Raw genomic sequence first — 57,009 nt, 5'->3', positions numbered from 1 at the left:
TGCCCGCGCGATTTCAGGTCATCCGAATGCGACCACAGTGCGGACATGACGGAATGTGCAGCTTTCAGTGCATCCTTGCCCAGTTCCGGCACGCCGAAATAGGCCGATTTTCCGGTGATTTTGATATCGGCGATGTAAAAGCCGATCTGGGCCGGATAGACCGCAAGACGGGTTGGTTCGACATAGACTGTAAAGTCAGGCTTGGCGATCTCGCCCGCTTTGATGCGGTTGGTGTAATCCTTTACCCCGGCCGAGATGCCCGATCCGGGCTGACCGCTTTCTTCATCGCCGACATAGGCAAAGGCAAGATCGCCTTTAAGCCGGATACCCGCTGCATCCAGAAGGCTGAGTGCTGCAAGCGATGCGCAAATCCCGGCTTTGAGATCACCGGATCCCCGGCCCCAGACTTCACCGTCGATCAATGGCGCACCAAACGGATCTTCGCGTTCTGTGCCCTGCCAATGTTCGCGCCAGCCATCGACATGGACCGTATCGGTATGACCGATAAACAGAAGTCGTTTCGATGTGTTATCGGAATGACTGGTGGTCCCTTTGCGCTCTCCCCAGATATTGGGGCGACCGGGTTCAAATTCGGCGGTTGCGATGGCTTCAATACCGCGCTTTTCCATCTGGCTGGCAAGATAGGCGACGAAGTTGGCTTCGTTTCCTGTAATGCTTTCAGCCCCGATGGCCCCCCGGAACAGGTCAAGCGCATCATCGCGATCAAGCAATTTGGCCAGTTTGGTGTGCAGGTCGGATGTCTGGGTCATTTCCCGGCTCCTTGCAGCGATACCGAGCTGGCCGGGGGCAGGGAAATACGCCCGTCCGGGGCATCAGCCCCGAAAAAGGTATTATGAAGATGGCCAAGCCCGATGGCCGCAGCCCCGATGATGGCGGCGCGCTGATGCAGGTTGCTGGGCACGATTTCGACCGGTTGGGGCATGATCTGGATCAGGAATTTTTGGGTGCGCGCGATCAGTTCCGGACGATCACCGATGGAACCGCCAAGAATGATCTTTTCCGGATTGGCGATGGCGGCAATTGCACCCACCCCAAAGGCAAGATAGCGGGCCGTTTCATCAAGAACCTGACTGGCGGCTACTTCGCCGCCATTGGCGGCATCAAAGATTTCGGGCACTTTGACGTCACGTCCGGTCAATGCCTTGTAACGCTGGACCATTCCGACCGAGGCCACAACACGTTCATAAGCCCCGGCCCGAATGGACTCGCTATCAAACGGGTCTGCACCGAATGGCAGGAAACCAAGTTCGCCAGCCGCATTCCGGGCGCCCCGCACCAGTTCGCCATTCACCATCAGGCCGCTGCCGATCCCGGTGCCCAATGCAATAAAGGCCAGATTATCAATGCCCTGGCCTTCACCGAGCCAGTTTTCACCCAGAACAGCCAGATTGACGTCATTTTCAAGCATGACGTCAAAGCCGAACGCCTCCTCAAACGCGGCAAAGACATTCATGTCTTCAAAACCGGCAATATTTGGCGCCAGCAGAACCCGACCGGTTTTCGGGTCCGGGGCACCGGGCACGCCGATAACTGCAAGGCGGATGCGGTCGCGGTCGATCTTCTGGTTGCGGGCCGCTTGCCAGCACAGTTCGGCAATCTGGTTGACCAGATCCTGACCGCCACGGGGATCGGTGGGAGCGACTTCCTCGGCAAAGACCTGACAGGCCAGATCGGCAATGGCGACGCGAACCTTGGTGCCGCCAAGATCAACTGCGGCAATGAAGGCAGCGTCAGGGATCAGTTCATAGGTAACAGCAGTACGACCGATATGGCCGCCGGTGCGCCCGGTTTCCTGTACCCAGCCGGCTTCTTCAAGCTGACGGACAATTTCGGAAATCGTCTGTTTTGACAGACCGGTTTGTTTGGCAATGGATGCACGCGAAATCGGACCATTCTGGACGATGGTCTCCATTACTGCACGCTGGGAAAACTTCCGGGAAATGCGCAAAGTTTCGCTCACCGGCCTCTCCTGATGATCTGATTTTTATTTGGTTTATTTAATTCGTTCTGTTACCGAACTATCTATATCAGAAGAAGGGATGTCAAGCATGATATGCGCGGAAATCACATATTCATGATGTGCAGGTTGAATTTTATCCCTAGAAAGATTCTGTATAGTGTGTTGAAAAGTATGAAGATTAGTCGTCAGCCCGATCAGGCGGAGATGTGATTCTCCGCTTGAGACGGTCGGAGCCTATACCGACCAGCTGAATTTCAGTGTGCCGTTCAAATCAAGTGATAACACCCTGCTCTATTCCACCACGCCGGTTACAGACAATGTGACCCATGTCGTCCAGGCCGAGGCCGGCTATTCCGGAAATTATACGATGGATGGCACAACGTTCGGATTTGGCGGCACCATCGTTGCCAGCCCTGGTGGCCTGACATCGCGAAATGAGGATCAGTATTTCAATACCAGTCGTTCGGGGGCAAAGGCCAATTACCTTATCGGCCGGGGGGCCTTTTCCTTTGCCACGCCCTTGCCCAATGATTTCAGCCTGCATGGATCGGTCAATGCACAATTGGCATCCGGTAATCTTCTGGGAAGCGAACAGCTCATGATGACTGGTTCATCTGCGGTGCGCGGCTATCAGGATGGCAAAATTTATCGCGATGAGGCAATTGTTGGCCGGTTTGAGTTGCATGCTCCGTCCTTCGGGCTTGTCGATTTGCTGCCCGGACTGTCGCAAAATCTGGCCGATATTGATCTTCCGGCTCAGGACAGCCTGACATTTCTGACATTTGCTGATCTGGGGGCTGGCCGGAACAAGTTTCCGATTGCTGGCGAGGATTCCACCGTCACTGTTGCATCAGCCGGACTGGGCCTGCGTTATTTCCTCGGACCGTTAATCTCGGTCTCGGCGGATTATGGCTGGGAGCTTGCCGATAACGCAGACGTCATTACCGACCGTTCCAGCCGACTTCATTTGCAAGTGACAATTGGCTATTAGCCCTGTCTAGCTGTTCGCCCGGTTTCGGCGCAGCTGATCGATGATGCGGGCCTTGTGCGGGTCGGTATGGAATGAATCCGCGACGATCATGATCCCTTTGGTGCCGTCTTTGGCCTCGATCATGAAAAGTGTTGCATCATCGCCCGGATCGGTACCGTGATCGGTGCTGTTGGAATGGACAAGTCGCAGTTCGTCGGCGGCATAAAGATGACCGGTGCCGTCGCTGCGCACACCATCGCGTTCGCACATGAAATGATGGGTAAAGCCGTGTTCTTTGGCATTTGCCTGAAGATCGGCAAGGGTCATGGGAACCTCCGTGATCGAAATTTCCTGATACAGGTAAAACGTCACAGATGTCAGGAATGTTCCGACACATGACAGGTGCGCGACAGATCAGGACGGACGACGGCGCAAATGATCGACCAGATCGGCCTTGTCGGGATCGGTATGGAAACTGTCAGGGACAATCAGCATGCCGCGTGTGCCGTCGGCGGCCTCAATCATATAAAGGGTGGCGTCATCGCCGGGATCGGTGCCGTTATCGACCCCACGACTGTCAAGGATCGTCAGGTCATCGGCATGGTATTTTGCCTGTTTGCCATCACAGAACACATGATTGTTACGGGCACTGAACAGATGGATGAAACCGCGTTCACGGGCCATATCCTGCAATTCGATCAAATTCATGATGGTGCTCCGATCCGTGCTTGAAGGGACTGGTACAGTCTAGCAGAAATTGACCGCAATGTTATTGCGCAAGCGCAAAGCCACAGATTACGGCATCTGGCCAAGCGCCATTTTCATGCCTTCGTGGCTGGCGACAAAGCCAAGCCGTTCATAAAACCGGTGGGCATCCTTGCGGGTTTTATCGGTGGTAAACTGGATCAGCACCGCGCCAAGTGATTTCGAAATCGAAATGGATTCTGTTATCAGTTTTTCACCGATCTTCTGACCGCGCACCTTGCTTGAGACCCGAACCCCTTCGATCTGGGCGCGCAATTGTCCGCGCCGCGACAATCCGGCAATCAGGGTCAACTGCAGACAACCGACAATATCGTCGCCCAGAATGGCCAGAAGATATTTGTTGGGCAATGCGTCGGTCGATTGGGACTCCATCGCATCAAAGGCCTGATAATAGGCATCGGGCAATGGATCGGCTAATTCCTCGCGGGTTTTGCCTTTTTCATCATCGGCCAAAAGCGCAACGATGGCAGGCAAATCTTCGCGGGTGGCATAGCGAAACGTGAGGTTGGTGCTGTCTGACATGGGGTCCCTTTCATTGGTGGCCGGGCATCATGGCCGAAAGGAAGCTTTTGCGGCAAGGGTGATTGAACCGGCAAAAGTTATCACATCGCGTGGGGGGTCATCGCCAAACGGCAATGACGCCGCCCGATACAAAGGATCAGGCAACGTCATTTGCCAGTCTTTCAGGAATTTGGGCCAACGCAGATACGGGGTTGGGGGGCTATCTGCGCAGTTTATTGATCCCTGATTGCGGTATCTAGGTGAAAATCATGCCAGTCCGCCATTGGCACGGATGGTCTGACCATCAACCCAGCCGGAATCGTGCCCGGCCAGGAAGGAAACGACACCGGCGATGTCGTCCGGTTGCCCAAGCCGCTCAAGCGGCGGCATCTTGGCAAACTGGGCGATCTGTTCATCGCTTTTGCCATTGAGGAACAGCTCGGTCGCAACCGGACCCGGGGCAACGGCATTGACCGTGATATGGCGACCACGCAGTTCCTTGGCATAGACTGCGGTCATGGCTTCGACTGCGGCCTTGGTGGCGTTATAGACTGCATAGCCCGGTAATTTCAGATGCAGGGCGGTGGTCGAAAAATTGATCACCCGGCCATGATCGCGCAGATGTTTGGCCCCTTCGCGCAGCATATTGAAGGTGCCGCGCACATTGATATCCATCATCGCGTCATAGGTGGCGTCATCCATGTCGGCAATCGGCTGGGTGGTCATGACACCGGCATTATTGACGATGACATCCACCCCGCCAAATTCGGTGATGGTCTTGTCAAACAGGGCGGTGACCGCATCGGGGCGGGCAATATCGGCCCCGATTGCGATGGCCTTATACCCGTCGGCTTTCAGGCTTTGGGCCAGTTCCTCGGCCGGGGTGGCAGAGTTGGCATAATTGATAACCACGGCAAAACCATCAGCGGCAAGACGTTTGGCAAGGGCAACGCCGATCCCGCGCGCGGCTCCGGTGATGATGGCAGTTCTGTTTTGATTGGCAGACATGAAAAGTCTCCTTGGATGGGGTGACAACCTCAAATGTGATGAGCGCACTATGCCCCGGATGACTTTTCGGATAATTGCCCTATATTCGAATTGACTGTTCGAATTTTATCAACAATTGGAATCTGTGATGGACCGGTTCGAAGACATGCGCAATTTCGTCCGGGTGGTCGAGCGCCAAAGCTTTACCAAGGCCGCGGGCGATCTTTTGATCCCGCGCGCCACCATGACCAATTCGATCCAGCGCCTTGAAGACCGGCTGGGCACGCGGTTGCTTGAACGCACGACACGCACGGTAAAGCCCACCCATGATGGTGAGGCCTATTATCATCGCTGTGTGCGGATTCTGGCCGATCTTGAAGATGCCGATACCAGCTTTACTAATCCCGATCCGAGGGGATTGCTTCGGGTCAATCTTCAGGGGACCCTTGCCAGAACCTTTATCATTCCCGCCATTTCCGAATTCAAGGAGCGCTATCCGTGCATCAATCTTGTGATTGCTGATGGCGACCGGTTTGTCGATCTGGTCCATGAAGGATTTGATTGCGTGCTGCGCAGTGGCGATCTGGCCAGTTCATCAATGATCGGGCGGCGCCTGACCCTGTTGCGCGAAGTGACCATCGCAAGCCCCGATTATCTTGCCCGGGTTGGCATTCCCGAAACCCTTGATGATCTTGAGGCGCAAGGCCATCAGATGGTTTGCTTTCTTTCGGGGGCAGATGACAAGCCAATCCCGCTTGATTTTGTGGTTGCAGGCAAGGTGCGTGAAATCACCCTGCCGCCCAGCATTTCGGTCACCGGTGCCGATACCTATGCCGCCTGTGCGGCGGCCGGGCTTGGCCTTGTTCAGGTGCCGCGCTATCGCGTTGTCGATGATCTTCGATCCGGGCGGCTTGTTGAAGTTCTGCCTGAATATCCGCCCGAACCGATGCCGGTTTCCGTGCTATATCCGCAAAACCGGCAGCTTTCTGCGCGAGTGCGGGTTTTTGTCGACTGGATCTGCGATCTGTTTGCCAGAACCGAATTCTGACATTCAGGGTTAAGCTGTTTGGCCAGACGGGGTAGAAAGGGTTTTGATCCGGTTTCGTAATGAGACCAGATGAGCCTGCCAATACTGGGTCATCATCGGTTTGAAGCGGTTGTCGTTCAGACCGTTGCGCGCCGGATGGGCGGCAGACAGCTTTTCCAGACCCAGATGCTCAAGCGTGATGCGGGTTTGATCGCCTGCCGGGGCAAAGCGGATATCGACAATGGTGGCGGGTTCATCATCGGTGGCAGCTGGCCAGCGCCAGTCAAATATCAGCCGTTTGCCCGGTTCGAACCTGGTGACTTTCCCGGCCTCGATGACGAAATCCGGTCGGCGCTTGTCGGCTTCCTGAATGACATAGGTCCCGTCCCTTTGCGCAAACTGCATGATGCCCGGCCGGATACCGATCAAACGGTTGCGCGGGCCCTGCTTCCACCAGTGATCAATATCGGTGATGAAGGTCTCAAAGGCGGTCTCGGGATCGCATTCAACACGAAGGGCAACAAAGGTCTTGGCCGACATTTAAAATCCTGTCTGGACGGGGCTGGCAGGCAATGCCTGTTCTTTTCAGAAAAGACATCGCCCGACAAGTGAAACCGCGCAGGACGGGATATGGCCCGTCATTTCAGGGCGGGTAAAGCCGGTTTAATAACCGGTTTTGCGATTGACCAGCCCGCGCGGGGTTTCGCCGCGGTTGATGCGATCAATATTTTCGGCAATCTGATCAACTGCTTCCTCGATCCGGGTTTCGGCCGCGATATGGGGCGTGATGCGGATTTTCGGGTGATCCCAGAACGGATGGCTTTCCGGCAGCGGCTCGGTCACCGCAACATCAAGGAACGCGCCACGCAGATGCCCGGTATCAAGGGCGCGCAGCAGATCCGCCTCGTTGATCATGGCCCCGCGTGCGGCATTGATGATCGCCGCCCCCTTGGGCAGGAACGACAGGGTCGAACTTTCCAGCACATTTTCGGTTTCCGGCGTGCGGGGCAACAGACAAATCAGGATATCGGACTGGCCCAGAAATTCGGCCAGCGTTTCCTTGCCGGCAAAGGTGGTAATGCCCTCGATTGCCTTCATCGACCGGCTCCAGCCTGAAACGGTAAAGCCAAGATTTGAAAGCGCTGTGGCGACTGCCGCCCCCAGCGCCCCCAGCCCCATGACCCCGACCCGGCATTTGGAAATGCGTGCGACCGGATGTTGGGTCCAGTCTGCTTTGGCCTGCTGGGCGTCATAGACATCGAAATCGCGCATGAAATGCAGGGCGGCATAAAGATGATATTGCACCATCTGATCGGCCATTCCGGCATCTTCAAGCCGGATTACCGGCAGATCAACCGGCAAACTTGGCGAAGAAACAACATGATCCACCCCGGCCCCCAACGAGAAGATGGCCTTAAGACCCGTCAGGGTTTTGATCAATCCCTGTGGCTGTTTCCAGAACAGGGCATAGTCAATCGTTTTGGGGTCGTAATTATCATCGCCGGTGACAATTGCAGCACCCGGTAGCCGCGCCGTCATGGCCTTTTTCCACGCGGCATCTTCGCCGGCGGCAGAAATAAGGATATTGGGGGCGCTGTTGGCGGCTGACATGGGGGACTCCTGATATTCGGGTTGTCGGTTTTGTTACGGGTGGCGCATATGCTGCAGAACTTAGAACGCGCCAGACCGCAAAGCGTTCCCTTGCAAATTCTGGCGCGTCTATTGATGGCAGCTAATTGACTGTCTGGTCAATCACTTGGCTACCTGTTCTGACCAGCTCTCGGTCAGATAGCTCAAGAACACCTGGAAATCTTCTGAATAGGATTGCTGCAATCAGTGGCATCCAAAGCGTTAAACTTGGATGCATTTTCAACATAAAGTCAAAAATAGAGAATGTCGGAACCCTTCAACATGCGTTCTGCTTGGTGAGAAACCCTAAAGATTCTCGATATCAGTTTTCGATTTCACGGGCTTGAATAGGGCGAATCCTACCCATACCTAAGAATAGGTGGTTGTATTGGATGGTCTGCACTCGACCAAAGATCTCCTGTTTTGGTTGTCACTCATTGTTAAGGGGGAGGGAAATTCCTTGGCTTTCAACTTTTTTAAGAATGGCGTCAATGCGCTTCAAGGACAGCAGATATATGAAGCTCTGGGTCGGTCCATGGCTATTATCGAGTTCTCTCTTGATGGTACAATCCTAACAGCCAACCCCAATTTTCTGGCTACAATGGGGTACGAATTGAACGAGATTACCGGCAAGCACCATTCGATATTTGTCTCATCCGAATACGCCAAAAGTCCCGCCTACAAGGAATTTTGGAAAAAGCTTTCAAGCGGTGAATTTGAGCGTGATGTGTTTCAGCGTATTCGTAAAGACGGCGAAACAGTCTGGCTTGAAGCAACCTACAATCCGATCCTCAATGCGGCCGGCAAGCCGGTTAAAGTCGTCAAGTTTGCCACGGACATTACAGCTCGACGCAAAGAGCGCGCTGCATTGGAGGGTATGCTCAATGCAATTGATCGCTCCCAGGCAGCTATCGAATTTGATCTCAATGGCAAGATTCTCAAAGCCAATAAGAACTTTCTCAGCACCATGGGATATGAAGAGAAAGAAATAATCGGAAAACACCACAGCATGTTTGTTGAACCGGGATATGAGGGTTCATCCGAGTATAAAGATTTCTGGAACAAATTGAGAAAGGGCGAGGTTCAGGCAGCCCAGTTCAAACGTATTGGTAAGAATGGCAAGGAAGTCTGGTTGGAGGCCGCCTACAATCCGATTTTCGATCAAAATGGCGCTCCGGAAAGGGTTGTTAAACTTGCTACGGATATCACCGAACAGGTGCAGCTTCTGATCGATCTCAAAGCAATGATCGATACCAATTTTGGCGAGATTGACGAGAATATTATCAATCTCGACACGGCGGCAGCAAGCGGTGCATCGGTAGCAGCGCAAAGCTCCAATTCCGTGCAAACCGTTGCCGCCAGTGCAGAGGAACTGTCAGCCTCAATCGCCGAAATTTCTCGCAGCATGGCACAGAGCCGGGATGAGACTGAGCGCGCGTTTTCCCAAACCGTAAATGCTAACCAATCGACGCAAAAAATGGCGGATGTGGTCTCTGCAATGACCGGCATCGTTGAGGTCATTCAGGGCATTGCCGGACAGATCAATCTGCTTGCGCTCAACGCCACTATTGAATCCGCCCGGGCCGGCGAAGCCGGAAAGGGATTTGCAGTGGTCGCCAACGAGGTCAAGAACCTTGCCAATCAGGCGGCAAAAGCTACCGACCAGATATCGGCCGAAATCAACGGCGTACAGGAAATCTCGAACGAAGTTGTGCAGTCGCTTGAAACCATTCGCGGCTCAATTGAAACCGCACGCGACAGTGTGACAAGCATATCTGCATCGGTCGAAGAGCAGAGTGCCGTGACCGAAAGTGTGTCGGAAAACATGCAGACAATGGCCGTATCGGTTGAAGAACTTGCTCAAAGACTGTCCGAGATTCAGACGATTTCCGGCACGGTTGGAGGTTCTGTCACAAAAACCCGTGAAGCTGCTGAAGTTCTGGCGCGGTAAGTTTTGTTCAATCGAACCGATAAGCCTGATCTCTAAGGAATTCAACTTGCTTCGACAGGGTCGATACCCCGAACAGCTGGCGTTCGGGGTATCGACTGTCTTTCCCTGATGTCTGACAGGTATGTATGTTACCCGCGATTTGATCGGATTCTCTGGCCTAATGGGCGAAAATCATTGCCGGGTCGCGGAATGTCTTGAATTCAAGACCATTGCCCGCCGGGTCTTCGACAAAGAAGGTCCCCTGTTCACCGGGTTCGCCCTTAAAGCGGATTTTCGGTTCCAGAAGGAAAGGCACATTGGCCGATTTCAGGCGGTCGGCCAGATCGTGCCAGGTATCCCAGTCCAGAACCGCCCCGAAATGCGGGATCGGCACCGCATCACCATCGACGGTGCCTGCACCCTTGTTCTGACCGGCTTCCGGGCGGACATGGGCGGAGAGTTGATGACCAAAGAAATCAAAATCAATCCAGGCCTCGGTCGAGCGCCCTTCGGCACAGCCAAGGATATCGATGTAAAAGGCGCGGGTATCGACGATTGATTTGATCGGGAAGGCCAGATGGAACGGGGGCAGCGACATGGATATCTCCAGGGGTTAGGGCCTATATAATCTAATGCTTGGTTGTTAGAGTCATTTTAAATCAGCATAATACTGCGATCAAAATCAGAAGTTCTGCGTATATAATCAGGAAATCTATTGTTATGGCGCTGCGCCCGACCACCCCGCCGCTCAATGCATTGCGCGCCTTTGAGGCCGCTGCACGCTTGGGCAGCTTTGCCCGTGCCGCGGAGGAGCTTTCGGTGACCCCGGGCGCAATCAGCCAGCAGGTCGCCAATCTGGAAGCAAGCCTTGGCATGGTGCTGTTTGATCGCAATGGCCCGAAACTGAGCTTGCGCGAAGCCGGACGCGCCTATTTGCCCAGTCTGCGCCGCGCTTTGGACGAGATCGAGGCTGCCACCCTTGACCTTGTCACCCATGGGGCGGGCGAACGGCGGCTGGTGATCGGGGCATTGCATACGCTGGCCAGCAGCTGGTTGATCCCAAGATTGAACCGGTTTCAAAACGAACATCCTGATATCCGTCCGGTGATCGAAACCCTGGCGCTTAATTTCGCCACCCCGGAACGCAGTCCCGATCTTGCAACGCGCCAGATGGATGTCGGGCTTTATTTTGGTGATGGCATGTGGCCGGATGCTCGCGCCGACAGGCTTTTTGATGAAATTCAGGTGGTTGTCGCCAAACCGGGCACCGCCGCAGCCGGTGATCGAGCCGATCTGAATGCCCTGATCGCGGGACAAACCCGCCTGATCCACACCACCCGGCCCAAGGCCTGGCACGATTGGGGGCAAGCCAATAGCGTTGCCATATCCGGTGCGCCCGGACCGGGGTTCGAGCATTTCTTCATGCTGATCGAGGCCGCCAAGGCCGGTATGGGCATAGCCCTTTTGCCGCGTGTCCTGATCGAAGGGCCACTTGCCGATGGATTGCTTGAGGTGGTCTGTGAAGCCACCTTGCAAAATCCTGGTGCCTATTACCTGATTACCCCGCAAAACCGGGTGGATACGCCCGAAGTCAACGCGTTTCGCGACTGGTTATTGCGCGAAGTCGTGGATCATCGTCCGGCCTAAACTTGCCGAACTCATTGATTTATTGGGATTTTCTGGCGGTTCAATCGCCTTGTTTGCGGCGATAGATGCTATGAAGCAGATGGTCTTTCTTTGGGCCGGTGATTTTTATTTTTGTTTCGAAATGATCATCATCCTGCCAGATCATGCAGTGATGATAGAAATCCTCGCCACAGGGATGAATGTCACGTGCGCACAGGCCATCAGTCGCATCCTCGCCAAAGTGTAGCATCACGTAGCGATTGCCGAAACTGAGCGGATCGCGAAACAGAAGCTCAATCGCCGCCGGGTCCTCGTGCAGGACAAAATCATATTCCCGATAGCCATCAAAACGTTGGCCGTCCGGACGCGTCAGAAACCCTTCCTCGCGATAGCGCAGAACATTGGGCTTGTCGGGATCGAGCGCCTGAAAGGTCACATCCCCAACAAATTGCCCGACCTCGCCCAGATCACGCATAAGGGACCATTGCCCGGCAAGGGCGGCAAAGATATCGGATGCTTCGGGCATGGGTGTTGTCATGGCATTACTGGCTGGTTCTGATCGGGACAAAAAAGGCAGGGTCGCGATGCGGTGCCCTGCCTTTTTGATGGTGTCTTGGTAAATCAGGCTTTGGGCAACATCAGGCCAAGCTTGGTACCGCCGATGATATGCACATGCAGATGCGGGACGTCCTGACGGCCGTGGTCACGGGTATTGGCGATCAGGCGATAACCGTCTTCAACCACACCAGCGGCCTCCGAGATTTTGCCGATTGCGCGGGTATAGGCGATGATTTCGGCGTCTGAGGCATTCAGCGCAAAGTCGTCATAGGATGTATAGGCCCCCTTGGGGATCACCAGAATATGGGTCGGGGCCTGGGGCGCGATGTCATTGAAGGCCAGAACATGGTCATCTTCATAGACCTTGGTGCACGGGATATCGCCGCGCAGGATTTTGGCAAAGATGTTTTCCGGATCGTATGGTTTGACGGCCATCTTGGGGCTCCTGATCGATGTATTCTGATTATGGGTGCCATATTGGACAGGCTTGGCGTCAGGTGCAATTTCGATTTTGACAAAGCAGGAGCATTTTCCAAATTTTGTCATTCCGGGCGGAAAAATGCAGAGATCCGCAATCCTTGATGCCAAAAAGCGAGATGCCCGCTTGCGCGGGCATGACGGGGATTGGAAAAAGGTCCGGGAAGGCCAGACTGATTAGTCGCCCTTGCGCGCTGCTTTTTCGGTGATGCCCGAAATACCCTGACGCTCGGCCAAGATCTGCCAGACATCTTCGGGCTTCACCCCCTGATCGGCCCAAAGAACCGTCAAATGGTACAGAAGGTCTGCACTTTCCGATGCGACCTTGTCCGGGGTTTCGGCCAAAGCGGCAATCACGGTTTCAACACCTTCTTCGCCGACTTTCTGGGCGATTTTGGCTGTGCCTTTGGCAAACAGCTTGGCGGTATAGCTGGTGTCCGGATCGGCCCCCTTGCGGGCGGCGACAGTGGCATAAAGCGCATCAAGGATGTGTTGATCAGCCATAACTTACTCCTCGCGCACCGGAATGCCAGCGGCCTTCATGTGGTCCTTGACCTCGCGGATGCGATAGGTGCCAAAATGGAAGATCGAGGCTGCCAGAACGGCTGATGCATGGCCCTCGGTCACGCCTTCGACCATGTGGTCCAGCGTGCCAACACCACCCGATGCAATCACCGGCACATGAACGGAATCGGCAATCGTGCGGGTCAGCGGAATGTTAAAGCCCGACTGGGTGCCATCGCGATCCATCGAGGTGACAAGAAGCTCGCCCGCGCCATATTCGGTCATTTGTTTTGCAAACGAAACGGCATCAATACCCGTGGCTTCACGCCCGCCATGGGTAAAGATTTCGAACTTGTCCGGGCCGGTCGATTTGGCATCAATCGATACCACAATGCATTGCGAACCGAATTTGCGGGCCGCTTCGCGCACGAAATCGGGGTTTTTGACCGCGGCTGTATTGATGGAAACCTTGTCCGCCCCGGCCAGCAGAAGCTTGCGGATATCTTCAAGGCTACGCACGCCACCACCGACGGTGACGGGCATAAAGCAGGCCTCGGCCGTGCGTGCAACCACGTCAAAGATGGTGTCGCGGTTATCAGATGATGCGGTGATATCCAGAAAGCACAGCTCGTCGGCGCCTTCGGCATCATAGATGCGGGCCTGTTCGACCGGATCACCGGCATCAATCAGATCAACGAAATTGACCCCTTTGACGACGCGGCCGTCCTTGACGTCAAGACAGGGAATGACACGGGTTTTCAACATGGTCGGTTTCCTGTTTGGCTCGGTTACGCAAGGGCTGCGATGGCTTGGGCAAGGTCGATGCGCCCGTCATAAAGCGCACGGCCCGAAATCGCGCCGTCAATGCCAGCACTCGTATGCTTTTTCACCGCGATCAGATCATCAAGTGACGATACCCCGCCCGATACAATCACCGGGGTCGAAATTTCGGAAGCCAGTGCGACCGTGCTTTCGATATTGGGGCCGCCCATTGCGCCATCGCGGTCGATATCGGTAAAGATGATGGCGGCCACACCGCAATCCTCGAACTTTTTGGCCAGCTCAAGGGCGGTGACTTCGGACGTTTCCGCCCAGCCTTCAACCGCGACATAGCCATCACGGGCATCAATGCCCACAGCAACCCGGCCCGGCCATTTCGCACAGGCTTCCTTGACGAAATCGGGATTGCGAAGGGCGACGGTGCCTAGGATGACGCGCGTGATGCCTTTATCCAGCCAGTAATCAACGGTTTCCATGGTGCGGATGCCGCCACCCAGCTGGGTCTGTGCCTTGCCGTCAACGGCGGCCAGGATCGAATCAACTGCCGCGCCATTGACCGGCTCACCGGCAAAGGCCCCGTTCAGATCAACAATATGAACCCAGTGACAGCCAGCCTGAACGAACTCGCCTGCCTGTGCGCCGGGGTCATCGTTAAATACGGTTGCCTTGTCCATGTCGCCGCGCAACAGGCGCACACATGCACCGTCTTTCAGATCAATTGCGGGATAAAGATTCACTGTTCGGGGTCCTGTAATTTCTTGGTGTAGTAGTAACCTTCGACCATCTTGCCGTCGATCATCGCGTAATAGGGATTGATGCCCCAACGGACATAACCAAGCCCGTTATAAAGCGCGATGGCGGCCTTCTGGGTTTCGCGAAGGTCCAGTTTCAATACGCTATAGCCCGCTTCACGGGCGAAATATTCAATCGAACGCACAATCGCCTTGCCATTGCCGCGCCCGCGCGCCCACGGGGCAACGAAATGGCCGGAAATCTGGGCAGAATGACGTTGTGCTTCAAGGTTGGCCGGGGTTTCAATCAGCTGGGCCGCGCCGGAAATCACGCCATCCACGCGCGATACAAACAGATGCCGTCCGGGCATCAGCAAAACACCGCGCCAGTATTTTTCCATATCCGGGCGATCTGGCGGCGTGAGCCAGCCAAAGCCGCCCCCTTCGACAATTGCCTGGGTACAGGCATCGACAATGTCGGAAAGCTCGCCTGCCGAAAGTTCGGTCACGCGTTCGGCAACAACACCGGGCTGAATAGTATCAGATGGTGCGATCATGGCTTCCATCCCAGGAAGTTACCAATGATGGTAAGCCCCGTTTTCTGGCTTTTTTCCGGGTGGAACTGGGTGCCGATCATATTGTCACGTCCGATCATCGCCGTCAGGTCGCCGCCATAGGATACCGATGCCAGACGTTCGGCCGGATTGGCGACATGCATGTGATAGCTATGCACGAAATAGGCATGATCCCCGTCCGAAATACCCTTCAGGACCGGGTGGGCCTTGCCCGCCGGATCAAGCACCAGTTCGTTCCAGCCCATATGCGGGATTTTAAGAGCCGGGTCGCTGGGTTCAATCGCCACAACCTCACCCGCAATCCAGTCAAGGCCCGCGGTATCTTCAAACTCACGGCCAACCGATGACATCAACTGCATGCCGACACAGATGCCAAAGAACGGTTTGCCGCCCTTGATCACCTGTTCGGTCAAAACATCAACCATGCCCGTGACGGCATCAAGGCCCGCCCGGCAATCGGCATAGGCACCGACGCCCGGCAGGACGATATGGCTGGCGTTGCGGACCTTTTCCGGGTCATCGGTGACAATGATCTCGTCAGAAAAGCCGGTTTCGCGGGCGGCACGCTCGAACGCCTTGGCAGCAGAGCGCAGATTGCCTGAACCGTAATCAATAATCGCAACACTCATGGGTAGGATGGGCTCCCGGTTGAGGGGGTGGAAACAGCAGTCTGCGCGATATGCGGGACGCGCGGACGTGATGTGTTCAAACGTTCAAAACAGCGATGCTCGGCATCGCTTTCGTTCTTTCCGGCAACAATATCGGTCATTTTCCAGCCCTGCGCGGCAAGCTTGCGCCGACGCAGATCATTGGCAATCAGGCCAAAGCCGATCCCGGTCACAAGGGCCAGGGCAAAATCCATTTCCGGCCCGCCATCAAAGAACATGACGGCAAAGCTGCACAGAAACGACACCGCGACCAGACCAAGGAAGCCCAGCCACAGCCGATGATACAACGCCCAAAGACCCGACAGCAGAAAGGCCCAGAAATTGAACCCTTCGCGGATCAGGATGGCATTTTCCATCGGGTCGGCATCGCCGGGATGGGTATGGACTGTGTAAACCTTCATCGAAAACCGATTTTCTGGTCCCGGCAGTGCAGGACACTGCCGGTATTGTTCGATCTTGAACCGATCAGATCACATCAGATCAAAGCGACCCGCCAAGAACACCCTTGGTCGACGGAATGGCATCGGATTTGCGCGGATCGATTTCGATCGCATCGCGCAAGGACCGTGCAAGCGCCTTATAGGCACTTTCGATGATATGGTGATTGTTCTCGCCATACAGGTTCTCGACATGCAGCGTAATGCCGGCTGCCTGGGCAAAGCCCTGGAACCATTCGCGGAACAATTCGGTATCCATATCACCCAGCTTGTCGCGGGTGAAATTGACATTCCAGATCAGATAGGGGCGGCTTGAAATATCAAGTGCCACACGGGTCAGGGCCTCGTCCATCGGAAGCAGGCAGCTGCCATAACGTGTGATGCCCTTTTTATCGCCCAGTGCCTGTGCAAAGGCCTGACCGATTGCGATGCCGCTATCTTCGGTGGTGTGATGGAAATCAATATGCAGGTCGCCCTTGGCCCGGACTTTAAGGTCCATCAGGCTGTGACGCGAAAGCTGTTCGAGCATGTGATCAAGGAAACCGACCCCGGTCTCGACATCATAGACGCCGGTCCCGTCAAGGTTCAGTTCAACCATGATCTGGGTTTCGTTTGTATTACGCTCAACGCGGGCCTTGCGCATGCAAAGCTCCTTTCCTGCAGGTATTGATGCATATGATGGGACGTATGTAGCAACAAACCCACGGAAAAGCCAGTTTAAGTGGCTAAGTAATGGCCGCAAAATCCCGAATTGGTTGCCGGTTTGATCCTCAATCGGTGATGGGGAACCTGATCGGGCTTATTTGCTTGATAGATGATTGATGCCATCCCAGTCTTTTGGCGGCGGATTGGTCATGAAAGCCCGGCAGCGCGCGATATAGATTTCAACCAGTTTCGGGGTTGTGGCATCGGCAATGTGGGCGCTGAAAGCAGCATGGGCTTCGGCCCATCTGTGATCGAGGTAAGGCGCCATACAGGCATCCCATGCCGCGATCTCACTCTGCTGTTCGGCAATGTTGCAAAGCCTGTTGCTGGTATCGGATTTGTCCCCGATCAGCTCGTAAATCGCAAGTGGCGATGACGTGCCAACGGGCATCACAAGATCCACATAGCGCAACAGGAAATTATCAGATGCGCGGCGGGCAATGGCGTCACTGGCCAGAATGCGTGTGCCATACATCTTGTTCAGTCCCTCGATCCGCGATGCCAGATTAACCGCCCCGCCAAGGGCGGTATATTGCAGCCGATGTTCCGATCCCACATTGCCGACAACCACCCGATCCGTATGCAGGCCAAAGCGGGTATAAAGCGGGAACAGCTTAGACTCCTGCGAGATGGAATTAAGCTGCCGCCCGGCCAACCGACAGGCAAGAGCCGCCCGGCAGGCATGATCAACATGGTCGGGATCATCCGACGGTGCATTCCAGAACGCCATGATGGCATCACCGATATATTTATCGATGGTGCCATTGCCGTTGGCCGTTATCTGGTGCTCCATGGCGGCGAAATAGTTCGACAGTTCCCGGGCAAGCTCGGTCGGGGAATAGTTTTCGGTCTTGGCGGTAAAGCCTTCGATATCGGTGAACATGATCGAAAGATCACGGGCCTCGCCGCCGATTTCGACCGGATTGCCGTTGGAAACTATGGATTTGACCAGATCGGTCGGCACATAGGCCCCAAAACTTTTGAGGCTGACCTTCATATTGGCAATCGCCGATGACAGCGCGCTGACCTCATAGATATGCGATGTCATCCTGAAATCGCCGCCAAGATCAAACCGGCCGATTTTTTCGGCCTCGGCAGCCACGATATTGAGCTGGCGGCTCATCATCCGGGAGATAATCGCAATCAGGATGATGGTGAAAATAAAGATCGCCCCGGAAATTTTCAGCACATATTTGGTGGTTGCCTTGATCGCGCCGATAAATTCGTCTTCGGGAACGATAAGGCCCAGAACCGGCGCCATGCCGAAGAGTCCCGGCACGATTGCCGCCGAGGCAAGGTATTTTTTCCCATCTTTTTCGTCGACAAACTCAAAGAAGGCTTCGGGCTTCTGGCTCCATTTCAAGATGGCGTTGGTGACAATCGGGTCACTGGCTTTCTGGTTGCCGACCGTGAAAAAGGATGAATTTCCGTCGATGCCCTGCGGACCGGCATAGGCGATGACCCGATTTTGAAAACCAAGCAGAAACACCCGGCCTTCTGCGCCGATGCGGATATTGCTAAGAATTTCAGTGACCTTTTCCAAAGTCAGGTCCGCGCCGACAACACCCATCAGACTGCCGTCAGGGTTAAGCACGCGCTTGGCAAAGGTCACACCGGGTTTGCCGGTGCTGTTAAAGGTGTAGAACGGGCTGATAAAGACATCATCATTACCCTGTGCCCCCTTATACCAGGCCCGGTTGCGCGGATCATAGGTGACAGCGCTTTGTTCCTGGCCCGTGACCTTTCCCCAGCTTGACTGATAAAGAAAAGTATCAAGCATGCCGCCCGAATAGTCATAATCAACCGACCGATAGACAATCTTGCTTTTATCGGGAATGACACTGTCATGCGGACCAAAGGTTTTCAGGCCTTCGGGGATTTGAACAACCTGAAAAAACCGTCCATCATTCTGAAACCCGAAAAACAGACCATAAATCTGGGAATGGCCATTGATCTGGCTGGCCATGATTTCACCACCGCGCGGTTGGGAAATGGCATCCGGGAACGCATTGACCAGATCGGCGGTGGTGGCAACGATTTTCCTGACCGGTGTGATGACATTGACCAGACTTTCGACCGTGATTTTTCGCGCGGTCTCCATCTGATTATGGGCTGTCTGAAGTGCAAGGGTACGGTTGCTTTCATACAGAAATGCAACGGTTATTCCCAACATCAGGACCGCAATGGTTGTGAAGGCTGCGGTAACACCGATCTGAAGCCTGATTTTCACCTGATATTCTGCCCTTGTTATGCGACCCTGACTAAGGCCGCCTATGTCATGCAGCTATATCAACAGATTAGATCACATCGGGCCGAAAACAATATCAGGTTGATCACGTAGAATAAAAATATATCAAGGGTTGTTTTGACGCATTCTAAACAAAGTCGAATTTATCAACGTCAAACAGGCCACGATCCGTCATTTTAAGATGCGGAATGACCGGAAGGGCAAGGAAGGCAACCTGAAGGAACGGTTCGGGCAAGACACATCCAAGATCCTTGGCGGCCTTGCGCAACGTGATCAGGTCCTTTTCGACCACTTCGAACGGCTCCGTGCTCATTAGTCCGGCGACGGGCAATGGCAGTTCGGCGGTAACTTTGCCTTCGTTGGCAACCGCAAAGCCACCGCCCATTTCAATCAGGCGATTAACCGCTGCGGCCATATCGGCATCACTGGCCCCGACCACGGTGATGTTGTGGCTGTCATGGCCGACAGAGGATGCAATAGCGCCGCGTTTCAGGCCAAAGCCCCGCACAAAGCTGCGCCCGATATTGCCATTGATGCCGTGGCGTTCGACGACGGCCACCTTGATCACGTCATTGGCCAGATCGGGCTCAAGCCCGTTATCGCCGATCTCAAGCGTTGCCTCGTCACGGAAGGTCAGGATAAGACCCGGCTTGACCTTGATCACCGGTGTCTGGTTCTGACCGGGCTTGGGATCGCAGGCAAAGGCTGCGGCTGTCACGGGCGTTGCCTTCATCGAGGTCAGGCCGACCGGTGCGATGGGGGTACGGGTTGCAAACAGATCATCGGTCACAAGGCGACCACCGGCGATGACATCGCTGACATCGCAGGTTTCAAGGTCATCAAGAATGGCAATATCGGCCCGCCAGCCCGGTCCGATCAGACCGCGATCGCGCAGGCCAAAAATGCGGGCAGCCGAATGCGATGCGGCGCGGTAGGCATGATGGATCGGGCAATTGCGCGCCTTAAGATGACCGATCAGGCGGCGCACAAGGCTATCAAGATGGCCTTCTTCGCCGATATCAAGCGGATTGCGATCATCGGTACACAGCGCCACAAAGCTTGAACTGTTTTCATCAAGAATTTCAGCCAGGGCTTCAAGGTCCTTGGAAACCGATCCTTCGCGGATCAGGATCGCCATGCCCTTGGCCAGTTTTTCGCGGGCTTCTTCGGCGGATGTGGCTTCATGGTCGGTGCGAATGCCAGCGGCCATATAGCCATTAAGGTTCAAGCCGCGCACCAGTGGCGCGTGGCCATCAATATGACCATCCTGAAAGGCTTCAAGCTTGGCCATGATGCCCGGATCAAGGTTCAGAACGCCGGGATAGTTCATCATTTCGGCAAGACCAACGACCTTTTCATGGGTTCTGAATGGCAACAGGTCTTCGATCTCAAGACGCGCACCAGCGGTTTCAAACGCCGTTGCAGGTACGCAGGATGACAGATTGACCCGCACATCCATGATGGTCTGTTCGGCACAATCAAGGAAATAGCGGATCCCTTCCGCACCAAGCACATTGGCGATTTCATGGGGGTCACACAGAACCGTCGTCACACCATGCGGCAAGACGCAGCGATCAAATTCAAGCGGGGTGACAAGCGAACTTTCAATATGAAGGTGCGTGTCGATAAAGCCCGGAACCGCAAATTTGCCGGTGCAATCAATTTCGGTTTCACCAGCATAGCTGTCATGGGTGCCGACAATCCGGTCACCGACAATGGCGATATCGGTTTGGGTGACCTTGCCGGTGATCACATCAAGAAGCCCGATATTGCGCAGGACCAGATCGGCCTTGACCCTGCCCTGACCGGCAAGGATGCATTTGCCAAGATGGGTTTGCGAAAGATCGGTGCTGCTCATGGTTTCGGGTCCTGTTTTCTTGAAATTCTTTTCTGATGGTCAAGGGTAAAGCATGTCGTGGCTGTGTGCTTTGAATTTTTTATGCCTGTGGGCGTTGAAACTGTGTTTGGGTCACAGCAAAGGTAATCTTGGGGGTAATGGGTGGCTTCTGCCCTTGACCGGGGCGTCTGCCGTGCTAACTCTTGGGCGAAGCAATCGACGAGATTCAAGGATAATTCATGAGCGAACAACAAAGCTGGCATGGCACGACAATTCTGTCGGTGCGCAAGGGCAATGAAGTTGTGGTGGCCGGTGATGGTCAGGTCTCTCTTGGCCCGACCGTGATCAAGGGCAATGCCCGCAAGGTGCGCCGCATTGGTCAGAAAGGTGAAATCATGGTTGGTTTTGCCGGGGCGACCGCAGATGCCTTTACCCTGCTTGAACGGCTTGAAGCAAAACTTGATCGTCATCCGGGTCAGACCATGCGTGCCTGTGTCGAACTTGCCAAGGACTGGCGCACCGATCGTTACCTGCGCAAGCTTGAAGCCATGATGGCGGTAGCCGACAAGGATGTTTCGCTGGTTCTGACCGGTCAGGGTGACGTTCTTGAACCCGAAGACGGCATTATTGCCATCGGTTCGGGCGGGAATTATGCGCTTTCGGCGGCTCGTGCCCTGATTGATATGGACATGAGTGCCGAGGAAATCGCCCGCAAGGCAATGGCAATTGCCGGCGAGATTTGCGTCTATACCAACGGCAATGTCCTGCTTGAAAAGATTGAAATCGAGGATGCGAAGTAAGGCGCTGGAGCAATCCGGGCCCTGTTACGGCATTCGTCGCAATAAGATACGGAATAAATCATGACCCAACATTTCAGCCCGCGCGAGATTGTCTCCGAACTTGATCGACATATTATCGGTCAGAAGGATGCCAAGCGTGCAGTGGCCATTGCCCTGCGTAACCGGTGGCGCCGTCAGCAGCTTGACGACACCATGCGCAATGAAGTTCTGCCCAAAAACATCCTGATGATCGGTCCGACCGGTGTCGGTAAAACCGAAATTGCGCGCCGTCTGGCGAAGCTTGCCGATGCGCCCTTTATCAAGATCGAGGCGACCAAATTTACCGAAGTCGGCTATGTCGGGCGTGATGTTGAACAGATTGTGCGTGATCTGGTTGAAGTTTCCATCGATCTGACCCGCGAAAGCATGCGCAAGAAAGTCCGGGCCAAGGCCGAAATGCAGGCCGAGGAACGCATTCTGGACGGGCTGGTCGGCGAAAATGCATCGCCTGATACCCGCCAGAAATTCCGCAAGATGCTGCGCGAAGGCGAACTTCAGCAAAAAGAAATCGAAATCCATGTTCAGGAAAGCAGCTCGGCCTCGATGCCGACCATCGATATTCCGGGCATGCCCGGTGCCCAGATGGGGATGCTGAACCTCAACGATATGTTCGGCAAGGCGTTTGGCGGCAATACCAAGCCCAAACGCATGACCGTCGAAGAAGCCTTTGACCGCCTGATCGACGAGGAAGGCGACAAGCTGCTGGATATGGACAAGGTCATTGCCGAGGCGATTGAAAATGTCGAACAGAACGGCATCGTCTTCCTTGATGAAATCGACAAGATCACCGCGCGTTCCGAACGCGGTGGCGATGTTTCGCGCGAAGGTGTGCAGCGTGACCTGCTGCCGCTGATCGAAGGCACGAATGTTTCGACCAAGCATGGTACGGTCAAAACCGACCATATCCTGTTCATCTGTTCGGGGGCATTCCATCTAGCAAAGCCGTCGGATCTTCTGCCGGAATTGCAGGGCCGTTTGCCGATCCGGGTTGAGCTCAAGGCACTGACCGAAGGCGACTTCCGTCGCATCCTGATGGAGCCCGAAGCATCGCTGATCAAGCAATATGTTGCCCTGATGAAGACCGAGGAAGTCACACTCGATTTCACCGATGACGCGATTGATGAAATTGCCCGGATTTCGGCCAATGTGAATGAATCGGTCGAAAATATCGGCGCACGCCGCCTGCATACGGTTCTGGAAAAGCTGCTCGATGATATCAGCTTTACCGCGACCGACCGGGCGGGCGAAACCTTCAAGGTCGATGCCAATTATGTCCGCGAACAGGTCGAAGACCTGTCAAAGGACACCGATCTTTCGAAGTTTATTCTGTAATCGAAACGTTCGATTGATCCAGATACGCAAAAGGCCAGCACGATGTTGCTGGCCTTTTTGTTTGGTCCTGTTGACCGGGATCAGGCGGAATGCAATTTCCGGACATTGTCGCCGGTTTTGGCCGGCAGATAGACCGTAAAGACCGAACCGACACCCTGTTCGCTTTCGATCTGCATGGTGCCGCGATGGCGCTGGACAAGGTGTTTGACGATGGCCAGACCAAGGCCCGTACCGCCAACTGCGCGTGATCGCGCGGTATCAACCCGGTAAAACCGTTCGGTCAGGCGTGGCAGATGTTCGCGCGCAATGCCGTCGGAATGATCGCGGATGGCAACGGCCATGATGCGGTCATGGCGGAAACGCGCCAATGCACCGGGCGGGTTTTTGACAAGGCTGATCGTGACTTCGACATTGGTATTGGAATGGCCATATTTGATGGCGTTTTCCACCAGATTGACAAAGACCTGGGTCAGTTCCTTTTCCTCGCCGATCATCTCGGTATTTTCGAGTTCCTGGGTCACGCGGATATTCATGCCCTTGGTCTGTGCCTTCATGGCAAGGCTTTCGGCAACCTTGCTGATGACTTTGCCCACATCGCAATCACTTGATGGCGGGGTATGTTCATTCAGCTCGATCCGGGCAAGGGAAAGCAAATCTTCGATCAGATGTTGCATCCGCTGGGCCTGATCGCGCATGACCGGCAGGAACTGGTTGAGCGCGTCGGGGTCATCCTTGGCCGGGCCTTCAAGTGTTTCGATAAAGCCCAGAAGAACCGAAAGCGGCGTGCGCAGCTCATGCCCGGCGTCGGTCGCGAAATCGGCACGCATCTGTTCAAGTTTGCGAAGCTCGGTCAGGTCCGAGAAACTGAGCACAAAGTTGCGATCCCCGGTCGCCGCAGGCAGGCGCGCTGTCAGCACGTCATAATGACGATGCGCGTCACTGGCCAAAACAAATTCCGCATGTTTCATGATTTCGCGTTCATTGGCGACGTCATCAAATGAATCAAGCAGGATCGGATCGCGAATAAAACGCGTCAGGTCGCGACCGGTCTCAAGATTGTGAAACAATCCCTTCGCCGCCTGGTTAAAGCCGGTCACCACTCGATGCCGGTTGACCATCACCACCGGGTTTGGCAGGTGATCAAGGATTTCGGCGTCCGTACTGGTTTGCGCTTCAAGAAGGGCAATACGATCACGGAAGGCCCCGGCAATCTGGGTATAAAGTGATGACAGCTCGGACGCGGCGGCAAATGTAATATGTTGTGGCGGGGTGCCTTTGAACCGGTCACGCAGATCGGTGGCATAGCGCGCAACCCGGCGCAGATCGCCAAAATAGATGCGCAACATCGCCGTAATCCCGATCCAGGATAGCGTTGCCGAGACAATCGCCGTGCCCCAGCCAAGCAGCTCCATCGCCGCAAGGACGACAAAGACAACGCCAGCCGGAAAGGCAATGGCCAAAGCTGTAAGGATCAATTGGCGAAAGCCCAATTAACGCTCCTGTTTACGGGGTGAATCTGGTTCTATACGCGCGTATATAAAAGTGGACCTAAAATGGTTATGGGCCAGTAAAGATCAAATAAAAGTTTGATGACAGTTTTCAAGTTGTTCGACGGATTGAAAAAAACCGTCGAAACGTCGTTTGCATGTGCTCTATCAGAAAATCAGAAGGCTTGAATATGAAAAAGGCCTCCGGTGATGGAGACCCTTGTCTAATCCTGTCTGAAAATGTGTCGGTTTCAGAGGATTTCGGCCCCTTCATCAAAACCGAGCCGCGGACTGCGCGCATGAAGCTTTTCACGATTGCCATACCCGATATTGAGCAGGAAGTTGCTTTTGACCGGGGTGCCTGCAAAAAACTCGGCATCCACCTTGGCCTGATCAAATCCTGACATCGGACCACAATCCAGACCAAGCCCGCGCAGTGCCATGATGAAATAGCCAGCCTGCAGGGAACTGTTGCGAAATGCGGTGGCCTTGATCACCTCATCCTTGCCGGCAAACCATGACCGCGCATCGGTGTGGGGGTAAAGGGCGGGCAGCTTCTCGTAAAATTCCATGTCCTGGGCGATGATGGCGGTAACCGGTGCGGTCATGGTCTGATTGACATTGCCCTCGGCCAGGCAGGGTTTCAGGCGTTCCTTGGCTGCTTCGGACTTGACGAAGGTGACGCGCATCGGTTCGCAATTGCCGCTGGTCGGGCCCAGCACCGTCAAATCCCAGGCCTGTCTGAGCAAATCCGTATCGACATCGCGATCCTGCCAATAGCTGAATGTGCGGGCGTTGCGGAACAAAAGACCAAAAGCATCAGAACTAAGCATGGGACCTCTTGGGGTTGGAGTTATCGGTTTGTATTAAAGGTAACCCCGGTCGTCCAATTCGCAACCATCTATATGAAATATGGAAAAACAAACGGTTCGCTGGTATTTTTGCTTTTGCAAAACGATCCCGGCAAACGGGACGATGCCCCCGGATAATGACAAAAACAGCAAAGCCGGGGTACAGGACCGATCCGCACACAAGGTCCTGTCTGGAGTGGTTGGTAGAAAACTGGAAACAGATATGAATTTTAAGGCCAAAGGCCAAAGGTCGTTATCGGCAGCTGGTCTGATACAGTCCGGCACCATGCTGCGCAGCGCGGTGTTCGGCATGTCATTTGCCGTCGGGTTAACATTCGGCATCGAACCGGGCAATGCCCAGTCAGTCGAAACCGGAACCGGCACGTCCTCAGACGTGCAAACAGAGGCACCGGTAGCCAGTTCGGCGGCAACACCCGCCGGTGATGAGGGCAATGTGGCCGCACCGGACGCCCCGGTGGCCGAGGCAGAACCGGAGGCGGAACCGGCAACCGAACCGCAGATGGCGACGGCACAGCAAGATGCGTCCGAACCGGCTGTTGCGGCCCCCGGTGGTGATGCGAGTTCGGCAGTGGTCTTTATGTATCACCGCTTTGGCGAGGGTGAATATCCCTCTACCAATATTCGCCCGGAACAGTTCAAGGAGCATGTCGCCGAGCTCACCAATGGCAATTACACCGTGATGGGGTTGCCACAGATTGTCGAGGCGCTTGAAAATGGCAAGGGCCTTCCGGATCGCACGGTCGGGATCACGGTTGATGATGCATATCGCTCGGTTTACGAAACCGCGTGGCCGATCTTTCGGGCCAACAACATGCCCTTTACGGTGTTTGTTTCAACCGAACAGCTCGATGACGGTTTTGCCAATTACATGACCTGGGACATGGTGCGTGAAATGGTCAAGGCCGGTGTCACCATTGGCGGTCATAGCCAGCACCATTCGCATTTGCCCGATCTTGATATCGAAGCCGTCAAGGCCGAGCTTGCCCATGCGGCCGAACGCTTTAAGGCCGAGCTTGGGTTTGTGCCCGATATCTTTGCCTATCCCTATGGCGAGGCGGATGCCGATGTCATCAATGCTGTCAAGGAAGCCGGATACAAGGCCGCCTTTGGTCAGCAAAGCGGTGCGATGAGCACGGAATCCGACTTTATGTATCTGCCGCGTTTTGCATTAAACGAGCATTATGGCGCAATGGACCGTTTCAAGCTGGCGGCAAATTCATTGCCGCTGCGTGTTAGCGACATTACGCCGGGTGATTATACCCTGACGCGCAATCCGCCGGCATTCGGCTTTACGCTTACGGATCCGACGCCCGATATTGCCTGCTACCCGTCAGATGGTCAGGCAACCATGACCCGACTGGGCGATGAACGCGTTGAAATTCGTCTCGACGGACCGGTGGCATCGGGGCGTTGGCGGATTAACTGCACGGCGATGGGGCCCGAGTCCCGTTGGCGGTGGTTCGGGATGTTATATACCGTGCCATGATGGGAACCGGATTTGGTCCGTCATAAACCTGTTGAAAGCAGGGTGAAAAATCAGCGCCGCGACCCTTTGGGGGACGCGGCGTTTCCATTTCGGTTTTGGGCGCTTGCGTCCCATAATGAGACAATGTAGGTTAACCACACTTTTAAACCGTAATTAATTGGTAATCACAGTGGCGGCAGGCAAAAATATCCTTCTGATCATCTCGGGCGGCATTGCGGCCTATAAGGTTCTTGAGGTGATCCGTCGGCTCAGAGACCGCGAAATCAATATTCGCGCCATCCTGACCAGGGGCGGGGAACAGTTCGTTACACCGCTTTCTGTCGCAGCCCTTACCGAAAACAAAGTCTATCAGGATCTGTTTTCCCTGACCGATGAAGCCGAGATGGGGCATATCCGCCTGTCGCGTGAGGCTGACCTTGTGCTGGTCGCCCCGGCAAGTGCCGATATTCTGGCAAAAATGGCAACCGGTCAGGCCGGTGATCTGGCAACAACCGCCCTTCTTGCCACCAACAAACCGGTGATGATTGCACCGGCCATGAATGTCGAGATGTGGAACCATCCGGCAACACAGGCCAATATCGCAACGCTTGAAAGCCGTGGCGTGATCCGGGTTGGGCCGTCTGCGGGTGATCTGGCTTGTGGTGAAACCGGTTCGGGCCGTCTGGCAGAACCGGCCGAGATCATCGCAAATGTGCTTGATTTCCTTGATGGTCAGTCCGCGCCCAAGCCGCTTGCCGGGAAAAAGGCCGTTGTCACCAGCGGTCCGACCCATGAGCCGATTGATCCGGTGCGCTATATCGCCAACCGGTCGTCTGGCAAGCAGGGCCATGCGATTGCGCAGGCGCTTTGCAATGCCGGTGCGGATGTGACGCTGGTGACCGGTCCGGTATCCCTGCCCGATCCGGCCGGGGTAAAAGTTGTGCGCATTGAAACCGCGCGCGAGATGCTGGCTGCGGTCAAAAACGCCCTTCCGGCTGACATCGCCATTTGTGCCGCAGCGGTTGCCGACTGGCGCACGGCCGACGAAGCCGGACAGAAGCTTAAAAAGGATGGATCGGGCGTTATTCCGGACCTCAGGCTTTCGGAAAATCCCGATATTCTGGCAACGATCAGCAAGGCCGGTGCGTCGCGCCCGGGGCTTGTGATCGGATTTGCCGCAGAAACCGAAAAGGTCACCGAACATGCGCGTGCCAAACGGGCACGCAAGGGCTGTGACTGGATCCTTGCCAATGATGTGGCCCCTGAAACCGGGACCTTTGGCGGGGATCAGAACGAGATTTTCCTGATTTCAGGTGATGATGCCAGGACCGATGAACATTGGTCGCGCCAAAGCAAAACCGGCATTGCCGAGGCCCTGTGCGCACGGATCATCAGACATTTTTCCTGACACGACCCTGATCGTGCAGGCAATAACGCATATCCCGGTTCAGACCGGGCCATAAACAAGGATGGAATATGTCGGCTCTTAGCGTTGATTTGAAACAGCTGCCCCACGGGGCGGATTTGCCGTTGCCCGAATATGCAACCGCCCAGTCCGCAGCCGTCGACTTGCAGGCCGCAATCGCGGGCAAGCTGGTTCTGGCACCGGGAAAACGGGCGCTGGTCGAAACCGGTATTGCAATTGCCCTGCCCGCCGGGTTCGAGGCGCAGGTACGTCCGCGTTCGGGGCTTGCTGCCAAGAACGGGGTCACGGTTCTGAACAGTCCGGGTACGATTGATGCCGATTATCGCGGCGAGATCAAAGTCATCCTGATCAATCATGGCGACGAAGCCTTTGAAATCGAACGTGGCATGCGCATTGCCCAGCTTGTGGTCGCCCCGGTGACACAGGTGGCATGGCGGGCCGTGGATGATCTTGATGAAACTGCGCGCGGCGCGGGCGGTTTCGGATCGACCGGGACGGCAAGTCCGGTCAAATGATTTGCACCTGCCGGGCCGGTTTGCGGTTTGGCAGGGGTTTGATGGTTGCTCTGACGAAACCAGGTTTGCATGTCATCTGGGGGGATGGCCGGACCACAAGGGGAGTAAGATGAAACGATGCTAAAGCTTTCAAAAAAGATGCTGTTTGCGATCGAGGCGGTCGTGGATATTGCCTATAACGCGGCGGGTGAGCCGGTCCAAAGTCGAGATATCACCGCGCGTCAGGGCATTCCGAAACGTTACCTTGAACAGACCCTTCAGCAGCTGGTGCGTGCCGATATTCTGGTGGGTGTGCGTGGACCGCGCGGCGGTTATCGACTGGCGCGTGAACGCCGCCGCATCACGCTTGCCGATATAGTTTCGGTCATCCGGTCGATGGAAACATCCGACGATCCGATCGAGGATCCGGCAGGATCGCCGCTGGGCAAGGAAGTTGTGCGTCCGCTTTGGCGTGAATTGCAGGACGAAATGATGAAGCAGCTTGAAAAAATCACGGTCGAGGACCTGTGCAACCGTGCCCGTGATGCGGGTCTGCGCAGCGGGATCGAAGAGTCCCCTGATTTCATCATTTAGTCTTCTGGGCTGGCAGCGGAGTGGTGTATTCTTATTCAACAGGATTCCGCTGCAATTTTCGATAAACTACAGGCATCAGGAATGCCGTCTGCCAGCAGATTTGTAAAAATTTCTTCTATCCATTTGACCTTGTGGGATAGCGATATAAATACAAATGCATCGTGTGCTTGATGGCAAAAATACAGAAACGTGCGAGGAAAACATGACTGAGTTTCGCGGCAAGATTTACGACAGCATCATTGACACCATTGGCGCAACGCCGCTGGTGCGCCTTTCACGTCTGGCCGAAGCCGAAGGTGTGAAAGCCGACCTGATCGGCAAGCTTGAATTCTTCAACCCGCTGGCCTCGGTCAAGGACCGTATCGGTCTGGCGATGATCGAGAATGCGGAGAAAACCGGCAAGCTTAAACCGGGCGCAACCCTGGTCGAGCCAACCTCGGGCAATACCGGTATTGCGCTGGCATTCGTTGCAGCGGCCAAGGGGTACAAGCTGATCCTGACCATGCCTGAAAGCATGTCGCTTGAACGTCGCAAGATGCTGATGCTTCTGGGTGCGCAGATTGACCTGACCCCGGCAGCCAAGGGCATGAAGGGTGCGGTTGCCCGTGCTGAGGAACTGGTGGCCGAGATTGATGGCGCTATCATGCTCCAGCAGTTTGACAACCCGGCAAACCCGGAAGTTCATCGCAACACCACGGCCGAGGAAATCCTTAAGGATACCGCCGGCAAGGTCGATATCTTTGTTGCCGGTGTTGGCACGGGCGGCACGCTGACCGGTGTTGGTGAAGTGTTGAAAAAACATAACCCGAACATTCAGATTGTGGCGGTTGAACCCGAAGACAGCCCGGTCATTTCCGGTGGCGCACCCGGCCCGCACAAGATTCAGGGCATTGGTGCCGGTTTCATTCCGGGCAACCTCAATACCGATGTGATTGATACGGTCATGACCATTGGCAACGAGACCGCCTTTGCCACCGCACGCAAACTGGCTGCGGTTGAAGGCCTTCCGACCGGTATTTCGTCAGGTGCAGCGGTGGCTGCGGGTATTGAACTTGGTCAGAAGCCGGAAAATGCCGGTAAACGCATCGTGGTCATCATCCCGAGCTTTGCTGAACGTTACCTGTCGACTGCCCTGTTCGAAGGTCTGCAATAAGTTCTTTGCCAGACGACCAAATATAACAAATTCAAAGGTCCGGCGTATCGCGCCGGGCCTTTTTTGCTGTGTGGCCTTTGCCCGCTACTGGATGTTGGATGCCATCGTCCCAATCTGAAGGATAGGGCAGAAACGGGACATGTGCATGACGTCAAATGATCGAAAAATCAGGCATTTCAGAGCATCCGGATGGATCGGGATGCTGTGTCTGGTTGTGGCTGTTTTTTGTTTCGATATCAAAACAGTAAGGGCTGATCACGGCGAGCACAGCCTTCGGATCGTTGTTGCCGATGATGTTCTGGTCGATTATGAGAAATTCCGGGACGGTCGCGATCCGCTTGCCATCACATCCTTTGACGGTCCGCACAGCCGCCGTGATGTCGTTGAGGTCGTTCTGATCCAGCAGGCCCTGAAAAAGGGCGGCTGGCGCGGGGCCATCAATCTGATTGCCGGCGGAAATTATGCGCGCATGATGCAGATGATCGCAGATGGCGAAGCAGACCTTACCGGTTCTTCAACATGGTTGCGCGACATTGAACATAAAGGGGACAGGATTTCCCCATCCGGGGCCGTGATTCCCAATGGCCGGTTTGAGGCCGGGTTCTATATGCGGGCAGACAGCCCCAATCGATCGAAAATTCGCAGTTTACGCAGCCTCCAGCGATTACGCGGGGTGTCAAACCGGACCTGGAAACCCGATTGGCAGGCCTTGGGCAAGCTGGGTCTTGTTGATTTACTGCATGTGCCAAACTGGGAATTGATGGTGCAATTTGTCGCCGAGGGCCGGGCAGATTTCCTGTTGGCACCGTTCCAGCCAGGCCCGAAAATGGAGCTTGTGGTCAATGATGTGCATTTACTGCCAATCGAAGGCTACAAGATTGCCCTTGATGGCAGCCGTCATTACGCCGTAACGCGGGTTACGCCCTATAGCCACGATCTGATTGTTGCAATCGATCAGGGATTGCTGGAACTGCAAAAGATCGGCCGGATTGATCAGGCCTATCGCCAGTCCGGTTTTTTCCATCCGGCAGTGAAAAACTGGACAATGATTGGCTCAGACGGGTTCGGGCAATCGGGGAATTCGATGGAAAATCAAATCTTTTCCTTGAGAGATGTGACGGGCAGGCTATATCCAGAAGCTAGGTTCTGACCCTAGTTCCCTTGATCCGTCCTGACAGGATAGTTTGACCGCGTGACCGATTTCGATTTCAGCGAAAATGAAGTGCAGCGCTATGCCCGCCACATCGTTCTTAAGGATGTGGGCGGTACTGGCCAGATGAAGCTCAAGCGTGGGCGGGTTCTGATCGTCGGGGCCGGTGGCCTTGGATCGCCGCTTGCGATGTATCTGGCCGCGGCCGGTGTTGGCACAATCGGCATTGTTGATGCAGATACGGTCGAGCTTTCCAATCTTCAGCGCCAGATCGCGCATGGCATGAAGGATATTGGCAGCCCCAAGGTCGATAGTGCGAAATCAACCATGCTTGATATGAACCCGGAAATCACGGTTCACGCCCATAATACCCGCCTTGATGCGTCCAATGTCATGGAACTGATTGCCGGTTATGACGTCATTGCTGACGGGTCGGATAATTTCGAGACGCGCTTTTTGCTTAATGACGCCTGTTATCTGGCGGGAAAGACGCTGGTATCGGGCGCGGCTCTTCGTTTTGACGGACAGGTATCGACGTTTAAGGCCCATCTGGGCGCGCCACATCCGTGCTATCGCTGCATCTATCATGCACCGCCGCCCGAAGACGCCATTCCATCCTGTGCCCAAGGCGGCGTTCTGGGATCGGTTGTCGGCATGATTGGCGGTATTCAGGCGACCGAGGTGCTCAAGGAGCTGATGGGGATCGGCGATGGCCTTTCCGGGCAGCTTCTGATCATTGATGCCCTGTCAGCATCGTTTCGCAAGATCCGGGTGCCGCGTGATCCCGGCTGCCCGACCTGTTCAGAAAACGCCACAATCAAGGACCTTTCAATCCATGAGCACTGAGACGGAAAGCCCGAAAAAACTCTCGCTGGTGGTGTTTTCCGGCAGCTTTGAAAAAGTTCATTACGCACTCGTAATGGCATCGGCGGCGCTGGCGACCGGGCGCGACGTTACCCTGTTCTTTACCATGGATGCCAGCCGTGCACTGTTTGCGCCCTCCGGATGGCGGCATTTGCGCACCGAGGCCGAAGGGGCGACCGCGACCTCGATTGACCTGAGCTATTCGACCCGCGGGATCGGCAGTTTCGAAGAATTGCTGTCAGCCTGTGCGTCGTTGGGGGCGAAATTCATGGTTTGCGAGATGGGGTTGCGTGCGCTGGGTCTGGAAAACGAAGCCACCCGCGATGAGCTTTCCATCGAAACCGGTGGTGTCGTAACCTTCCTTAATGACGCCAAGCAGAACGGCGAGATGCTGTTTATCTGATCGGGCGACACGGGAATCCGTTCCTGATCCCCTGCAGAAAGAACGGCCTAGCTTGCCATAAGCTTGATGCCAAGCCCTGCAAGGCACAAGCCGACGGCCCGTTCGATCCATGTCTTGATCGCCGCCATGCGGGGCTGCACAGCAGGGAGTGTCAGGGCTATCGCGACCAGTGCAAACCAGATCATGTGGCAGGCGGCGATATAAAAGCCATATCCGATTTCCTGCAGTATCGGGGTGTTTGGCGAAATCACCTGACTGAACAGCGATACGATAAACAGCATGGTCTTGGGGTTCAGCGCGTTGCAGGCAAATCCGGTCCAGAAAGCATGGCGATCCGCGTTGTTCCGGTTTTGATCCGGCTTCGGTGCATTTGACATTGTGGTTACCCGGACATTCACATTTTTCAGATGCCTGCGGCGACCAAAAATTACGCGAATATCTGGCCACAGGGCCGACATTCCAAGCCAGATCAGATAGCCTGCACCCAGATATCGCAGACTGTTCAAAACCCAGACATTGCTGGCAAAAACAACACCCAGTCCGATCAGGGTATAGGTCAGATGTACCGAAACACCGCTACCGATCCCGATGGCACACAGAACCCCGGCCCGCCTGCCCCGCGCAAGTGCGATGCGTGTGACCATGGCAAAGTCCGGGCCCGGACTGATGACCGCAAGAAGGGTGATGATGCCAACGGCGATGATTTCCATCGACAGGAACTGATTTGATAATTCGGGCATGGATGTGATCCTGACTAGGCTGAAAAACCGTTTGATCTGTGAGTAGATTGAGTATCAAACTGGATCAATCGTCAGAAAATCGAAAAATACCGGGAAATATTGTGAGTAATATTCACAAAAAACGCAGCCTGCCTCCTTTGGCGGCCTTGCCAGCCTTTGAGGCCGCAGCACGCCATCAAAGTTTTTCACGCGCGGCCGAGGAATTGCACCTGACCCACGGCGCCATCAGCCGGGCGGTGGCCCAGATTGAAGAACGCATGGGGGTTGATCTGTTTGTCCGTCGCAATCGCCGGGTCTGGCTGACCGCGGCGGGCGAAAGGCTGTTGAAGGCGACGGGAAGTGCGCTGGACGGGCTTGATCAGGCGGTTGAGGATATCCACCGCCATGCCGGAACCTCACCGATCCTGACGGTATCGTGCGAGCCAAGTCTTGCCATGCGCTGGCTGATGCCGCGGCTCGGGGCATTCCGTCAGGCTAATCCCGATCTTAATATCGATTTGCGTCTTGCTGGTGGCCCGGTAGATTTGCTGTCTGATGGTTGCGATCTTGCCATTCGCAGGGCCGATTACGGGATTTCGGAAGATTATATCACCACGCATTTATGGGCCGAATATGCCGGACCGGTGTGTGACCCTGATTGCTGGGAAAATATTCTTGATCGGGATTTATCCAATGCGCGCTGGCTTCACAGTCGCACCCGGCCTGATGCATGGGATGACTGGAAGCGTGCCAGTAATCTGAATGTATCGCCAGCCAGCGAGCAATATTTCGATCACTTCTTTTTTGCCCTGCAGGCGGCGGTGAACCGTCTTGGTACGGCGATTGGCCCCTTGCCGCTGGTCTATGATGATCTGGCGACCGGGCGGCTGATTGCCCCGCATGGTATGGAGCCGACCGGTTTTGACTATGTGCTGATCACGCTCGATCCACCCAAACGCGACCCGCGCATTGCGGTATTTTTTGACTGGCTGACGGGCGAAGCCGGGGATATGGGCGATGGCAGGTTGCCGGACCAATAGGGCGGATTTGGGTGCGGATATAACCGACTGGCTCAGAAATCCTCGCCTTCGCGGAATGCGGCAAGATCATCAATCCGGCGATAGGGCAGCAAGGTTTGGAGCTGTTCGGGGTTCGCCCCGCTCATCAATTCATGCAGATGTCGGGCAAGGACTTCACCGACATGTCGTTGCGGCTGATAGTAATAGGCCAGTTTTTGCTTTGACAGCATACGAAACGGCATGCCGCCAAAACCGACAACCCCGATGCCATCACGGATGGTATCCATGCCAAGTTCCATCAGGGCTTCAAGCGCCCCGATCATGGTCATCTGGCTGGCGCAGACAATGGCGGTGGCGTCGCGTTGATGGCCAAACAATTTCGTGGTGGCTTCGCGTGCGGCCCGCACCGAAACGTCCGATGGCATCCAGATCAGGCTATCGGGATCAAACCCGGCATCAACCATGGCCCGGCGGGCCCCGCGTTTGCGATAGCCAAAAAAGGTCAGGTCTTCAGGCGGGTCGATCATGCCGATCTTGCGGTGGCCATCCTCGATCAGGCGCGTGATCGCGTCATAGGCGGCCTGTTCATCATCATGATCGACAAAGGCATGCGGTGTCAGAAGTTCGGTGCGGCCAAAGCTGACAAACGGAAAATCATGCTGAAGGCAGTATTTGGCACGTTTGTCCTGAAGGGTGGTGCGTGAAAACACCACGGCATCGGCCATGCGTTGGGTATGGACCTTGCGCACCGGTTCAAGGGGATCCTCCCCGCTGGTTTGTGCCAGAACCACCAAAGAATAATGATCGGCCTCAAGCCCCTGTGCCAGGCTTTCGACCTGTGCCAAGAAGCCCGGGTCGCCGTAATCGCCGACTTCGGGTGAGTAAAGGATAGAACAGACCTGCATGGTTTTGCCGGTACGCAGCATGACGCCCCTGGCATCGGGGCGATAGCCGATTTCCTCTGCGGCTGCCTTGACCTTGGCAACGGTGTCGGATTTGACTTCCGGTCCGTCTTTTAGCGCGCGCGACACTGTCGTAACCGACAGGCCAAGGCGGTCGGCAATCGTGCGCAGGTTAGGGCGAGAAGCAGGCATGACAAGTCCGTTCTTATGTTCTTTCGGACAATCTAAGCGTCCGGCGCATCCTATGGCAATGCGTTCTGTGTAATCACATTGCGCATAAATTCATAGGACGCCTTTGGGGTGCGTTTGAGAGTCTCATAATCCACATGAACAAGCCCGAACCGCTTGTCATAGCCATAAGCCCATTCGAAATTGTCCAGCAAGGACCATGGCATATAGCCTTGAACATTCGCACCTTCGGAAACTGCGCGCAAAAGGGCATCAAGATATTCGGTGTAATAGGCAATGCGATCCTGATCGTCGACATGACCGTTATGGCCGGGGACATCGGTAAAGGCACCACCATTTTCAGTCACGAAAACCGGCGGATTGCCGTAATTCTCCTGCAGGATTTTCATGGTGCGATAGAAGCAGTCTCCGTCAATTGCCCAGCCCATTTCGGTGCGCCGGAAATATTTTGGCGGTTCGACGTGCTGGAACGGCCATGCCTTGCCTTCGGCAGCCTGGATGTAGCTCGGGAAATACTGGTTAAGGCCCTGAAAATCGACATCGGTTCTGATGGCTTCCAGATCGCCCGGCCGGATATGTGGTTCCATCCGGTCGAGAATCAGTTCCGGATAACGCCCGTAATAGACCGGATCAAGAAAGGCACCATTCCATTTGGCTTCGAAAAGCTCGATCAGATGGGCATCCTGTTCGCGACGATGCGGCAGGGTATAAGCCTTGTGCATCGGCAAGACGAATCCGACCGGCGCATCGGGATAATGATGTTTGATGATGCGGGTGGCGCGCGCATGACAGAGATTAAGATGATGGGTCACGCGCATTGCGGCACGCGGATCGGTGATGCCCGGTGCATGCCGGCCTTCTTCATGGCCAACCCAGGCGACAACATTGGGTTCGTTGAATGTGACCCACGATTTGATGCGGTCGCCCAGACGTGTCACCAGCAATTCGGTATAATCACCAAACCAGTCGACAATGTCGCGATTGGTCCAGCCACCGCGATCCTGTAACGCTTGCGGCAGATCCCAGTGATACAGGCACAGCCAGGGATCAATGTCACGTTCAAGCATGCCGTCAACCAGACGGCTGTAAAAATCGATGCCGGTTTCATTGACCTTGCCCGTGCCTTCGGGCAGGACGCGCGGCCACATGACCGAAAACCGGTAATGCCGTGCCCCCAACCCCTTGATCAGGTCAAGATCCTCGGCCCAGCGATGGTAGTGGTCGCAGGCAACGCGACCATTGTCGCCATTGGCGACCCGGCCCGGAGTGGCGCAATATGTGTCCCAGATGCTGTCGCCGCGTCCGTCGTCATCAGCACCGCCTTCGATCTGATAGCTTGAGGTGGAGACACCCCAGCGAAACCCGTCGGGGAATGATTTTGTCATGGTTGTTTCCTTACCCTCAGCGGATGTTCTTGTTGAATGCATCCAAAATCGTAACGTTTCGAAAATTCAGGCAAAAAAATATATTCGCCGCTCTCTTATCCTAATATCATTGGGTTTTGTGGATTGACAAGGGTGAATAAAGTGCTTATCAAAAAAATCGTAACGTTACGATTTTCCGTTTAAGAAGAGATCGGGCGTGAACGTATCCAATAGGGAGGAACATCCGTTATGACGAAATTTTCCAAAGTCGCAGCCATTGCGGCATTTCTGAGCGCAGGTGTCTCTGCCGGTGCGCTTCACGCCCAGACAGCAGAAGTTCTGCATTGGTGGACATCGGGCAGCGAGCAGGCCGCTCTTGCCGAAGTGCGCAAGGTGTTTGAGGCAAGTGGTGGCAAATGGGTTGATACCCCGATTGCCGGAGGTGGCAATGCCCGTGCTGCTGCAGTGAACAGGATGCTGGGTGGCGATCCGGCGGCTGTTTTTCAGTTCTCCATCGGTCAGCAACTGCGTGAGCTGGCTGATCAGGGGCTGCTTGCCAATGTCGACAAGATTGCAAACGAAGAACATTGGGACGACAAGTTACCGCCACTGATTGTCAAGGCCGCGAAATATGATGGTGAATATATCGCAGCCCCGATCAACATCCATGGCGAGAACTGGATGTTCTATAACAAGGCCGCCCTTGAAAAAGCAGGCGTGGATGTTCCCAAAAGCTGGGATGACTTCGTGGTGGCTGCGCAAAAACTGAAAGATGCCGGCATTATCCCGATCGGGCTGGGTGGTCAGCCCTGGCAGGAACGCATCATGTTCAACAGCGTTCTTCTGGGCGTTGCCGGGCGCGAATTTTATGCCGATCTTTACAGCACGCTTGATGATGACCTCCTTGATTCCGATACCATGCGCAAGGTGTTTGAAACCTTTGCAGCTCTTAAGCCCTTTGTTGATGAAGGCAGCCCCGGCCGTAACTGGAACGAGGCCACCAGCATGGTGATCAAGGGGGATGCAGCCTTCCAGTTCATGGGGGACTGGGCCAAGGGTGAAATCATTGCCGCCGGGATTGAACCGGGTACGACGGTCGGATGTTCCTTCGCCCCGGCAATTGATACGGCCTATATCATGACGGTCGATGCCTTTGCCTTCTCGGCAATGGACGGGGAAGAAGCCACACCGGCCCAGGCGAAGATGGCCCATGTGATGCTTGAGCCCGATGTGCAGATCGCCTTTAACAAGAAAAAGGGATCTATTCCGGCCCGTCTTGATGTGCCTGCGGACAGTTTTGATAGCTGTGCCCAGACCGCGATCAAGACCCTGCAGGACAAGAAAACCCACCTTGTCAGTACCGGTCTTTTCGGCGTGCCAAGTGCGGTTTCGGGTGCAATTGATGACAGCATCTCGAATTTCTGGAACAGTACGGATATGAGCCCGCAAGAGGGTCAGGCGAAGTTCCATCAAGCGATCTCCAACGCCAAGTAAGGCGAAAACTCCAGAGACTTTGCAGGGATGCGCCGCTGCAAACCGCAATATGCGGGGCAGCGGCGCCTTTACAAAGAAGCGAGAATGTCTATGGCCGATCCGGCACAAGGTGTGTTGCAGCGTTCTGTCGCACAGGAAGAAACGCAAAAAGAAGGCAGGCGGCGCTGGCGTCCGCAATGGACAGCAAGAATGGCGCTGATCCCTGCCATGATGATCACCATTTTCTGTTTCTACGGGTTCATCATCTGGACATTCGTGATTTCGCTGACGCGGTCACGTTTGCTGCCTGTCTACAAATTCACCGGCTTTGATCAATATGCCCGTCTGTTTGCCAATGAACGGTGGTGGACGGCGATGCAGAACCTTGCGATTCACGGCTTCCTGTTTATCGGTGGCTGTATCGTTTTTGGCTATTTACTGGCCATTCTGGTCGATCGGGGTGTGAAGGCCGAAGGACTGTTTCGCACTGTTTTCATGTTGCCGCTTTCGATGTCATTCATTGTGACCGGCGTGATCTGGCAATGGGTGATGAATCCCGGTCTTGGTCTTCAGGAAGCGGTGCGGGCGCTTGGCTGGGCCGGGTTTGAATTCAACTGGATCGTGCGGCCCGACCGGTCAATCTACACGCTTGCCATTGCGGGTATCTGGCAACAGGTCGGGTTATGCATGGCGCTGTTTCTTGCAGGCCTTCGCAATATTGATCCCAATATCTGGAAGGCCTCGCGTGTGGATGGCATTCCGGTCTGGCGGGTCTATTTGCATATCATCACACCGATGTTGCGCACGGTGTTCTTCACGGTCTTCATTCTGATGAGCGCGATTGTCATGAAGGCCTTTGATCTGGTCGTTGCCCTGACAGGGGGCGGTCCGGGCTTTTCATCTGACCTTCCTGCCCGTTTTGTGGTTGATCACATTCTAAACCGTCAGGAACTTGGGCTTGGTGCGGCGGGGGCGTTTGTCCTGCTTTGTACCGTGATCGCCGTAATCGCACCCTATATCTATTTCGAGCTGCAAAAAGAGCGCAGCGGGCGGGGGCACTGATCATGCGATATAATCGGCTTGCCCTTTACGGATTGCTCTGTGTGGCGGCAATCATGATCCTGTCCCCGGTTTTCATCATGATTTCGACATCGCTGAAATCCATGGATGAAATCCGCAATGGCAGCATCTTTACCCTTCCCGTCGATCCCGGATTCGCGGCATGGAGCAAGGCGTGGTTTGGCGATTGTGCCAAGACGCTCGGCGAGGGCTGTGGCGGTCTTTCGTCATCCTTCATGACGTCGGTCAAAATCGTTATCCCGGCCCTCATCCTGTCGGTCGGGCTTGGGGCGATCACCGGCTATGCCCTGGCCGCATGGAAGATGAAGGGTGCGAATGTGATGTTCGCGGCCCTTCTGGTCGGCATGTTCATTCCGCCGCAGGTAACCCTTTATCCCCTGATCATCATGATCCGTGAATTGGGGATATTTGGCACCATTCCCGGACTGATCCTTGTGCATGTGATCTGGGGTGTTGCCTTTACCACCATGATGTTTCGCAACTTTTTCAAGACGGTTCCGCAGGATTTGCTTAAAGCCGCCCGCATTGACGGTGCCGGGTTCTGGCGGTTGTTCTGGCATGTGATGTTGCCAATATCGTTGCCGATCCTTGGTGTCGCGATGATTTTGCAATTTACCTATATCTGGAACGATTTCCTTCTGGGCCTGACCTTTGGGGGACGTGCGGGACAGCCGATGACGGTTGCACTGAACAATCTTGTCGGATCGCAATTCGGCGAGAAGGAATACAATGTTGATATGGCTGCGACCATGCTGACGGCCTTGCCGACGCTTGCGGTTTATCTGCTGTCGGGGCGGTTGTTTGTGCGCGGGATTGCCGCGGGCGCAGTGAAAGGATAACGGGAATGAACGGCGTTGAACTTCGTAATGTTACCAAGGCCTATGCCGGGCTGACGGTGATGGAAGATATCAATCTTGAAATTGCCGATGGCGATTTTCTGGTGCTGCTGGGCCCGTCAGGATGTGGCAAATCGACCCTTCTGAACATGATTGCCGGGCTGGAGCCGACAACCGATGGTTCTATCCATATCAATGGACGCGACGTCACAAGTCTTGAACCGGACGAGCGCGACATTGCGATGGTGTTTCAGTCCTATGCGCTGTATCCGACCATGTCTGTGCGCCGGAATATCGGTTTTGGTCTGAAAATGCGGGGCATGCCCAGGGATGAGATCGACAAACGCGTCGCCGAGGTTGGCGATCTTTTGCAGATCACGCCGCTTCTGGATCGCAAGCCATCGCAGCTTTCGGGCGGGCAGCAACAGCGTGTAGCGATTGGCCGGGCCTTGGTACGCGAACCGTCTGTGTTCCTGTTTGATGAACCGCTTTCCAACCTTGATGCCAAATTGCGTGCCGATATGCGCATCGAGCTCAAGCGCCTGCATGAACGGCTTGGCCGGACGATTGTGTATGTGACGCACGACCAGATCGAAGCCATGACGCTTGCCACCAAGGTCGTGGTTCTCGACAAGGGCAGCATTCAACAGGTCGACACACCGGAAAATGTGTATCGCAGACCCGCAAACCGGTTTGTTGCAAGCTTTGTCGGCGCCCCGACGATGAACTTTCTTGATGGCAAGCTTTCGCAAAATGGTGACGACATTGTCTTTGACAGCGGTGCGGGATGTTTGCCGCTGGTCAATGTCCCGGCCGAGGCGCGTGATCTGATCGGGCGTCCGATGACGCTGGGCGCGCGACCCGAACATATGCTGTTTGATGAAACCGGCATCTCTTCGCGCGTTTTATTGGCTGAGCCGACCGGGCCGGATCAATATGTCCGCCTCGCGGTTGCCGGGTCGGAACTGACTGCGCGCAGTGGCCCCGAACAGATTTTCAGATCGGGGAGTGATACCAGAATCCTGATTGATGGGGCGCGAATGACATTGTTTGATTCGCAAAGCGGTCAGGCGCTTTTGACGGCGTGACATGCTGAAATGAAGCGGAACCGGCCCGGGTGGGAATGAAACCAAGACTGTTTTCGTTCTGTATCAGGTAAAGCAGAACGCAGCGGCGGGGCATGATTGCTCCGCCGTTTTGCGATGGCGGTTAACGTTGCATCATCGGTTCGGCAAGGGCGCTGTCAGAAAAAAGCGGATATCTGCTGGATGCCTTGGGCAGCTGATAATGCCACCATTCATGGTCGTAATATTCGAACCCGGCACTGACCATGATGCCCAACAACAGCAAACGGTTGGCTTCAGCCTGTCTGGAGATCAGTTCGGATCCGTGATAGGACCGGCTATGCATTTCGTCAAACCCTGCCCCCATATCCAGTTCCTTGCCGTTTTGATCAATCAGGGTTAGATCAATGGCCACACCACGACCATGTGGCGATCCGAAATCCGGATTGGCGACGAAATCGGGGTTGGGCGAATGGTTCCAAAGGGCGCGTTGGGCTTCCTGGGGCCGGAATGCATCAAGAATGCGCAGCTTGACCCCCTGACGCTTTGCCATGGCCGCGGCCTTTTTCAGGCATGCAGCCGCATCCGCATGAAGATAGCAGGCAGGTCGTGTATAGATTGGTGCCCCGGTGAAATTCCGATCCGTGGCATAGACGATATCAATTTCGACATCATATTCAGAAGGCGTAATTTCGACCAGCGCCATCGCCGGAGGCTCCCTGTTCTTGTCGTTCACCGATTACATAAAGAAGATGCTGACTGGACAGCCGCGCTCATCAGATAGCGCAGATCATAATGCATCGCAAACATCGTCGCGAAGTCCGGAGACATCCGGCCCAACGATTTTGGCCATTGATACCGCCTCAACGTCGCTTTCGACGGCGGTTCTGGTCAATGGTGTGGTCAAGGGCGAGCTTTATGAGGATATGGAACGCGGTCAGGCCGAACATCTGATGGGCTTTATTGCCCGCACGCTCGAAACCGCCAAAGTCACAATGGCCGATCTTGACGGCATTGCGGTTACGGTCGGACCGGGTGCCTTTACCGGAATGCGCATCGGTCTTGCAACTGCGCGCGCCTTGGGTCTTGCCCGCAAAATTCCGGTTGTCGGGGTGAGTTCACTCGAAGCTGTTGCCTATGGTGTGTCGGAACGCGATCAGCAGGGCCGCAATATCCTTGTTGCCCTTGATAGCAAGCGAAACGAAATTTTCGCCCAGGCCTTTGATGGCAAAAAACGCCCGCTTAGTACGGCTGAATGTGTTGCCCCGCGTCAGGCTCTGATGATGGCACCACCTGGTGATACCTTGCTTGCCGGGGATGCGACCCCGCGTCTTCTGACGGCTGCGGCCCATGCGCCAGATGCGTTTTATGACTGTACGGCACCCGGACTGCCGCGCGCGGGAAATGTGGCACGGATTGCGGCTGAACGTTGGGAAAGTGGTGAAAACCTTGCGCCGGTACCGATGTATCTGCGTGCGCCTGATGCAAGACGTATCGAAGATCAGGGGCCGCGTAAAAAGGAATGAACCCGCATCCCTCAAAGAGTGTGGCCAGCACAATTGAATTGGTGCCTCTGACCGCCGCCTTTGCGTCCGTCGCGGAGCAATTGCATGCGCAGGGATTTGAGGATTGCTGGGATGCCGATGCCATCATCCGGTTGCTTGATGTGCCAGGGGCATTCGGAATTTTGGCCTATGCGCCCGGTAACGAGGCGGAAAACCGTGATGATATGCCCCTGGGCTTTGTTCTGATCCAGACAATGCTTGATGAGGCCGAAATCAATACCATCGTCGTTGCCAGGGAAGCCCGCCAATGCGGTGTTGCGCGCAAGTTACTGGCAGGGGTTGTGGATCGCCTTGGGGATAATGGTGTTGGTCGGCTGTTGCTTGAAGTGGCCGAGGATAACGCGCCGGCCATTGCCCTTTATCGACAATGCGGTTTTACCGACATCGGTCGACGCAAGCGATATTACCGGCGAAAGTCGGGCCGCGAGGTCGACGCGCTGGTGATGGAGCGGGGTCTTGGATCTTGTGTTCTGGGTTGGGGCGACTGACGTCAGAACATCAAACCGGCAAAGTTTATTTTGTCGTCATGGCCTTGCGCAAGTTGGACGCATTTTAATCTGTTATATCCACATAAAGGGTGTGGTTTTACACATCAACCTGTTGTACTGTAAGCCTGCATTGGAACTGGCGGTTTACCTACGCCTTGCGGATGGTTAACCGGAAAGTGCCCGGTGTATCGGCAATTTCGACCAATTCGATGACTTCGTCGCCCATCTCGGTGACCGAGCGCGGAACGTTTTTCAACGGTTCCCCGGCACCCAGAGTGACCTCAAGTACCTGACCGGGTGTCATGGTTTCAAGTTTGAGGCGGGTCCGGACAAATGTCATCGGGCAGACATCAGACGTGATGTCTATTTTATGGTCGGGATTTTTGATGGCCATTCCGGTCTCCTGACTTGGTGCGCACTTGTGAAGTAGCGCTCTTGTATGCAGGTGGCAAGGGGCATAGGAAAGAGCCGGTTTCAAGCGATTAGCAGATGCTTTGGCATTTCCGATTGCGAATTGACGAATTTATCGCGAATTGAACCTTGCGATATGTGGCGGATTTTTCAATATTTAGCCACAGAGATTAGAGAGCCTAGGGGTTAAGTCCTGGCTGGGGACAGGCGGAACCGGAAACGGAAACGAGACAAGACAATGCTTGCAGAATCAACCATCGAGCAGAAATGCGTCGACGCGGGCCTTAAAATGACAGGACAACGCCGGGTTATCGCCCGCGTGCTGTCAGAGTCCGAAGATCACCCTGATGTGGAGCTGGTCTATCGCCGGGCAACCGACATCGATCCCAAGATTTCAATCGCAACCGTGTATCGCACGGTGCGCCTTTTCGAAGAAGCCGACATTCTTGAAAAGCATGACTTCGGTGACGGACGTGCGCGTTACGAAGAACTTACCGAAGAGCATCACGATCACCTGATCGACATGCGTTCGGGCGATGTCATCGAGTTTTCCAACGAGAAAATCGAGAAGCTTCAGGAAGAGATTGCCAAGGAACTTGGTTACAAGCTGGTCGGTCATCGTCTTGAACTTTACGGCGTTCCTTTGAAAGACGAAAAATAAGTCCGGTTTTCAACCGCACTGTTGATTGACGAAAATCAGAGCCACTTGCGCATTTGTGCAAGTGGCTTTCATAATTTTGTTACGCGTTCTTCACAAACCCTTCACTCGCCCTTCACGCAAATCGCGCGCAAAATCCGGGCAGATGAACAAAAGGGTGTTGTCATGCGCGACGAAAGACAGCTTCAACGGCTTGAGGTCCGCCTTGCGGAAACCGAGGATGAAATCCTCGCCAGCCAGAAACTTCGCTATAAGGTCTTTTATGAAGAGCGCGGCGCAAAGCCGACCGCCGAAATGGCCGCCGAAAAACGCGACTTCGACCATTACGATCCGCTGTGCGACCATCTTCTGGTGCTTGACCATAATCGCGGTGCCGGTGCGGATGCGGTGGTGGGGACATATCGCCTGCTGCGTCAGTCGGTTGCCAACGAACATGGCGGTTTTTACAGCGCGGACGAATACCATATCGAAAGCATGCTTGCTGCGGTAAAGGAAACCGGCGAGATCATGGAACTTGGCCGTTCCTGTGTCGAGGCGGATTACCGCACCATGCCGACCCTGCAACTGCTTTGGCAGGGGATCGCGGCCTATGTGTTCAAATACGACATCAAGCTGATGTTTGGCTGTGCATCCTTCCATGGCACCGATCCGGATGCCTTCAAGGATGTCCTGACCTATCTGCATCACAATCATCTGGCACCCGAAGACATGCGCCCGCGCGCCATCGAGGAACGCTATGAACCGATGGCCCGTGCCGAGATTGACGGCATCGACCAGCGCCAGGCATTGCGTGACCTGCCGCCGCTGATCAAGGGCTATCTGCGACTGGGTGGTTTTGTCGGCGATGGTGCGGTGGTTGATCATCAGTTCAATACCACGGACATCTGCATTGTGTTACCGACTGAAAAGGTAACTGATCGCTATTACAAGCATTACGAACGGACCGCGAGGGTATCGTGAACTGCTATGTGTGCGCCGCTATCCGGCTGATGGCCTATATGCTTCTGACACTTGTACTGTTGCCGGTACAGATGGTGGCGATCGCATGTCGTTTGCGTCTGGCAGATGAATTGCCGCGTTTCTATCACGCGCTGTGCCTGCGTATCCTTCATATCGAGGTGCGGGTATCGGGTGTGGATCTGATGGATGGGCCCGGTGTGATTGTTGCCAATCACGCATCCTATCTTGATATCCCGGTTCTGGGCGCGCTGACGCGTGGCAGTTTCATTGCCAAGACCGAAGTGGCGAGCTGGCCGGTATTTGGTGTCCTTGCCAAATTGTCGCGTACCACCTTTGTTGAACGCCGCGCGGTACGTTCGCGAGAACAGAACCAGCAGCTCGGTGACCGTTTGCAAAATGGCGACAAGCTGATCCTGTTCCCCGAGGGAACCAGCAATGATGGCAACCGGGTTCTGCCATTCAAATCGACTTTGTTTGCATCGGCCGAACGGGCCATGCCCGACGGGTCGCCCGTAAAATTCCAGCCGGTCTCGATTGCAGCCACCCGGCTTGATGGTGCGCCGATTGGTCGTGACTTGCGGGCATTCTATTCCTGGTACGGGGATATGGACTTGGCCCCGCATTTGTGGCAGTTTCTCGCGCTCGGCAAGGTGACGGTTGAAATTGTTGTCCATGCGCCTGTGACGCTGGCGGATGCAGCAGGATCGCGCAAGGAACTTGCCCGGATTTGCGAAGCCCGCGTTGCCGAAGGACATCAGGCAGCTTTGCGTGGTTTGCATCAGGGTGTTCCGGTCCAGTTGATCGACAGCGGTTTGTCCGGAGAACTGATCGGATGTTCGCCTTTGGCGATCATTTCAGAAGATTTTCGACTGTTTGGTCCTGATCGACAGTTCGGCTCCTGATCATTTTGCCGTATAATGCACCGGTTGATGTGAAATTGGGTTTCACCTGACCGGAAATTCAGATAACGAGATGTCCGAAAGTTCCGGCCTTGCGACTATGCGGAACTCAAGCGCGGTGTGACTTATTCACACCGCTTTTCGGCGTTTTGAGAGAGCGAAACGGATCTTACGTGACTGAACCGAAGAAACTTTTTGTAAAAACCTATGGCTGCCAGATGAATGTCTATGACAGCCAGCGCATGCAGGACGTCTTGGCGCCGCTGGGATACCAGTCGGTCGACAGCGCCGAGGGCGCAGATATGGTAATCCTCAATACCTGTCACATTCGCGAAAAAGCGGCCGAAAAGGTGTTTTCCGACCTCGGGCGTGTGCGCAAGCACAAGGAAGCCAAAGAGGCCAATGGCGGTGACAAGATGATCGTCGCCGTCGCCGGCTGTGTCGCACAGGCCGAAGGGGCCGAACTGATGCGGCGCGAACCGATGGTCGACATGGTGTTCGGCCCGCAGACCTATCACCGCCTGCCGGAAATGGTTGCGCGCGCCAACCGTGCGATTGGACGCAATCGCATCATCGATACCGATTTCCCGGCCGAGGAAAAATTCGATCATCTGCCCGCACAGGTTTCAAACCAGGGCTATTCAGCGTTTCTGGCCATTCAGGAAGGTTGCGATAAATTCTGCACTTTCTGTGTCGTGCCCTATACGCGCGGGGCGGAATATTCGCGTCCGGCGATGGATGTTATCGGTGAAGCCAGACAGCTTGTCGCGCATGGCACGCGGGAACTGACCCTTTTGGGGCAGAATGTGAATGCCTATCACGGTGAAGCCTCCAATGGTGGGGAATGGTCGCTGGGTCGTTTGCTCCGCGAACTGGCCGAGATCGACGGGCTTGATCGCATTCGTTATACGACCTCGCACCCGCGCGACGTGGATGATGATCTGATTGCCGCACACCGTGATCTGAAAAAACTGATGCCGTTCCTGCATCTGCCGGTTCAGGCCGGATCGGACCGTGTTTTGCAGGCGATGAACCGCAAGCATGATAATGCCGATTATCGCGATATTGCAAAGCGTCTTAAGGATGCTTGCCCGGATCTGGCCTTGTCATCGGACTTTATCGTTGGCTTCCCCGGTGAATCCGACAAGGATTTCGAAGACACCATGGATATCGTGCGCGATATCACCTTCATTCAGGCTTTCAGCTTTAAATACAGTCCGCGTCCGGGTACCCCGGCCTCGGCGATGGAGCTGCAGGTGCCTGAAAAAGTCAAAACCGAACGGATCATGCGTCTTCAGGCGCTTCTGGCCGAGCAACAGCTTGAATTTAACCGCAACTCTGTCGGCAGGGAGATGGATGTCCTGCTGGAGCGCCGCGGTAAATATGAAGGGCAGCTGGTTGGCAAAAGCCCCTATATGCAGCCGGTTCATGTTTCCGGACTGCCGGAAACCGCATTGGGTCAGATCGTAAGGTTGAAAATCACGGAAGCGCTGCCTAATTCCCTTGGCGGCGAACTGGTCGATGCCACCAATAACGGCCAGAAATCGGAAAGGAACGTTGCGTGAGCGGCACCCCGACTAAGAACAAACCGACAAACAAACCAGCGGCCAAAGTAAAACACGCCCCCAAGGATTCCGATCAGATCGAGTTTCAGGACAACGCCCTGGCCCAGCTTCTATACGGGCCACAGGCGGAAAATCTGACGCGTCTGTCCGAGCGCACCGGCGTTCAGGTATCAAGCCGCGGTCTTGTTGTCATGCTGACCGGTGAACCGGCCAAGGTTGCACAGGCCAAAAAAGTTCTATCGCAGCTTTATGCGCGCTTGCGCGACAAGGAAATCGATCAAATCGATGTCGAAACAGTGGACGGGGCCATTCGTCTGTCCGAACCGGATGACACCGATCCGTGGAACGGCCAGACCAAGGATATGTTTGGCGGGTCGCGCCTGACCATTCAGACCAAAAAGCGCCGGATTTCGCCGCGCTCCAAACGTCAGAAGGATTATGTCGAGGCGATCCTTGATAACGAACTGATCTTTGGCATTGGTCCGGCCGGTACGGGCAAGACCTATATTGCGGTCGCCATGGCAGTACAGGCCTTTATCCTGGGTCAGGTGGATCGTATCATCTTGTCGCGCCCGGCTGTTGAAGCTGGCGAGCGGCTTGGCTTTTTGCCCGGTGATCTAAAAGACAAGGTCGACCCATATTTGCGCCCGCTTTATGATGCGCTCCATGACACGCTTCCGGGTGATGTCGTGATCAAACGCATGGAAAGTGGCGAGATCGAAGTGGCTCCGCTTGCCTTCATGCGTGGGCGTACGCTTTCACATGCCTTTGTCATTCTGGACGAAGCCCAGAACACCACCCCGATGCAGATGAAAATGTTCCTGACCCGTTTGGGCGAAGGATCGCGCATGGTGGTGACCGGCGATTTGACCCAGATCGATTTGCCCGATGGTACCAAATCGGGTCTGCGTGATGCGCTTGAAACCATTGGTGATGTCAAGGGCGTGGCGACGATCAAGTTTGATCAGCGCGACGTTGTGCGCCACCATCTGGTGACCAAGATCGTTCAGGCCTATGACGCGGCCGATGCGTTGCGTGATCGCCTGAAAAAGGGTTATCGCGGCGAAAAGGATACCGCGAACAAGGATGCGGACAATGACGGCACCGCTTGATCTGGATCTTGAGGTCGAGGCCGGCGACTGGCAGCAGGACGAAATCGCGGCGATTGAAGCTGCGATTGTTGCGGCCCTTGACGGTGCGCTTGCCGACGGCGCGCTTTGGGATGATGACGGCGTTCCGACTGATGGTACAGAGGATGAAGGCGACGGTGCGTCGCTTTTATCGGTTGCCCCGGTGATCGAGATTGGTGTGCGTTTGTCTGATGATGCATCGGTCCGGATCCTTAATCGCGATTACCGCGACAAGGACAACCCAACCAATGTTTTGTCCTTTGCGGCCCTTGAAAGTGCAGATGATGCCGATGCCTTCATGATGGCTCCGGACATGCCGCTGATGCTTGGCGATATTGTGATTGCGCGTGAAACCTGCGCGCGCGAGGCTGTCGAACAGGACAAATCACTGAAAAATCATCTTGTTCATCTTGCCGTTCATGGCACGCTGCATCTTGTCGGCTACGATCATATGGTTGATGATGAAGCCGAAGAGATGGAAGAACTTGAACGCCAAATTCTTGCTGGCCTCGGGATTGATGATCCCTATGAGCCGATTGAAGATGCGCCGGTTTAGCCGAAAGGCTTGTTTGAATTAAAGGATGTCGAAACCGACCCATGAACGACATAAGTCAACGCGACGACGACCACGACAGTATGCGCCCTCGCACAGGCGAGGAAGCAATTCAGGAGTCAGAAACCGGCTCCTTATGGGATAATGTGGCCTCGGCCCTGGGGTTCAAGCGCGGAAAGTCGCGCAATGGCGAGGCCTCGCTTTCCGATACGCTCGAAGAACTTGCCGAGCGGACCGAGGAAGACGACGAACCGGTTTCGCTGCACGAACGTTCGCTTTTTGAGAACATCATTGCGCTACGCGACATGACGGCAGAAGACGTTATGATCCCGCGTGCCGACATCGTGGCGGTGCCCAAAACCATCGAGCTTGAAGCTCTGGTCGAGGTCATGGTCAAAAAGGCGCATTCGCGGCTGCCGGTTTATGGCGATACGCTTGATGACATTGCCGGCATGGTGCACATCAAGGATGTTCTGGGCTGTGTGGCCGCAGATCGCGAATTCAGTCTTCAGGCCCTGTTGCGGCGCGTTCTGTTTGTATCGCCTGCGATCCGGGTTCTTGATCTTTTGTCGGAAATGCGGTTGTCGCGCACGCATATGGCGCTGGTGGTCGACGAGTTTGGCGGTATTGACGGTCTGATCACGATCGAGGATCTGGTCGAGGAAATCGTTGGCGAGATTGATGACGAACATGACATCGACCAGACGCCGAAACTGATCCGGCTTTCGGATGGCTGCTATATTGCCGATGCCCGTTTTGAGGTCGAGGACCTTGAAGAAAAACTGTCCTTTAGCTTGCTTGATGAAGATGAGGACGAGGATATCGATACCCTTGGCGGTCTTGTCTTCTCGCTTGCAGGACGGGTTCCGGCACGCGGCGAGCTGATTGAACATCCCAGCGGCATTCAGTTCGAAGTTCTTGATGCTGATCCACGCCGCATTCGCAGATTGCGCATCCATATGGTGCGCCGGGATGCGCCGACGCCATCAGAAGAAACCAAAAATCAGGAAAAGACGGATGATTAAAACGATGGCGACACGTCTGGCGGGGCTGTCAGGCTGGCGCAGGCGTTTTGTCTGGTTGTTCTCCGGGGCGGTTGCGGTTTTGGCGCTGCCGCCTTTCTTTTTAATCCCCGTTTTGCCGGTTGCCTTTGCGATTTTGCTCTGGAGCCTTGAGGGAGTCCGTTGCAACAAGGGCGCACTTTCGGCGGGATGGTGGTTTGGAACCGGGCATTTTGCTGCCGGTTTCTACTGGGTCAGTCATGCCTTTCTGGTGCAGCCGGAAATCTATGGCTGGATGATCCCCTTTGCGCTTTTGGGACTGGGCGGAGGGTTGGCAATTTTCCCGATGCTTGCCGTCTGGGCAACATGGCGCCTGACCGATGGCCTGATCCGGCGCGCGGTGTTGCTTGCCGTCTTCTGGTCGGTGGCGGAATATGCGCGCGGGCATATTCTGACCGGGTTTCCTTGGAACCTTCTGGGCCATATCTGGGCCGTTGATGCGGCTCCGATGCAATTTGCGTCCGTCGTCGGGGTCTATGGCCTGTCCTTTGTGACTGCGCTGTTTGCAACGCTTCCTGCCGCTGTCATTGGGGCAAAGCCCGGCAAGCTGGCCGCTCTTGGTGGTGTCTTGATCGCAGTGCTTTTGTGGGGTGGCGGTGCTGTTCGTTTGTCGCTTTCCGGGCCAGATCGCTCTGATATGCCGCTTTCAGAACTGCCTGCAGATGTTCCGGTGGTGCAGATCGTTCAACCCAATATTCCCCAACGCGACAAATGGCGTCCTGAATTGCAGCGCCAGCATTTCACTAGGCTGGTGGAAATGTCGCAGCGTCCTGCGGGCATGAGCCCGACGCAAAAACGTATTGTGATCTGGCCTGAAACAGCAGCGACATTCTTTGTCGAGACCCAGACCATCGCACGCCAGCAAATGGCCGAGACCCTGGGGCCGAACGACATCCTGATTACCGGGGCGCCAAGGACCTATCCGCGCGACACCGACGAATACAAGGTCTGGAATTCCGTTCAGGTGATTGATGCCAGCAGCAATATCATTGCAAGCTTTGACAAATTTCATCTGGTGCCATTCGGGGAATATGTTCCGTTCCGCTCGATCCTGCCATTTCCGAAACTGACAGCCGGGCGGACGGATTTCTCGGCCGGACCCGGGCCGCAGACATTGTCGGTGGCCGGAATGCCAAGTTTCTCGCCGCTGATTTGCTATGAAGTCATCTTCCCCGGAGCGGTTGCCGATCCGGAAAATCGGCCTGAATGGCTGTTAAATGTCACCAATGATGGTTGGTTTGGCGATAGTGCGGGTCCATATCAGCATATGGCGGCGGCACGTTTTCGGGCTGTGGAGGAAGGGCTTCCTTTGGTGCGGGCCGCCTATACGGGAGTATCTGTTTTCTTCGATGCCTACGGACGTAAACTGGCCTCCCTCCCCTTAAGTGCAAGTAATATCTTGGTTCACCCCCTTTTGAGTGATAAAAACCATACTACAGTATATTATTTGTGGCGCGATATTCTATTTTACGGTATTGTTACCTTCTTCGCCGTTCTCGTTATGGGATATACTCGACGATCAAAATCCCTTTAGGCGGCTGTTAAAAGCACCGAACCGTCCAGAGATTGTCCCATCTAAATAAGGACGGGTAGGTCGGAGTGAGAGAAGGAACAACCTTATGTCGCCCAAGGATGAAAGCGCGATGGTGAAAAACACCCGTGGTCGTGGCCGTGGCCGGACCGCAAGTGGCAAACCAAATCCTGTAGATATTCACGTTGGCGCGCGCGTTCGCCTGCGCCGGACCCTGCTTGGCATGAGCCAGGAAAAGCTGGGTGAGGCCATCGGCCTGACATTCCAGCAAGTCCAGAAATATGAACGCGGTGCAAACCGTGTCGGTGCATCGCGCCTTTATGACTTGTCCCGTGTTCTGGAAGTCCCGGTATCGTTCTTCTTTGATGATATGCCCGAAGAAGTATCGTCGAAATCGGTCCATGAACGCCGCGAGATGTCCGAAAGCCCGGATCCGTTTGACAATGATCCGATGAACCGCCGCGAGACCCTTGAACTGGTGCGCGCCTATTACCGGATTACTGACCCCAACCAGCGCAAGAAAATCTTTGAGCTGGTCAAATCCATGGGGGCTTTGCAGGCTGGCGACGCTGATCAGAAATAATCGCGCGCCTTCATACTGTTAATATCAGGCGCATCTCGCAAGATAACGGGATGCGCCTTTGCTTTTGGCGCAAGAGAATGCCGGTGCTATGCAATTTGCCGGTTACTCTTTTGCGTCAATGATGCTTGACCTGCGAAAACTGATCAGGCAAAAGCGTCATGCAGTTGTAAAACTGTACCGAATATGTGGACGGATTTGGACCGCTTGCCACCACACAAAAAAAGGCTAAGTGGGCGCTATCGATACCGATCCGGTGTTGAGAGCCCTCCGGTCCAGTTTTGGAAACCCATTACCGGAGAAGGTCTTAATGTCTCTTTCCGAATATCTTTTTACCAGTGAATCCGTTTCGGAAGGTCATCCGGACAAAGTCTGTGACCGCATTTCCGATTCCATCGTTGATGCATTCCTTGCTGCGGACGAAGATTCGCGCGTTGCTGTTGAAACCCTTGCAACCACCAACCGTGTGGTTCTCGCAGGTGAGGTTCGCGGCCCTGAGAGCGTGACCAAAGAGGTCATGATCGAAAAAGCACGTGAAGCCATCCGTGCGATCGGTTACGAGCAGGAAGGCTTCCACTGGAAGACCGCCGAAATCGAATGCCATGTGCATGAGCAATCTGCTGATATCGCACAGGGCGTTGATTCCGCAGGCGAGAAAGACCTTGGCGCAGGTGACCAGGGCATCATGTTCGGTTACGCATGTAACGAAACCGACGAATTGATGCCGGCACCGATCCAGTTCTCGCACCGTATTCTGCGTGCCATGGCCGAAGACCGTCATTCGGGCAAAGCACCGCAGTTCGGTCCGGATGCCAAAAGCCAGGTGACCCTTCGCTATGTCGATGGCAAGCCGGTTGGCGCAACCTCGGTTGTGGTTTCGACCCAGCATGCCGATGGTCTGTCGCAGGCTGATGTCCGTGCGCTGGTTCTGCCCTATATCGAAGCTGCCCTGCCGTCTGGCTGGATGCCGTCTGATGAAGAAATCTACATCAACCCGACCGGTCGCTTTGTGATTGGTGGTCCGGATGGCGATGCCGGCCTGACCGGCCGCAAGATTATTGTTGATACCTATGGTGGTGCTGCACCGCATGGTGGCGGCGCATTCTCTGGTAAAGACCCGACCAAGGTTGACCGTTCGGCTGCCTATGCTGCGCGTTATCTTGCGAAAAACGTGGTTGCTGCCGGTCTTGCAGAACGTTGCACCATTCAGCTGGCTTACGCGATTGGCGTTTCCAAGCCGCTGGCGCTTTATGTCAACAACCACAATACCGGTAATGTTGACGAGCTGAAGCTTGGCGATACCCTGCGTCAGCTGATGGATCTCAGCCCGCGCGGTATTCGCGAGCATCTTTCGCTTTGCCGTCCGATTTACACCCCGTCTTCTGCTTATGGTCACTTTGGCCGTCAGCCGACTGCAGATGGTGGCTTCTCCTGGGAGCGCACCGATCTGGTCGGGGAACTGAAATCGGCATTCGGCGCCTGATCCACAGGCACCAGCATTGCAAAAGTGCGATTTGCCAAATTCGCACGACGTGATATGAGGCGGGCGGCCCGGAATATTCGGGTCGCCCGTTTTGATTTGTGATCTGGCCCGTTTGGCCCAATGATCACATTGACTGAGTTTTGTCCCGACCCTGATTGATCAACTGATACGACCATGCGCAACAAAGAACGTCCGATTCCGACCCCTGATCGTCCGAACTTCTATGGCCGCCGTGGAAGCCGCCCGTTAAAGGATTCCCGCAAGGCGCTGGTCGATACCCTGTTGCCAAAGATCGGCATCCGTTATCCCGAACAGGACGGTGTTGATCCCAAAAGCTATTTTGACAGCACACCTGATCAGTTGTGGCTTGAGATCGGCTTTGGCGGGGGCGAACATCTTGCCGGTCAGGCACAGGCCAATCCGGATGTCGGTATCATCGGGGCTGAACCGTTCATGGATGGTGTTGGCAGCCTGTTGCGCCACATTGACGAACGCAACCTGACCAATGTGCGTGTGGTTGCGGATGATTCGCGCCCGTTGCTCTATAAGCTTGTTGATGCCTGCTTTGACCGTGCGTTTCTTCTGTTTCCGGACCCCTGGCCCAAGAAACGCCATGCCGAACGACGCTTCATCGGCCCCAGGAACCTCGCCCTGCTTGCCCGCCTTCTCAAAGATGGTGCCGAGTTCCGGGTTGCCAGTGATGATATGCAGTATATCTCCTGGACCTTGCAGCATATGCACAACCACCCGGACTTTGAATGGCTGGCCGAAGGGCCCGATGACTGGCGCACGCCGCCCCATGACTGGGTCAAAACCCGTTATGAACAAAAGGCGCTGCGTCAGGGTAAGAAGTGTAACTATCTTCGCTTCCGCCGTAAGCCGCGCGCTGCCTGATTGTGCCAGCTTTTCCCGCGGATTGTGTTGAACCGGGGAGTCGGCGGTAATAGAGTCAGAAAGTCCCCTGTCTGTCACACGCAAGCCCTTCTCGGGGCAGCTGTGCGACCATGACATGGCTGGGTCACTGACGAAGTCCGGCCCTTTACTGTTTCATGAAGATTGGCTGTGATGGCCGGGTCTTGGGCGCCGCATGGCTCGATTTGAACGGTATCCTTCGGCCCGACTGCAATTCGTGCCGATAATCCAATAGTTTGCCCGATGTGATCAGGTTTACATCCTGAAGCGGTCCGGCACGAAAACCATCAGGATTTGTCACGCTATAGATCGGTGATGTGCTTGGCTGGCTGTGTCGCGCTGAATCCTTGGGTTGAATGGCGTGGGGGCCCTGTATCCTCACTTGATTTCTGCGCAAACCGGCTGTATAAAGCGGCCAAGCTTTTTGTAAATTCTGACAAAGAGTGGGCCTCGCGCCCGCTCTTTTGTGCTTTTTGGGGTATGGCATCGCTATATGGCTGAGCTGATTGGACAACAGTTAAAAGATCCGTTGATGGCGAAAATCACGGCAATTATCGAGCCGTCGATTAATGCGCTCGGATTTGAACTGGTCCGTGTTTCCATGACGGGACAGGACCACAATATCCTGCAAATCATGGCAGATCGCCCGGACGCGAAAGGCAGCATCAATGTTGAAGATTGCGCCCAGATCAGCCGTACGGTTTCTGCTCTTATGGATGTCGAAGATCCGATTTCGGGTGCCTATCACCTTGAAGTCAGTTCTCCGGGGATCGACCGCCCGCTAACCCGTGCTCCGCATTTCGAAGTGTGGAAAGGGTTCGAGGCAAAGGTCGAACTGGTGATGGCCATCAATGGTCGTCGCCGTTTCAGCGGTCTGCTGGATGGAATTGAAGATAATGCGGTTGCCATGATTGTCGATGGTGAACGTGTCTTGTTGCCGTTGGCTGATATCGCAAAGGCGAAATTGGTTCTGACGGATGAATTGATCGCGCATGTCACCGGCGAACGCCGTGCTGACGACAACGCAGAATAGAGGTTGGATATGGAAGCAACTTCGGGAATGCCGCGGCCGGAACTTTTGCAGGTCGCTGATGCCGTTGCCCGTGAAAAGGGCATTGATCGTGACGAGGTTCTTGGTGCAATGGAACAGGCCATCCAGAAGGCTGGCCGTTCCAGATATGGCCATGAGCACGATATTCGTGCCCATATCGACCGCAAAACCGGCGAAATCAAACTCGCACGTTTCATCGAGGTAACCGATGATATCGAGAACGATTTTACCCAGATGTCACTCGAACAGGCGCGTATTCGCGACGAGAATATCAATCTGGGTGAATTCCTGATTGATCCGCTGCCGCCGATTGACTTTGGCCGTATCGCTGCCCAGACCGCAAAACAGGTTATCGTTCAGAAAGTTCGCGACGCAGAACGCGAACGTCAGTTCGAAGAATATAAAGACCGCACCGATGAGGTTATCAACGGTGTCGTCAAGCGTGTCGAGTTTGGCAACGTCCTTGTTGATATCGGTCGCGCCGAGGCAATCCTGCGCCGC

61 protein-coding genes (2 of these 61 cut by a window edge) are annotated in these 57,009 nt (G+C 55.0%); 34 read left to right on the top strand and 27 right to left on the bottom strand.

Going from position 1 to position 57,009, the window contains the following annotated elements:
* Together WA318_RS01620 and WA318_RS01615 are read right to left on the bottom strand one after the other, a co-directional pair.
* Nucleotides 1-770: the 5' portion of a M20 family metallopeptidase gene (locus WA318_RS01620; RefSeq protein ID WP_336079659.1), read on the bottom strand. It extends 505 nt beyond the left edge of the window; only the first 770 of its 1,275 coding nucleotides appear in the window; the start codon lies at nt 768-770; its stop codon lies off the left edge, out of view.
* Nucleotides 767-1,981, bottom strand: coding sequence for an ROK family transcriptional regulator (locus WA318_RS01615; protein WP_114096349.1), 1,215 nt, complete (start codon nt 1,979-1,981; stop codon nt 767-769). The genes WA318_RS01620 and WA318_RS01615 overlap by 4 nt, the downstream gene beginning before the upstream one ends.
* A 259-nt stretch (nt 1,982-2,240) precedes the next feature.
* On the opposite strand from WA318_RS01615, the gene WA318_RS01610 reads away from it, so the two are divergent.
* Nucleotides 2,241-2,972 carry a ShlB/FhaC/HecB family hemolysin secretion/activation protein gene (locus WA318_RS01610; RefSeq protein WP_114096348.1) on the top strand — a complete coding sequence of 244 codons (732 nt, stop codon included), beginning with the start codon at nt 2,241-2,243 and terminating at the stop codon, nt 2,970-2,972.
* A gap of 6 nt (nt 2,973-2,978) precedes the next feature.
* Here WA318_RS01610 and WA318_RS01605 read toward each other — a convergent pair whose 3' ends face one another.
* The 4 genes from WA318_RS01605 to WA318_RS01590 all read right to left on the bottom strand — a co-directional run bounded on the left by WA318_RS01605 (nt 2,979) and on the right by WA318_RS01590 (nt 5,225).
* Nucleotides 2,979-3,278: a phosphoribosylpyrophosphate synthetase gene (locus WA318_RS01605; protein ID WP_114096855.1), complete on the bottom strand. Its 300-nt coding sequence runs from the start codon at nt 3,276-3,278 to the stop codon at nt 2,979-2,981.
* Nucleotides 3,279-3,365: 87 nt separating this feature from the next.
* Nucleotides 3,366-3,659, bottom strand: a complete 294-nt coding sequence (locus WA318_RS01600) for a phosphoribosylpyrophosphate synthetase (RefSeq protein ID WP_114096347.1) — start codon at nt 3,657-3,659, stop codon at nt 3,366-3,368.
* Nucleotides 3,660-3,746: 87 nt separating this feature from the next.
* Entirely contained in the window at nt 3,747-4,238 is a 492-nt protein-coding gene (locus tag WA318_RS01595) for a GNAT family N-acetyltransferase (RefSeq protein ID WP_336079658.1), read from the bottom strand.
* Nucleotides 4,239-4,484: 246 nt separating this feature from the next.
* Complete coding sequence (locus WA318_RS01590) at nt 4,485-5,225, bottom strand: SDR family oxidoreductase (protein ID WP_336079657.1); 741 nt, start codon at nt 5,223-5,225, stop codon at nt 4,485-4,487.
* A gap of 127 nt (nt 5,226-5,352) precedes the next feature.
* Between WA318_RS01590 and WA318_RS01585 the strand changes: the two genes are divergently transcribed.
* Nucleotides 5,353-6,252, top strand: coding sequence for a LysR family transcriptional regulator (locus WA318_RS01585; RefSeq protein ID WP_336079656.1), 900 nt, complete (start codon nt 5,353-5,355; stop codon nt 6,250-6,252).
* 9 nt (nt 6,253-6,261) lie between these two features.
* On the opposite strand, the gene WA318_RS01580 is transcribed toward WA318_RS01585, so the two are convergent.
* Nucleotides 6,262-6,771 (bottom strand): SRPBCC domain-containing protein, encoded by a 510-nt coding sequence (locus tag WA318_RS01580; protein WP_336079655.1) that lies wholly within the window; start codon nt 6,769-6,771, stop codon nt 6,262-6,264.
* 123 nt (nt 6,772-6,894) lie between these two features.
* Nucleotides 6,895-7,842, bottom strand: coding sequence for a 2-hydroxyacid dehydrogenase (locus WA318_RS01575; protein WP_336079654.1), 948 nt, complete (start codon nt 7,840-7,842; stop codon nt 6,895-6,897).
* A 478-nt stretch (nt 7,843-8,320) separates the two neighbouring features.
* Here WA318_RS01575 and WA318_RS01570 point away from each other — a divergent pair, with 478 nt between their 5' ends.
* Entirely contained in the window at nt 8,321-9,811 is a 1,491-nt protein-coding gene (locus tag WA318_RS01570) for a methyl-accepting chemotaxis protein (protein ID WP_336079653.1), read from the top strand.
* Nucleotides 9,812-9,968: 157 nt separating this feature from the next.
* Here WA318_RS01570 and WA318_RS01565 read toward each other — a convergent pair whose 3' ends face one another.
* Nucleotides 9,969-10,388, bottom strand: a complete 420-nt coding sequence (locus WA318_RS01565) for a VOC family protein (RefSeq protein ID WP_336079652.1) — start codon at nt 10,386-10,388, stop codon at nt 9,969-9,971.
* A 122-nt stretch (nt 10,389-10,510) separates the two neighbouring features.
* On the opposite strand from WA318_RS01565, the gene WA318_RS01560 reads away from it, so the two are divergent.
* A complete protein-coding gene (locus WA318_RS01560; protein ID WP_336079651.1) occupies nt 10,511-11,437 on the top strand; it encodes a LysR substrate-binding domain-containing protein in 927 nt (308 codons plus the stop codon).
* A gap of 40 nt (nt 11,438-11,477) precedes the next feature.
* On the opposite strand, the gene WA318_RS01555 is transcribed toward WA318_RS01560, so the two are convergent.
* From WA318_RS01555 to ade, 11 genes are all read right to left on the bottom strand, one after another.
* The gene (locus WA318_RS01555; RefSeq protein WP_336079650.1) at nt 11,478-11,942 is read right to left on the bottom strand and encodes a DUF6314 family protein; all 465 of its coding nucleotides are present in this window, start codon (nt 11,940-11,942) and stop codon (nt 11,478-11,480) included.
* Between the two features lie 95 nt (nt 11,943-12,037).
* Nucleotides 12,038-12,409, bottom strand: coding sequence for a histidine triad nucleotide-binding protein (locus WA318_RS01550; RefSeq protein ID WP_114096852.1), 372 nt, complete (start codon nt 12,407-12,409; stop codon nt 12,038-12,040).
* A 219-nt stretch (nt 12,410-12,628) separates the two neighbouring features.
* Nucleotides 12,629-12,955 (bottom strand): phosphoribosyl-ATP diphosphatase, encoded by a 327-nt coding sequence (locus WA318_RS01545; protein ID WP_336079649.1) that lies wholly within the window; start codon nt 12,953-12,955, stop codon nt 12,629-12,631.
* Between the two features lie 3 nt (nt 12,956-12,958).
* On the bottom strand, nt 12,959-13,720 hold the full coding sequence (gene hisF / locus WA318_RS01540) for an imidazole glycerol phosphate synthase subunit HisF (RefSeq protein WP_114096337.1): 762 nt from the start codon (nt 13,718-13,720) through the stop codon (nt 12,959-12,961).
* A 23-nt stretch (nt 13,721-13,743) separates the two neighbouring features.
* The gene (gene hisA / locus WA318_RS01535) at nt 13,744-14,472 is read right to left on the bottom strand and encodes a 1-(5-phosphoribosyl)-5-[(5-phosphoribosylamino)methylideneamino]imidazole-4-carboxamide isomerase (RefSeq protein WP_336079648.1); all 729 of its coding nucleotides are present in this window, start codon (nt 14,470-14,472) and stop codon (nt 13,744-13,746) included.
* Entirely contained in the window at nt 14,469-15,023 is a 555-nt protein-coding gene (locus WA318_RS01530; protein ID WP_258548572.1) for a GNAT family N-acetyltransferase, read from the bottom strand. Before WA318_RS01530 ends, hisA begins: the two co-directional genes overlap by 4 nt.
* The gene (gene hisH / locus WA318_RS01525; protein WP_336079647.1) at nt 15,020-15,670 is read right to left on the bottom strand and encodes an imidazole glycerol phosphate synthase subunit HisH; all 651 of its coding nucleotides are present in this window, start codon (nt 15,668-15,670) and stop codon (nt 15,020-15,022) included. Before hisH ends, WA318_RS01530 begins: the two co-directional genes overlap by 4 nt.
* Nucleotides 15,667-16,110, bottom strand: a complete 444-nt coding sequence (locus tag WA318_RS01520; protein ID WP_336079646.1) for a DUF2628 domain-containing protein — start codon at nt 16,108-16,110, stop codon at nt 15,667-15,669. The genes hisH and WA318_RS01520 overlap by 4 nt, the downstream gene beginning before the upstream one ends.
* A gap of 79 nt (nt 16,111-16,189) precedes the next feature.
* Nucleotides 16,190-16,789: an imidazoleglycerol-phosphate dehydratase HisB gene (hisB, locus tag WA318_RS01515; protein WP_114096332.1), complete on the bottom strand. Its 600-nt coding sequence runs from the start codon at nt 16,787-16,789 to the stop codon at nt 16,190-16,192.
* A gap of 156 nt (nt 16,790-16,945) precedes the next feature.
* Nucleotides 16,946-19,081, bottom strand: coding sequence for a cache domain-containing protein (locus tag WA318_RS01510; RefSeq protein WP_336079645.1), 2,136 nt, complete (start codon nt 19,079-19,081; stop codon nt 16,946-16,948).
* A 145-nt stretch (nt 19,082-19,226) separates the two neighbouring features.
* The gene (gene ade, locus WA318_RS01505; protein ID WP_336079644.1) at nt 19,227-20,957 is read right to left on the bottom strand and encodes an adenine deaminase; all 1,731 of its coding nucleotides are present in this window, start codon (nt 20,955-20,957) and stop codon (nt 19,227-19,229) included.
* A 218-nt stretch (nt 20,958-21,175) separates the two neighbouring features.
* Between ade and hslV the strand changes: the two genes are divergently transcribed.
* The gene (gene hslV / locus WA318_RS01500) at nt 21,176-21,736 is read left to right on the top strand and encodes an ATP-dependent protease subunit HslV (RefSeq protein ID WP_114096329.1); all 561 of its coding nucleotides are present in this window, start codon (nt 21,176-21,178) and stop codon (nt 21,734-21,736) included.
* Nucleotides 21,737-21,796: 60 nt separating this feature from the next.
* Nucleotides 21,797-23,107 (top strand): ATP-dependent protease ATPase subunit HslU, encoded by a 1,311-nt coding sequence (hslU, locus tag WA318_RS01495; RefSeq protein ID WP_336079643.1) that lies wholly within the window; start codon nt 21,797-21,799, stop codon nt 23,105-23,107.
* An 80-nt stretch (nt 23,108-23,187) separates the two neighbouring features.
* Here the strand turns inward: hslU and WA318_RS01490 are convergent, their stop codons facing one another.
* Entirely contained in the window at nt 23,188-24,597 is a 1,410-nt protein-coding gene (locus WA318_RS01490) for an ATP-binding protein (RefSeq protein ID WP_336079642.1), read from the bottom strand.
* 248 nt (nt 24,598-24,845) lie between these two features.
* Nucleotides 24,846-25,427 (bottom strand): malonic semialdehyde reductase, encoded by a 582-nt coding sequence (locus WA318_RS01485; RefSeq protein ID WP_114096326.1) that lies wholly within the window; start codon nt 25,425-25,427, stop codon nt 24,846-24,848.
* A 241-nt stretch (nt 25,428-25,668) separates the two neighbouring features.
* Here WA318_RS01485 and WA318_RS01480 point away from each other — a divergent pair, with 241 nt between their 5' ends.
* The 8 genes from WA318_RS01480 to WA318_RS01445 all read left to right on the top strand — a co-directional run bounded on the left by WA318_RS01480 (nt 25,669) and on the right by WA318_RS01445 (nt 33,015).
* Nucleotides 25,669-26,952, top strand: coding sequence for a polysaccharide deacetylase family protein (locus WA318_RS01480; protein ID WP_336079641.1), 1,284 nt, complete (start codon nt 25,669-25,671; stop codon nt 26,950-26,952).
* Between the two features lie 169 nt (nt 26,953-27,121).
* Nucleotides 27,122-28,339, top strand: a complete 1,218-nt coding sequence (coaBC, locus tag WA318_RS01475) for a bifunctional phosphopantothenoylcysteine decarboxylase/phosphopantothenate--cysteine ligase CoaBC (RefSeq protein WP_336079640.1) — start codon at nt 27,122-27,124, stop codon at nt 28,337-28,339.
* A gap of 68 nt (nt 28,340-28,407) precedes the next feature.
* Entirely contained in the window at nt 28,408-28,872 is a 465-nt protein-coding gene (gene dut / locus WA318_RS01470; RefSeq protein WP_336079639.1) for a dUTP diphosphatase, read from the top strand.
* Nucleotides 28,873-28,989: 117 nt separating this feature from the next.
* Nucleotides 28,990-29,445 (top strand): RrF2 family transcriptional regulator, encoded by a 456-nt coding sequence (locus WA318_RS01465; protein WP_008888834.1) that lies wholly within the window; start codon nt 28,990-28,992, stop codon nt 29,443-29,445.
* A 202-nt stretch (nt 29,446-29,647) separates the two neighbouring features.
* The gene (gene cysK, locus WA318_RS01460; protein ID WP_114096850.1) at nt 29,648-30,598 is read left to right on the top strand and encodes a cysteine synthase A; all 951 of its coding nucleotides are present in this window, start codon (nt 29,648-29,650) and stop codon (nt 30,596-30,598) included.
* A gap of 145 nt (nt 30,599-30,743) precedes the next feature.
* Nucleotides 30,744-31,748 carry a hypothetical protein gene (locus WA318_RS01455; RefSeq protein ID WP_336079638.1) on the top strand — a complete coding sequence of 335 codons (1,005 nt, stop codon included), beginning with the start codon at nt 30,744-30,746 and terminating at the stop codon, nt 31,746-31,748.
* A gap of 42 nt (nt 31,749-31,790) precedes the next feature.
* Nucleotides 31,791-32,594: a HesA/MoeB/ThiF family protein gene (locus tag WA318_RS01450; protein ID WP_336079637.1), complete on the top strand. Its 804-nt coding sequence runs from the start codon at nt 31,791-31,793 to the stop codon at nt 32,592-32,594.
* Nucleotides 32,584-33,015 carry a DsrE/DsrF/DrsH-like family protein gene (locus tag WA318_RS01445; RefSeq protein WP_114096321.1) on the top strand — a complete coding sequence of 144 codons (432 nt, stop codon included), beginning with the start codon at nt 32,584-32,586 and terminating at the stop codon, nt 33,013-33,015. Before WA318_RS01450 ends, WA318_RS01445 begins: the two co-directional genes overlap by 11 nt.
* Before the next feature lie 47 nt (nt 33,016-33,062).
* Here the strand turns inward: WA318_RS01445 and WA318_RS01440 are convergent, their stop codons facing one another.
* Nucleotides 33,063-33,755 carry a LysE family translocator gene (locus WA318_RS01440; protein WP_336079636.1) on the bottom strand — a complete coding sequence of 231 codons (693 nt, stop codon included), beginning with the start codon at nt 33,753-33,755 and terminating at the stop codon, nt 33,063-33,065.
* Nucleotides 33,756-33,856: 101 nt separating this feature from the next.
* Between WA318_RS01440 and WA318_RS01435 the strand changes: the two genes are divergently transcribed.
* Complete coding sequence (locus WA318_RS01435; RefSeq protein WP_336079635.1) at nt 33,857-34,774, top strand: LysR substrate-binding domain-containing protein; 918 nt, start codon at nt 33,857-33,859, stop codon at nt 34,772-34,774.
* Nucleotides 34,775-34,806: 32 nt separating this feature from the next.
* On the opposite strand, the gene WA318_RS01430 is transcribed toward WA318_RS01435, so the two are convergent.
* Nucleotides 34,807-35,847: a LacI family DNA-binding transcriptional regulator gene (locus WA318_RS01430; RefSeq protein WP_114096318.1), complete on the bottom strand. Its 1,041-nt coding sequence runs from the start codon at nt 35,845-35,847 to the stop codon at nt 34,807-34,809.
* Between the two features lie 50 nt (nt 35,848-35,897).
* Nucleotides 35,898-37,229: a GH1 family beta-glucosidase gene (locus WA318_RS01425; RefSeq protein ID WP_336079634.1), complete on the bottom strand. Its 1,332-nt coding sequence runs from the start codon at nt 37,227-37,229 to the stop codon at nt 35,898-35,900.
* Between the two features lie 228 nt (nt 37,230-37,457).
* Here WA318_RS01425 and WA318_RS01420 point away from each other — a divergent pair, with 228 nt between their 5' ends.
* From WA318_RS01420 to WA318_RS01405, 4 genes are all read left to right on the top strand, one after another.
* Complete coding sequence (locus WA318_RS01420) at nt 37,458-38,702, top strand: ABC transporter substrate-binding protein (RefSeq protein WP_336079633.1); 1,245 nt, start codon at nt 37,458-37,460, stop codon at nt 38,700-38,702.
* 84 nt (nt 38,703-38,786) lie between these two features.
* On the top strand, nt 38,787-39,743 hold the full coding sequence (locus WA318_RS01415) for a carbohydrate ABC transporter permease (protein WP_258548571.1): 957 nt from the start codon (nt 38,787-38,789) through the stop codon (nt 39,741-39,743).
* Between the two features lie 2 nt (nt 39,744-39,745).
* On the top strand, nt 39,746-40,600 hold the full coding sequence (locus tag WA318_RS01410) for a carbohydrate ABC transporter permease (RefSeq protein ID WP_336079632.1): 855 nt from the start codon (nt 39,746-39,748) through the stop codon (nt 40,598-40,600).
* A gap of 5 nt (nt 40,601-40,605) precedes the next feature.
* Nucleotides 40,606-41,685, top strand: a complete 1,080-nt coding sequence (locus tag WA318_RS01405) for an ABC transporter ATP-binding protein (protein WP_336079630.1) — start codon at nt 40,606-40,608, stop codon at nt 41,683-41,685.
* A gap of 121 nt (nt 41,686-41,806) precedes the next feature.
* Here the strand turns inward: WA318_RS01405 and ddpX are convergent, their stop codons facing one another.
* Nucleotides 41,807-42,367: a D-alanyl-D-alanine dipeptidase gene (gene ddpX / locus WA318_RS01400; protein ID WP_114096313.1), complete on the bottom strand. Its 561-nt coding sequence runs from the start codon at nt 42,365-42,367 to the stop codon at nt 41,807-41,809.
* A gap of 139 nt (nt 42,368-42,506) precedes the next feature.
* On the opposite strand from ddpX, the gene tsaB reads away from it, so the two are divergent.
* On the top strand, nt 42,507-43,187 hold the full coding sequence (gene tsaB, locus WA318_RS01395; RefSeq protein ID WP_258548570.1) for a tRNA (adenosine(37)-N6)-threonylcarbamoyltransferase complex dimerization subunit type 1 TsaB: 681 nt from the start codon (nt 42,507-42,509) through the stop codon (nt 43,185-43,187).
* Between the two features lie 41 nt (nt 43,188-43,228).
* A complete protein-coding gene (locus WA318_RS01390) occupies nt 43,229-43,714 on the top strand; it encodes a GNAT family N-acetyltransferase (protein WP_258548569.1) in 486 nt (161 codons plus the stop codon).
* Between the two features lie 148 nt (nt 43,715-43,862).
* Here WA318_RS01390 and WA318_RS01385 read toward each other — a convergent pair whose 3' ends face one another.
* On the bottom strand, nt 43,863-44,108 hold the full coding sequence (locus WA318_RS01385) for a sulfurtransferase TusA family protein (RefSeq protein WP_114096310.1): 246 nt from the start codon (nt 44,106-44,108) through the stop codon (nt 43,863-43,865).
* A 255-nt stretch (nt 44,109-44,363) separates the two neighbouring features.
* Here WA318_RS01385 and WA318_RS01380 point away from each other — a divergent pair, with 255 nt between their 5' ends.
* From WA318_RS01380 to nusA, 13 genes are all read left to right on the top strand, one after another.
* Nucleotides 44,364-44,786 carry a Fur family transcriptional regulator gene (locus tag WA318_RS01380; protein WP_114096309.1) on the top strand — a complete coding sequence of 141 codons (423 nt, stop codon included), beginning with the start codon at nt 44,364-44,366 and terminating at the stop codon, nt 44,784-44,786.
* Between the two features lie 162 nt (nt 44,787-44,948).
* Nucleotides 44,949-45,743, top strand: a complete 795-nt coding sequence (locus WA318_RS01375) for a GNAT family N-acetyltransferase (RefSeq protein ID WP_114096848.1) — start codon at nt 44,949-44,951, stop codon at nt 45,741-45,743.
* Complete coding sequence (locus tag WA318_RS01370; protein ID WP_114096308.1) at nt 45,740-46,645, top strand: lysophospholipid acyltransferase family protein; 906 nt, start codon at nt 45,740-45,742, stop codon at nt 46,643-46,645. The genes WA318_RS01375 and WA318_RS01370 overlap by 4 nt, the downstream gene beginning before the upstream one ends.
* Nucleotides 46,646-46,815: 170 nt before the next feature.
* A complete protein-coding gene (miaB, locus tag WA318_RS01365) occupies nt 46,816-48,207 on the top strand; it encodes a tRNA (N6-isopentenyl adenosine(37)-C2)-methylthiotransferase MiaB (protein WP_336079625.1) in 1,392 nt (463 codons plus the stop codon).
* Complete coding sequence (locus WA318_RS01360) at nt 48,204-49,319, top strand: PhoH family protein (RefSeq protein WP_336079624.1); 1,116 nt, start codon at nt 48,204-48,206, stop codon at nt 49,317-49,319. The genes miaB and WA318_RS01360 overlap by 4 nt, the downstream gene beginning before the upstream one ends.
* Nucleotides 49,303-49,893, top strand: coding sequence for an rRNA maturation RNase YbeY (gene ybeY, locus WA318_RS01355; RefSeq protein ID WP_336079623.1), 591 nt, complete (start codon nt 49,303-49,305; stop codon nt 49,891-49,893). The genes WA318_RS01360 and ybeY overlap by 17 nt, the downstream gene beginning before the upstream one ends.
* Before the next feature lie 80 nt (nt 49,894-49,973).
* Entirely contained in the window at nt 49,974-50,915 is a 942-nt protein-coding gene (locus WA318_RS01350; protein ID WP_114096846.1) for a hemolysin family protein, read from the top strand.
* Entirely contained in the window at nt 50,908-52,485 is a 1,578-nt protein-coding gene (gene lnt / locus WA318_RS01345; RefSeq protein ID WP_336079622.1) for an apolipoprotein N-acyltransferase, read from the top strand. The genes WA318_RS01350 and lnt overlap by 8 nt, the downstream gene beginning before the upstream one ends.
* A gap of 109 nt (nt 52,486-52,594) precedes the next feature.
* Nucleotides 52,595-53,065 (top strand): helix-turn-helix domain-containing protein, encoded by a 471-nt coding sequence (locus WA318_RS01340; RefSeq protein ID WP_336080434.1) that lies wholly within the window; start codon nt 52,595-52,597, stop codon nt 53,063-53,065.
* 307 nt (nt 53,066-53,372) lie between these two features.
* Complete coding sequence (gene metK, locus WA318_RS01335; RefSeq protein WP_336079621.1) at nt 53,373-54,545, top strand: methionine adenosyltransferase; 1,173 nt, start codon at nt 53,373-53,375, stop codon at nt 54,543-54,545.
* A gap of 174 nt (nt 54,546-54,719) precedes the next feature.
* Nucleotides 54,720-55,439, top strand: a complete 720-nt coding sequence (gene trmB / locus WA318_RS01330; protein WP_336079620.1) for a tRNA (guanine(46)-N(7))-methyltransferase TrmB — start codon at nt 54,720-54,722, stop codon at nt 55,437-55,439.
* A gap of 550 nt (nt 55,440-55,989) precedes the next feature.
* The gene (gene rimP / locus WA318_RS01325; RefSeq protein WP_114096844.1) at nt 55,990-56,490 is read left to right on the top strand and encodes a ribosome maturation factor RimP; all 501 of its coding nucleotides are present in this window, start codon (nt 55,990-55,992) and stop codon (nt 56,488-56,490) included.
* A 9-nt stretch (nt 56,491-56,499) separates the two neighbouring features.
* Nucleotides 56,500-57,009 carry the beginning of a transcription termination factor NusA gene (gene nusA / locus WA318_RS01320; RefSeq protein ID WP_114096302.1) on the top strand. 1,059 nt of this gene lie beyond the right edge of the window, so the window shows 510 of its 1,569 coding nt (coding positions 1-510); the start codon lies at nt 56,500-56,502; the stop codon falls past the right edge of the window.

Origin of the sequence: Thalassospira sp. CH_XMU1448-2, assembly GCF_037027285.1 — a bacterium.
Taxonomy (GTDB): Bacteria; Pseudomonadota; Alphaproteobacteria; order Rhodospirillales; family Thalassospiraceae; genus Thalassospira; species Thalassospira profundimaris_C.
The sequence above is the reverse complement of the archived record's forward strand: the minus strand, read 5'-3'. Positions and strand labels throughout refer to the sequence as shown.

Coding starts and splice junctions, on each gene's coding strand:
- WA318_RS01605 (WP_114096855.1), bottom strand. CDS start 3,278: ATGACCCTTGCCGATCTTCAGGCAAATGCCAAAGAACACGGCTTTACC.
- WA318_RS01600 (WP_114096347.1), bottom strand. CDS start 3,659: ATGAATTTGATCGAATTGCAGGATATGGCCCGTGAACGCGGTTTCATC.
- WA318_RS01595 (WP_336079658.1), bottom strand. CDS start 4,238: ATGTCAGACAGCACCAACCTCACGTTTCGCTATGCCACCCGCGAAGAT.
- WA318_RS01590 (WP_336079657.1), bottom strand. CDS start 5,225: ATGTCTGCCAATCAAAACAGAACTGCCATCATCACCGGAGCCGCGCGC.
- WA318_RS01585 (WP_336079656.1), top strand. CDS start 5,353: ATGGACCGGTTCGAAGACATGCGCAATTTCGTCCGGGTGGTCGAGCGC.
- WA318_RS01580 (WP_336079655.1), bottom strand. CDS start 6,771: ATGTCGGCCAAGACCTTTGTTGCCCTTCGTGTTGAATGCGATCCCGAG.
- WA318_RS01575 (WP_336079654.1), bottom strand. CDS start 7,842: ATGTCAGCCGCCAACAGCGCCCCCAATATCCTTATTTCTGCCGCCGGC.
- WA318_RS01565 (WP_336079652.1), bottom strand. CDS start 10,388: ATGTCGCTGCCCCCGTTCCATCTGGCCTTCCCGATCAAATCAATCGTC.
- WA318_RS01560 (WP_336079651.1), top strand. CDS start 10,511: ATGGCGCTGCGCCCGACCACCCCGCCGCTCAATGCATTGCGCGCCTTT.
- WA318_RS01555 (WP_336079650.1), bottom strand. CDS start 11,942: ATGCCCGAAGCATCCGATATCTTTGCCGCCCTTGCCGGGCAATGGTCC.
- WA318_RS01550 (WP_114096852.1), bottom strand. CDS start 12,409: ATGGCCGTCAAACCATACGATCCGGAAAACATCTTTGCCAAAATCCTG.
- WA318_RS01545 (WP_336079649.1), bottom strand. CDS start 12,955: ATGGCTGATCAACACATCCTTGATGCGCTTTATGCCACTGTCGCCGCC.
- hisF (WP_114096337.1), bottom strand. CDS start 13,720: ATGTTGAAAACCCGTGTCATTCCCTGTCTTGACGTCAAGGACGGCCGC.
- WA318_RS01530 (WP_258548572.1), bottom strand. CDS start 15,023: ATGATCGCACCATCTGATACTATTCAGCCCGGTGTTGTTGCCGAACGC.
- hisH (WP_336079647.1), bottom strand. CDS start 15,670: ATGAGTGTTGCGATTATTGATTACGGTTCAGGCAATCTGCGCTCTGCT.
- WA318_RS01520 (WP_336079646.1), bottom strand. CDS start 16,110: ATGAAGGTTTACACAGTCCATACCCATCCCGGCGATGCCGACCCGATG.
- hisB (WP_114096332.1), bottom strand. CDS start 16,789: ATGCGCAAGGCCCGCGTTGAGCGTAATACAAACGAAACCCAGATCATG.
- ade (WP_336079644.1), bottom strand. CDS start 20,957: ATGAGCAGCACCGATCTTTCGCAAACCCATCTTGGCAAATGCATCCTT.
- hslV (WP_114096329.1), top strand. CDS start 21,176: ATGAGCGAACAACAAAGCTGGCATGGCACGACAATTCTGTCGGTGCGC.
- hslU (WP_336079643.1), top strand. CDS start 21,797: ATGACCCAACATTTCAGCCCGCGCGAGATTGTCTCCGAACTTGATCGA.
- WA318_RS01485 (WP_114096326.1), bottom strand. CDS start 25,427: ATGCTTAGTTCTGATGCTTTTGGTCTTTTGTTCCGCAACGCCCGCACA.
- WA318_RS01480 (WP_336079641.1), top strand. CDS start 25,669: ATGAATTTTAAGGCCAAAGGCCAAAGGTCGTTATCGGCAGCTGGTCTG.
- dut (WP_336079639.1), top strand. CDS start 28,408: ATGTCGGCTCTTAGCGTTGATTTGAAACAGCTGCCCCACGGGGCGGAT.
- WA318_RS01465 (WP_008888834.1), top strand. CDS start 28,990: ATGCTAAAGCTTTCAAAAAAGATGCTGTTTGCGATCGAGGCGGTCGTG.
- cysK (WP_114096850.1), top strand. CDS start 29,648: ATGACTGAGTTTCGCGGCAAGATTTACGACAGCATCATTGACACCATT.
- WA318_RS01455 (WP_336079638.1), top strand. CDS start 30,744: ATGACGTCAAATGATCGAAAAATCAGGCATTTCAGAGCATCCGGATGG.
- WA318_RS01445 (WP_114096321.1), top strand. CDS start 32,584: ATGAGCACTGAGACGGAAAGCCCGAAAAAACTCTCGCTGGTGGTGTTT.
- WA318_RS01440 (WP_336079636.1), bottom strand. CDS start 33,755: ATGCCCGAATTATCAAATCAGTTCCTGTCGATGGAAATCATCGCCGTT.
- WA318_RS01430 (WP_114096318.1), bottom strand. CDS start 35,847: ATGCCTGCTTCTCGCCCTAACCTGCGCACGATTGCCGACCGCCTTGGC.
- WA318_RS01425 (WP_336079634.1), bottom strand. CDS start 37,229: ATGACAAAATCATTCCCCGACGGGTTTCGCTGGGGTGTCTCCACCTCA.
- WA318_RS01420 (WP_336079633.1), top strand. CDS start 37,458: ATGACGAAATTTTCCAAAGTCGCAGCCATTGCGGCATTTCTGAGCGCA.
- WA318_RS01415 (WP_258548571.1), top strand. CDS start 38,787: ATGTCTATGGCCGATCCGGCACAAGGTGTGTTGCAGCGTTCTGTCGCA.
- WA318_RS01410 (WP_336079632.1), top strand. CDS start 39,746: ATGCGATATAATCGGCTTGCCCTTTACGGATTGCTCTGTGTGGCGGCA.
- WA318_RS01405 (WP_336079630.1), top strand. CDS start 40,606: ATGAACGGCGTTGAACTTCGTAATGTTACCAAGGCCTATGCCGGGCTG.
- ddpX (WP_114096313.1), bottom strand. CDS start 42,367: ATGGCGCTGGTCGAAATTACGCCTTCTGAATATGATGTCGAAATTGAT.
- WA318_RS01385 (WP_114096310.1), bottom strand. CDS start 44,108: ATGGCCATCAAAAATCCCGACCATAAAATAGACATCACGTCTGATGTC.
- WA318_RS01380 (WP_114096309.1), top strand. CDS start 44,364: ATGCTTGCAGAATCAACCATCGAGCAGAAATGCGTCGACGCGGGCCTT.
- WA318_RS01375 (WP_114096848.1), top strand. CDS start 44,949: ATGCGCGACGAAAGACAGCTTCAACGGCTTGAGGTCCGCCTTGCGGAA.
- ybeY (WP_336079623.1), top strand. CDS start 49,303: ATGACGGCACCGCTTGATCTGGATCTTGAGGTCGAGGCCGGCGACTGG.
- WA318_RS01350 (WP_114096846.1), top strand. CDS start 49,974: ATGCGCCCTCGCACAGGCGAGGAAGCAATTCAGGAGTCAGAAACCGGC.
- lnt (WP_336079622.1), top strand. CDS start 50,908: ATGATTAAAACGATGGCGACACGTCTGGCGGGGCTGTCAGGCTGGCGC.
- WA318_RS01340 (WP_336080434.1), top strand. CDS start 52,595: ATGGTGAAAAACACCCGTGGTCGTGGCCGTGGCCGGACCGCAAGTGGC.
- metK (WP_336079621.1), top strand. CDS start 53,373: ATGTCTCTTTCCGAATATCTTTTTACCAGTGAATCCGTTTCGGAAGGT.
- trmB (WP_336079620.1), top strand. CDS start 54,720: ATGCGCAACAAAGAACGTCCGATTCCGACCCCTGATCGTCCGAACTTC.
- rimP (WP_114096844.1), top strand. CDS start 55,990: ATGGCGAAAATCACGGCAATTATCGAGCCGTCGATTAATGCGCTCGGA.